The sequence below is a fragment of the Stenotrophomonas panacihumi genome, assembly GCF_001431645.1.
GTDB classification, from domain to species: Bacteria; Pseudomonadota; Gammaproteobacteria; order Xanthomonadales; family Xanthomonadaceae; genus Stenotrophomonas_A; species Stenotrophomonas_A panacihumi.
Genome location: NZ_LLXU01000058.1, coordinates 1 through 54,393, shown reverse-complemented (window position 1 = coordinate 54,393; position 54,393 = coordinate 1). Strand labels below are relative to the sequence as shown.

The 54,393-nt window shown below is 68.6% G+C and carries 59 protein-coding genes (1 of these 59 only partly in view); 42 read left to right on the top strand and 17 right to left on the bottom strand.

Going from position 1 to position 54,393, the window contains the following annotated elements; genetic code table 11:
- The 4 genes from ARC20_RS05180 to ARC20_RS05165 all read left to right on the top strand — a co-directional run.
- Nucleotides 1-1,334, top strand: partial view of a ribonucleoside-diphosphate reductase subunit alpha gene (locus tag ARC20_RS05180; protein WP_057645367.1) — the 3' portion only. Its footprint begins 1,072 nt before the window's first position; only the last 1,334 of its 2,406 coding nucleotides appear in the window; the start codon falls outside the window, past its left edge; the stop codon is at nt 1,332-1,334.
- A gap of 156 nt (nt 1,335-1,490) precedes the next feature.
- On the top strand, nt 1,491-1,715 hold the full coding sequence (locus ARC20_RS05175; RefSeq protein WP_057645364.1) for a hypothetical protein: 225 nt from the start codon (nt 1,491-1,493) through the stop codon (nt 1,713-1,715).
- Between the two features lie 64 nt (nt 1,716-1,779).
- Nucleotides 1,780-2,799 (top strand): ribonucleotide-diphosphate reductase subunit beta, encoded by a 1,020-nt coding sequence (locus tag ARC20_RS05170; protein WP_057645362.1) that lies wholly within the window; start codon nt 1,780-1,782, stop codon nt 2,797-2,799.
- A 249-nt stretch (nt 2,800-3,048) separates the two neighbouring features.
- Complete coding sequence (locus ARC20_RS05165; protein ID WP_057645360.1) at nt 3,049-3,492, top strand: acyl-CoA thioesterase; 444 nt, start codon at nt 3,049-3,051, stop codon at nt 3,490-3,492.
- Between the two features lie 22 nt (nt 3,493-3,514).
- On the opposite strand, the gene ARC20_RS05160 is transcribed toward ARC20_RS05165, so the two are convergent.
- From ARC20_RS05160 to ARC20_RS05145, 4 genes are all read right to left on the bottom strand, one after another.
- Nucleotides 3,515-4,027, bottom strand: a complete 513-nt coding sequence (locus ARC20_RS05160; RefSeq protein ID WP_057645358.1) for a hypothetical protein — start codon at nt 4,025-4,027, stop codon at nt 3,515-3,517.
- 68 nt (nt 4,028-4,095) lie between these two features.
- The gene (panE, locus tag ARC20_RS05155) at nt 4,096-5,040 is read right to left on the bottom strand and encodes a 2-dehydropantoate 2-reductase (protein ID WP_057645356.1); all 945 of its coding nucleotides are present in this window, start codon (nt 5,038-5,040) and stop codon (nt 4,096-4,098) included.
- Between the two features lie 10 nt (nt 5,041-5,050).
- On the bottom strand, nt 5,051-5,854 hold the full coding sequence (locus ARC20_RS05150; protein WP_057645352.1) for an ABC transporter permease: 804 nt from the start codon (nt 5,852-5,854) through the stop codon (nt 5,051-5,053).
- On the bottom strand, nt 5,851-6,801 hold the full coding sequence (locus ARC20_RS05145; protein WP_057645350.1) for an ABC transporter ATP-binding protein: 951 nt from the start codon (nt 6,799-6,801) through the stop codon (nt 5,851-5,853). Before ARC20_RS05145 ends, ARC20_RS05150 begins: the two co-directional genes overlap by 4 nt.
- 141 nt (nt 6,802-6,942) lie before the next feature.
- On the opposite strand from ARC20_RS05145, the gene ARC20_RS05140 reads away from it, so the two are divergent.
- From ARC20_RS05140 to ARC20_RS05075, 17 genes are all read left to right on the top strand, one after another.
- Entirely contained in the window at nt 6,943-7,653 is a 711-nt protein-coding gene (locus tag ARC20_RS05140; protein ID WP_057645691.1) for a ferredoxin--NADP reductase, read from the top strand.
- Nucleotides 7,654-7,781: 128 nt separating this feature from the next.
- Nucleotides 7,782-8,564 carry an alpha/beta fold hydrolase gene (locus ARC20_RS05135; RefSeq protein ID WP_057645346.1) on the top strand — a complete coding sequence of 261 codons (783 nt, stop codon included), beginning with the start codon at nt 7,782-7,784 and terminating at the stop codon, nt 8,562-8,564.
- A 150-nt stretch (nt 8,565-8,714) separates the two neighbouring features.
- The gene (locus ARC20_RS05130; RefSeq protein WP_057645343.1) at nt 8,715-9,935 is read left to right on the top strand and encodes an MFS transporter; all 1,221 of its coding nucleotides are present in this window, start codon (nt 8,715-8,717) and stop codon (nt 9,933-9,935) included.
- Between the two features lie 70 nt (nt 9,936-10,005).
- Complete coding sequence (locus ARC20_RS05125) at nt 10,006-10,971, top strand: sensor domain-containing diguanylate cyclase (RefSeq protein ID WP_081418041.1); 966 nt, start codon at nt 10,006-10,008, stop codon at nt 10,969-10,971.
- 95 nt (nt 10,972-11,066) lie between these two features.
- Nucleotides 11,067-11,366 carry a hypothetical protein gene (locus tag ARC20_RS05120; RefSeq protein WP_057645339.1) on the top strand — a complete coding sequence of 100 codons (300 nt, stop codon included), beginning with the start codon at nt 11,067-11,069 and terminating at the stop codon, nt 11,364-11,366.
- 138 nt (nt 11,367-11,504) lie between these two features.
- Nucleotides 11,505-11,945, top strand: a complete 441-nt coding sequence (locus ARC20_RS05115) for a hypothetical protein (protein ID WP_146165783.1) — start codon at nt 11,505-11,507, stop codon at nt 11,943-11,945.
- 38 nt (nt 11,946-11,983) lie between these two features.
- A complete protein-coding gene (locus tag ARC20_RS05110) occupies nt 11,984-12,184 on the top strand; it encodes a hypothetical protein (protein ID WP_057645333.1) in 201 nt (66 codons plus the stop codon).
- Between the two features lie 788 nt (nt 12,185-12,972).
- Nucleotides 12,973-13,533: a hypothetical protein gene (locus ARC20_RS05105; protein ID WP_057645328.1), complete on the top strand. Its 561-nt coding sequence runs from the start codon at nt 12,973-12,975 to the stop codon at nt 13,531-13,533.
- Between the two features lie 572 nt (nt 13,534-14,105).
- Complete coding sequence (locus ARC20_RS18870) at nt 14,106-14,705, top strand: STY0301 family protein (protein ID WP_425478443.1); 600 nt, start codon at nt 14,106-14,108, stop codon at nt 14,703-14,705.
- Between the two features lie 41 nt (nt 14,706-14,746).
- On the top strand, nt 14,747-15,118 hold the full coding sequence (locus ARC20_RS18190; RefSeq protein WP_146165782.1) for a hypothetical protein: 372 nt from the start codon (nt 14,747-14,749) through the stop codon (nt 15,116-15,118).
- Nucleotides 15,119-16,005: 887 nt separating this feature from the next.
- Nucleotides 16,006-16,308, top strand: a complete 303-nt coding sequence (locus ARC20_RS18185) for a hypothetical protein (protein ID WP_146165781.1) — start codon at nt 16,006-16,008, stop codon at nt 16,306-16,308.
- Between the two features lie 414 nt (nt 16,309-16,722).
- A complete protein-coding gene (locus ARC20_RS05100; RefSeq protein ID WP_057645326.1) occupies nt 16,723-17,331 on the top strand; it encodes a hypothetical protein in 609 nt (202 codons plus the stop codon).
- Nucleotides 17,328-17,522, top strand: a complete 195-nt coding sequence (locus ARC20_RS05095; protein WP_057645323.1) for a helix-turn-helix transcriptional regulator — start codon at nt 17,328-17,330, stop codon at nt 17,520-17,522. The genes ARC20_RS05100 and ARC20_RS05095 overlap by 4 nt, the downstream gene beginning before the upstream one ends.
- 81 nt (nt 17,523-17,603) lie before the next feature.
- Nucleotides 17,604-19,202: an alpha/beta hydrolase gene (locus ARC20_RS05090; RefSeq protein WP_081418040.1), complete on the top strand. Its 1,599-nt coding sequence runs from the start codon at nt 17,604-17,606 to the stop codon at nt 19,200-19,202.
- 31 nt (nt 19,203-19,233) lie between these two features.
- Complete coding sequence (locus ARC20_RS05085) at nt 19,234-19,980, top strand: ABC transporter ATP-binding protein (protein WP_057645319.1); 747 nt, start codon at nt 19,234-19,236, stop codon at nt 19,978-19,980.
- Nucleotides 19,981-19,985: 5 nt separating this feature from the next.
- Nucleotides 19,986-21,182 (top strand): ABC transporter permease, encoded by a 1,197-nt coding sequence (locus tag ARC20_RS05080; protein WP_057645683.1) that lies wholly within the window; start codon nt 19,986-19,988, stop codon nt 21,180-21,182.
- Between the two features lie 209 nt (nt 21,183-21,391).
- The gene (locus ARC20_RS05075; RefSeq protein ID WP_057645317.1) at nt 21,392-21,838 is read left to right on the top strand and encodes an EF-hand domain-containing protein; all 447 of its coding nucleotides are present in this window, start codon (nt 21,392-21,394) and stop codon (nt 21,836-21,838) included.
- Nucleotides 21,839-21,898: 60 nt separating this feature from the next.
- Here ARC20_RS05075 and ARC20_RS05070 read toward each other — a convergent pair whose 3' ends face one another.
- The 3 genes from ARC20_RS05070 to ARC20_RS05060 all read right to left on the bottom strand — a co-directional run bounded on the left by ARC20_RS05070 (nt 21,899) and on the right by ARC20_RS05060 (nt 25,322).
- Entirely contained in the window at nt 21,899-23,389 is a 1,491-nt protein-coding gene (locus tag ARC20_RS05070) for a tetratricopeptide repeat protein (RefSeq protein ID WP_057645314.1), read from the bottom strand.
- A 103-nt stretch (nt 23,390-23,492) separates the two neighbouring features.
- Complete coding sequence (locus ARC20_RS05065; protein WP_057645311.1) at nt 23,493-24,539, bottom strand: energy transducer TonB; 1,047 nt, start codon at nt 24,537-24,539, stop codon at nt 23,493-23,495.
- 156 nt (nt 24,540-24,695) lie between these two features.
- On the bottom strand, nt 24,696-25,322 hold the full coding sequence (locus ARC20_RS05060; RefSeq protein ID WP_057645310.1) for a TIGR00645 family protein: 627 nt from the start codon (nt 25,320-25,322) through the stop codon (nt 24,696-24,698).
- A gap of 108 nt (nt 25,323-25,430) precedes the next feature.
- On the opposite strand from ARC20_RS05060, the gene ARC20_RS05055 reads away from it, so the two are divergent.
- The 3 genes from ARC20_RS05055 to ARC20_RS05045 all read left to right on the top strand — a co-directional run bounded on the left by ARC20_RS05055 (nt 25,431) and on the right by ARC20_RS05045 (nt 30,384).
- Nucleotides 25,431-26,120 (top strand): glutathione binding-like protein, encoded by a 690-nt coding sequence (locus ARC20_RS05055; protein ID WP_057645307.1) that lies wholly within the window; start codon nt 25,431-25,433, stop codon nt 26,118-26,120.
- 48 nt (nt 26,121-26,168) lie between these two features.
- The gene (locus tag ARC20_RS05050; RefSeq protein WP_181360112.1) at nt 26,169-28,394 is read left to right on the top strand and encodes a S9 family peptidase; all 2,226 of its coding nucleotides are present in this window, start codon (nt 26,169-26,171) and stop codon (nt 28,392-28,394) included.
- A 163-nt stretch (nt 28,395-28,557) separates the two neighbouring features.
- Nucleotides 28,558-30,384: a DUF885 domain-containing protein gene (locus ARC20_RS05045; protein ID WP_057645304.1), complete on the top strand. Its 1,827-nt coding sequence runs from the start codon at nt 28,558-28,560 to the stop codon at nt 30,382-30,384.
- Nucleotides 30,385-30,451: 67 nt separating this feature from the next.
- On the opposite strand, the gene ARC20_RS05040 is transcribed toward ARC20_RS05045, so the two are convergent.
- Nucleotides 30,452-30,910, bottom strand: a complete 459-nt coding sequence (locus ARC20_RS05040) for a hypothetical protein (RefSeq protein WP_057645301.1) — start codon at nt 30,908-30,910, stop codon at nt 30,452-30,454.
- A 197-nt stretch (nt 30,911-31,107) separates the two neighbouring features.
- Between ARC20_RS05040 and ARC20_RS05035 the strand changes: the two genes are divergently transcribed.
- The 6 genes from ARC20_RS05035 to ARC20_RS05010 all read left to right on the top strand — a co-directional run bounded on the left by ARC20_RS05035 (nt 31,108) and on the right by ARC20_RS05010 (nt 37,755).
- On the top strand, nt 31,108-31,356 hold the full coding sequence (locus tag ARC20_RS05035; RefSeq protein ID WP_057645299.1) for a hypothetical protein: 249 nt from the start codon (nt 31,108-31,110) through the stop codon (nt 31,354-31,356).
- Nucleotides 31,357-31,505: 149 nt separating this feature from the next.
- Nucleotides 31,506-32,423, top strand: coding sequence for a bestrophin family protein (locus tag ARC20_RS05030; protein WP_057645296.1), 918 nt, complete (start codon nt 31,506-31,508; stop codon nt 32,421-32,423).
- A gap of 28 nt (nt 32,424-32,451) precedes the next feature.
- Nucleotides 32,452-33,441 carry a porphobilinogen synthase gene (hemB, locus tag ARC20_RS05025; protein WP_057645294.1) on the top strand — a complete coding sequence of 330 codons (990 nt, stop codon included), beginning with the start codon at nt 32,452-32,454 and terminating at the stop codon, nt 33,439-33,441.
- A gap of 129 nt (nt 33,442-33,570) precedes the next feature.
- Complete coding sequence (locus tag ARC20_RS05020) at nt 33,571-35,226, top strand: esterase/lipase family protein (RefSeq protein ID WP_057645292.1); 1,656 nt, start codon at nt 33,571-33,573, stop codon at nt 35,224-35,226.
- Nucleotides 35,227-35,333: 107 nt separating this feature from the next.
- Nucleotides 35,334-36,920 (top strand): oleate hydratase, encoded by a 1,587-nt coding sequence (locus tag ARC20_RS05015; protein WP_057645289.1) that lies wholly within the window; start codon nt 35,334-35,336, stop codon nt 36,918-36,920.
- 193 nt (nt 36,921-37,113) lie between these two features.
- Complete coding sequence (locus ARC20_RS05010) at nt 37,114-37,755, top strand: response regulator (protein ID WP_057645286.1); 642 nt, start codon at nt 37,114-37,116, stop codon at nt 37,753-37,755.
- A gap of 1 nt (nt 37,756) precedes the next feature.
- Here the strand turns inward: ARC20_RS05010 and fabR are convergent, their stop codons facing one another.
- Complete coding sequence (fabR, locus tag ARC20_RS05005; RefSeq protein WP_057645283.1) at nt 37,757-38,410, bottom strand: HTH-type transcriptional repressor FabR; 654 nt, start codon at nt 38,408-38,410, stop codon at nt 37,757-37,759.
- Between the two features lie 74 nt (nt 38,411-38,484).
- Here fabR and ARC20_RS05000 point away from each other — a divergent pair, with 74 nt between their 5' ends.
- Together ARC20_RS05000 and ARC20_RS04995 are read left to right on the top strand one after the other, a co-directional pair.
- Complete coding sequence (locus ARC20_RS05000; protein WP_057645277.1) at nt 38,485-39,555, top strand: ferredoxin reductase; 1,071 nt, start codon at nt 38,485-38,487, stop codon at nt 39,553-39,555.
- Between the two features lie 11 nt (nt 39,556-39,566).
- Entirely contained in the window at nt 39,567-40,679 is a 1,113-nt protein-coding gene (locus ARC20_RS04995; RefSeq protein WP_057645276.1) for a fatty acid desaturase family protein, read from the top strand.
- A gap of 9 nt (nt 40,680-40,688) precedes the next feature.
- On the opposite strand, the gene ARC20_RS04990 is transcribed toward ARC20_RS04995, so the two are convergent.
- The gene (locus tag ARC20_RS04990) at nt 40,689-41,321 is read right to left on the bottom strand and encodes a DUF4136 domain-containing protein (RefSeq protein WP_161809470.1); all 633 of its coding nucleotides are present in this window, start codon (nt 41,319-41,321) and stop codon (nt 40,689-40,691) included.
- Nucleotides 41,322-41,508: 187 nt separating this feature from the next.
- On the opposite strand from ARC20_RS04990, the gene ARC20_RS04985 reads away from it, so the two are divergent.
- Nucleotides 41,509-41,826: a hypothetical protein gene (locus ARC20_RS04985; protein WP_146165779.1), complete on the top strand. Its 318-nt coding sequence runs from the start codon at nt 41,509-41,511 to the stop codon at nt 41,824-41,826.
- Nucleotides 41,827-41,849: 23 nt separating this feature from the next.
- A complete protein-coding gene (locus ARC20_RS18605; RefSeq protein WP_108143280.1) occupies nt 41,850-42,029 on the top strand; it encodes a hypothetical protein in 180 nt (59 codons plus the stop codon).
- A 10-nt stretch (nt 42,030-42,039) separates the two neighbouring features.
- Here ARC20_RS18605 and ARC20_RS04975 read toward each other — a convergent pair whose 3' ends face one another.
- Nucleotides 42,040-42,531 (bottom strand): lipocalin family protein, encoded by a 492-nt coding sequence (locus ARC20_RS04975; protein ID WP_057645267.1) that lies wholly within the window; start codon nt 42,529-42,531, stop codon nt 42,040-42,042.
- A 233-nt stretch (nt 42,532-42,764) separates the two neighbouring features.
- Here ARC20_RS04975 and ARC20_RS04970 point away from each other — a divergent pair, with 233 nt between their 5' ends.
- Nucleotides 42,765-43,265: a DUF2306 domain-containing protein gene (locus ARC20_RS04970; RefSeq protein WP_237642506.1), complete on the top strand. Its 501-nt coding sequence runs from the start codon at nt 42,765-42,767 to the stop codon at nt 43,263-43,265.
- 41 nt (nt 43,266-43,306) lie between these two features.
- Here the strand turns inward: ARC20_RS04970 and ARC20_RS04965 are convergent, their stop codons facing one another.
- Nucleotides 43,307-43,600, bottom strand: coding sequence for an EF-hand domain-containing protein (locus ARC20_RS04965; protein WP_202595430.1), 294 nt, complete (start codon nt 43,598-43,600; stop codon nt 43,307-43,309).
- A gap of 14 nt (nt 43,601-43,614) precedes the next feature.
- A complete protein-coding gene (locus ARC20_RS04960) occupies nt 43,615-44,151 on the bottom strand; it encodes a hypothetical protein (RefSeq protein ID WP_146165778.1) in 537 nt (178 codons plus the stop codon).
- 179 nt (nt 44,152-44,330) lie between these two features.
- Here ARC20_RS04960 and ompR point away from each other — a divergent pair, with 179 nt between their 5' ends.
- The 6 genes from ompR (at nt 44,331) to ARC20_RS04930 (ending at nt 50,127) form a co-directional block, all read left to right on the top strand.
- Nucleotides 44,331-45,059 (top strand): osmolarity response regulator transcription factor OmpR, encoded by a 729-nt coding sequence (ompR, locus tag ARC20_RS04955; protein ID WP_057645257.1) that lies wholly within the window; start codon nt 44,331-44,333, stop codon nt 45,057-45,059.
- A complete protein-coding gene (locus tag ARC20_RS04950; protein ID WP_057645253.1) occupies nt 45,056-46,315 on the top strand; it encodes an ATP-binding protein in 1,260 nt (419 codons plus the stop codon). Before ompR ends, ARC20_RS04950 begins: the two co-directional genes overlap by 4 nt.
- Nucleotides 46,312-47,205 carry an alpha/beta hydrolase gene (locus ARC20_RS04945; protein WP_202595429.1) on the top strand — a complete coding sequence of 298 codons (894 nt, stop codon included), beginning with the start codon at nt 46,312-46,314 and terminating at the stop codon, nt 47,203-47,205. Before ARC20_RS04950 ends, ARC20_RS04945 begins: the two co-directional genes overlap by 4 nt.
- Before the next feature lie 61 nt (nt 47,206-47,266).
- Nucleotides 47,267-48,073 carry a MipA/OmpV family protein gene (locus tag ARC20_RS04940; RefSeq protein ID WP_081418036.1) on the top strand — a complete coding sequence of 269 codons (807 nt, stop codon included), beginning with the start codon at nt 47,267-47,269 and terminating at the stop codon, nt 48,071-48,073.
- Nucleotides 48,074-48,104: 31 nt separating this feature from the next.
- Nucleotides 48,105-48,803, top strand: coding sequence for a response regulator transcription factor (locus tag ARC20_RS04935; RefSeq protein WP_237642505.1), 699 nt, complete (start codon nt 48,105-48,107; stop codon nt 48,801-48,803).
- Complete coding sequence (locus tag ARC20_RS04930; protein ID WP_057645243.1) at nt 48,790-50,127, top strand: sensor histidine kinase; 1,338 nt, start codon at nt 48,790-48,792, stop codon at nt 50,125-50,127. Before ARC20_RS04935 ends, ARC20_RS04930 begins: the two co-directional genes overlap by 14 nt.
- A 13-nt stretch (nt 50,128-50,140) precedes the next feature.
- Here the strand turns inward: ARC20_RS04930 and ARC20_RS04925 are convergent, their stop codons facing one another.
- Nucleotides 50,141-51,643, bottom strand: coding sequence for a YifB family Mg chelatase-like AAA ATPase (locus ARC20_RS04925; protein ID WP_057645240.1), 1,503 nt, complete (start codon nt 51,641-51,643; stop codon nt 50,141-50,143).
- Nucleotides 51,644-51,664: 21 nt separating this feature from the next.
- Nucleotides 51,665-51,919, bottom strand: a complete 255-nt coding sequence (gene ubiK, locus ARC20_RS04920) for a ubiquinone biosynthesis accessory factor UbiK (RefSeq protein WP_057645237.1) — start codon at nt 51,917-51,919, stop codon at nt 51,665-51,667.
- A 151-nt stretch (nt 51,920-52,070) separates the two neighbouring features.
- On the opposite strand from ubiK, the gene ARC20_RS04915 reads away from it, so the two are divergent.
- Complete coding sequence (locus tag ARC20_RS04915; protein ID WP_057645235.1) at nt 52,071-52,409, top strand: P-II family nitrogen regulator; 339 nt, start codon at nt 52,071-52,073, stop codon at nt 52,407-52,409.
- A gap of 17 nt (nt 52,410-52,426) precedes the next feature.
- Here the strand turns inward: ARC20_RS04915 and ARC20_RS04910 are convergent, their stop codons facing one another.
- Nucleotides 52,427-53,086 carry a BUD32 family EKC/KEOPS complex subunit gene (locus tag ARC20_RS04910; RefSeq protein WP_057645232.1) on the bottom strand — a complete coding sequence of 220 codons (660 nt, stop codon included), beginning with the start codon at nt 53,084-53,086 and terminating at the stop codon, nt 52,427-52,429.
- A 168-nt stretch (nt 53,087-53,254) separates the two neighbouring features.
- Nucleotides 53,255-54,393, bottom strand: a 1,139-nt coding sequence (locus tag ARC20_RS04905) for an MFS transporter (protein WP_202595428.1), incomplete at its 5' end; no start/stop codon positions are given.

Below are 54,393 nucleotides of genomic sequence, written 5' to 3'. Positions count from 1 at the left end.
GGGTGCCGGACCTGTTCATGAAGCGCGTGGAGGCCGACCAGGAATGGTCGCTGTTCGACCCGCGCATCGTGCCGGAGCTGACCGACCTGTACGGCGACGCCTTCGAGGCCGCCTACGTCCAGGCCGAGGCCCAGGGCAAGGCGCAGCGCACGATCTCCGCGCGCAAGCTGTATTCGCGGATGATGCGCACGCTGGCCGAGACCGGCAACGGCTGGATGACGTTCAAGGACAAGTGCAACAAGGCCAGCAACCAGACCCTGCGCACCGGCAACGTCATCCACCTGTCGAACCTGTGCACCGAGATCCTGGAGGTCACCTCCAACGACGAGACCGCGGTGTGCAACCTCGGCTCGATCAACCTCGGCCGCCACTTCGACGAGTACGGCGATTTCGACTTCGACAAGCTGGCCGAGACCGTGCGCCTGGCCGTGCGCCAGCTCGACCGCGTGATCGACCTGAACTTCTATCCGATCGAGACCGCGCGCCGCGGCAACCTGCGCTGGCGCCCGGTCGGCCTGGGCTGCATGGGCCTGCAGGACGTGTTCTTCCGCAAGCGCCTGGCGTTCGATTCGGCCGAGGCGCGCGCGCTGTCGCAGAAGATCGCCGAGACGATCTACTTCCACGCGCTGGAAACCTCCTGCGAGCTGGCCGCCGAGCGCGGCAAGCACCCGTCCTTCGGTGATACCCGCGCCGTCAACGGCGAGCTGCAGTTCGACGCCTGGGGCGTGACGCCGGAGAACGGCGAGCGCTGGGACGCCCTGCGCGCGCGCATCAAGGAACACGGCCTGCGCAACTCGCTGCTGATCGCCATCGCGCCGACCGCCACCATCGCCTCGATCGCCGGCTGCTACGAGTGCGTCGAACCGCAGGTGTCCAACCTGTTCAAGCGCGAGACGCTGTCGGGCGACTTCCTGCAGGTCAACCGCTACCTGGTCGACGAGCTCAAGAAGCTGGGCATGTGGACCGCGGAAATGCGCGACACCATCAAGCTGGCCGAAGGTTCGATCCAGGGCATCGCGCAGATCCCGGAAACCCTGCGCCAGGTCTACCGCACCGCGTGGGAACTGCCGATGCGCGCGCTGATCGACATGGCCGCCGACCGCGGCGCCTACATCGACCAGTCCGCCTCGCTCAACCTGTTCATGGAGAGCCCGAACATCGGCGCGATGTCCTCCATGTACATGTACGCGTGGAAGCAGGGCATCAAGACCACCTACTACCTGCGTTCGCGTCCGGCGACCAAGATCGCCAAGACCACGGTGAGCACCTATACGCCGGTCGAGGCGGTGGCCTGCTCGCTGGAGAACCCGGAAGCCTGCGAGGCGTGCCAGTAATGCAGTGACCTGCGGCAAACCGTCCGGGCGCGGGATTGATTCCGCGCAAGGACGGGTTGTCGGCATCGCGTGAGGATGGCATCACCCGATCCGCACCCGTTCGCAACACGCCGCGTGGAGCATCGGGAAAGAACGTGCCCTCCCCGGGGGTTGAAGATGAAGCGCTACGCCAACCGCTCGGGACATTCGGGCGTGGAAGCCTACCGGTTCGACGCGACCTCCCTCTGGGTGAAGTTCCGCAACAGCGACACGCTCTACCAGTACAGCAGCAAGGGCCGCGCCGGCCCCAGGAAGGTGGCGCGGATGAAGACGCTCGCCGAAGCCGGCGAAGGATTGAGCACCTATATCAGCCAGCACGCGCACGACGATTACGAGCGCTGAGGGCCGCCCCAGCAAATCCCGTTTACTTCCGCCGCCGGGCGGGGAAATACAAGGCAACAGCACAATGTCCGAACAACGCCGCCAGATGCTGCTCGACCCGGGTTTCGAACTGACCCTGCGTCCGATGCGCTACCCGCAGTTCTACGAGATGTACCGCAACGCGATCAAGAACACCTGGACGGTGGAGGAGATCAACTTCCAGATCGACATCTCCGACCTGCATTCGAAGATGACCGCGGCCGATCGCCACCTGATCCACCGCCTGGTCGCGTTCTTCGCCACCGGTGACTCGATCGTGTCCAACAACCTGGTGCTGAACCTGTACCAGCACCTCAATGCGCCGGAAGCGCGCATGTACCTGTCGCGCCAGCTGTACGAAGAAGCGCTGCACGTGCAGTTCTACCTGACCCTGCTCGACAACTACCTGCCGGACCCGGCCGAACGCGCCAAGGCGTTCTCGGCGGTGGAGAACATCGACTCGATCAAGAAGAAGGCCGAGTTCTGCTTCAAGTGGATCGACTCGATCCAGGGCCTGAAGCGCATCGAGACCCGCGAGCAGCGCCGCCAGTTCCTGCTCAACCAGATCTGCTTTGCCGCGTGCATCGAGGGCCTGTTCTTCTTCGCCGCCTTCGCCTACGTGTATTACTTCCGTTCGCGCGGCCTGCTGCCGGGCCTGGCCTCGGGCACCAACTGGGTGTTCCGCGACGAGAGCTGCCACATGGAGTTCGCGTTCGAGTCCGTGCGCCAGGTGCGCGAGGAAGAGCCGGACCTGTTCGACGATGCGCTGAAGCAGCAGGTCTACCAGATGCTGGAAGAGGCCATCGAGTGCGAGCTGCAGTTCGCCGAGGACGTGCTGTCCGGTGGCGTGGCCGGCATCTCGACCCGCGACATGCGCGAGTACCTGCAGCATTGCGCCGACCAGCACTTCGCCAAGCTGGGCATGGAGAAGAAGTACAACGTGCGCAACCCGCTGCCCTTCATGGAGCTGCAGGACGTGCAGGAGCTGACCAACTTCTTCGAGCGCCGCGTGTCGGCGTACCAGGTCGGCGTGCAGGGTGAGGTTTCTTTCGACCATGCGTTCTAAAGAACGCATGCGGGGTTTGGCGCTGCCCGCGTAGCGGGCAACGCCCCCAAGGTTGTGCTTCGCAAAACCTTGGGCCCCGGCCCTCCGCCTCCAATCCCCCGCGCCTTCGGCGCGCCCCCCTTACTAAGGGGGGCTCTTCAGCGGATGGATTGTGGGAAAGCCCCGGGACTTCCCGGGGTTTTTGCTTTTGTGCGCCCGGGGCGGTTCCGTCGGTGCACAATGGGGGCGACCCCATTCGCGCCTCCGGCCATGACTGAAATTTCCTCCGATACCGTCGAGTCCACCGACATCACGCCCGCCATCGCGCCTACCGAAGTGCGCATGGCCGAGATCGTGTTCCCCAACCACACCAATCACATGGGCACGCTGTTCGGTGGACAGGCGCTGGCGTGGATGGACAAGGCCGCGTTCCTCGCCGCCGCGCGCTATTCGCGCCACACCGTGGTCACGGCACGCTCGGACCAGGTCGATTTCAAACTGCCCATCCGGCAAGGGCAGATGGTCGAAACCATCGGCCGCGTGGTCGAGGTCGGCCGCAGCTCCATTCGCGTCGAGGTCGAACTCGTCGCCGAAGACCTGGCCACCGGCGAGCGCAAGCTGTGCACGCGCGGCCACTTCGTGATGATCGCACTCGGTCCCGATGGCAAGCCGACGCCCGTGCAGCCGCTGCCGTTCGCGGTCGCCAGCGCCTGAGCCACACGCGCCGGGTCGCCGCTCAGGCGACCTTGTGGTCCTCGCGCTTGGCTTCTTCCATCGCTTCGGGCTCCAGTTCTTCCGCGCTGCGATTTAGCCGCACGAACAGGCCCCAGGCCACCAGCAGCATCGCGGTGCAGGCGCCCACGGCCGCGGCGTAGGGCAACTGCCGCGGGTCTTCGTGCATCAGTTCGAAGATCGAGACCAGCGTTTCGATCGCCAGCGCAATGACGATCACCACGAAGAAGCGCGAAAGATAGCGGCGCACGCGCGTGGGGCCGCTGACTTTCACGTCGCGCATCACTTCCTCTTCGAAGATCGTCTGGGCCAGCTCCAGCGTGACCAGCGCCACGGTCAGCATGCCGATTGCTTCGAGCACGGTATTGAAGCGGTCGCGCGTGCTCTGCTCGATGCCCGGGGTGAAGCCGTGCCACAACTCGTAGCCGGCCATCGCCACCAGGCCGGCGGCGCAGGCGACGAAGAACACGATCACCACGACGTGCCCGCCGCGGAATACCTGCTCGAAGATTTTCATGGACGCCTGCCCGGGATGCCGGCGGGCAGCATCCCCGGGCGCGCGTCAGCGCCGCGCGAAAGCCGGCCTCAGGCGCGGCTCATGCGCTCCAGCTGGTAAGCCTGCAGGTGCACGAAGGCCGCCATCAGCCACGGCGCGTTGCGGCCGGTGTCGCGCACGCGCGCGAGCATGTCGCCCACGATCTGCCGCGCTTCCACCTGCCGGCCCGCTTCCAGGTCGCGCAGCATCGAGGCCTTGAGTTCGGAACCCGGCGCCAGCAGCGTCTGCAACGCCTTCTCGCGGGCGGGCAGGGGGATCACCTGGCCGTCGGCTTCCGAGGCGATCAGGGTTTCGTTGTACAGGCCGTTGATCAGCGCGCGGCCGTCCTCGGTTTCGACGATGCGGCCGATCGGCGCGCGCGTCAGGCAGGTGGCGGCCGCCAGGCTGCACAGGAAGGTGTACTTGACCCACTGCTCCTGCGCGATCGCCGGCGAGGCGACATGGTCGATGCCCGCCTGCGCGCAGGCCTCGGCGAAGGCGCGCACGCGCGGGCTCAGGTGCGCGCTGTCGCGCTCGCCGAAGGTGATCGAGGCCGGCTTGCCCAGGTGCAGGATTTCGCCGTCCGGCCCCTGCGCGGCGCTGATGAAGCACAGCCCGCCGAGCACGTTGCCGTGGCCGAAGTGCGCATCCAGTTCCTTGTAGTGCTGCAGGCCGTTGAGGATCGGCAGCACCGTGGTGCCTTCGCCGATGGCCGGGGCGATGGCGTCGATCGCGCTGCCCAGGTCGTAGGCCTTGCAGGCGAGGATCACCAGGTCGAAGGGCGCCAGCGCGGCGGCGGCGCCCACCGATTCGGCGGTGACGTGCTTGACCGGGAAATCGGCATCGCCCAGCGGGCTGCGGATGCGCAGGCCGTCGCGGTCGAGCTGGTGGGCGCGGCGTTCGCGCACCAGGAAGGTGACGTCCAGCCCGGCCTGGGCCAGGCGACCACCGAAATAGCCGCCGGTACCGCCGGCGCCGAGGATGAGAATGCGCATGTCGGTCTCCTCAGCTGCGCAGGCCAACGCCGCGCCGCAGCAGCCACAGGCCCAGAGCGCCCAGCACCACCACGAAGCCGATCATCAGCGTGTAGGCCACCCACAGCGGCACGTCGCTGGTGCCGAGCAGGCCGTAGCGGAACGCGTTGACCATGTAGAAGATCGGGTTGGCGTGCGTGGCGGCCTCGGCCCACGGCGGCAGCAGCGTCACCGAATAGAACACGCCGCCCAGGTAGGTGAGCGGGGTGAGGATGAAGGTCGGCACGATCGCCACGTCGTCGAACTTCTTCGCGTACACCGCGTTGATGAAGCCGGCCAGCGAGAAGATCGTCGCGCCCAGCAGCACCGTGGACAGCGTCACCAGCGGGTGCGGGATGCGCACCGGGGTGAAGAACATCGCGATGATCAGCACGATCACGCCGACCATCAGGCCGCGCAGCACCGCGCCGGCGACGTAGCCGGTGAGGATCACCCAGTTGGGCATCGGCGAGACCAGCAGCTCCTCGACATGGCGGCCGAACTTGGCGCCGAAGAACGAGGAGGAGATGTTGCCGTAGCTGTTCTGGATCACGCTCATCATCACCAGGCCCGGGACGATGAAAGCCATGTAGTCGTAGCCGCCCATCGGGCCGACCTTCGAGCCGATCAGGCCGCCGAAGATCAGGAAGTACAGCGTCATGGTGATGGCCGGCGGCACCAGGGTCTGGCCCCAGATGCGCAGGATGCGCTTGACCTCGCGGCGCACGATGGTGCCCAGCGCGACCAGGTTGCGCTGGGTGTCGCTCTGCGGGGCGACGGGCTGGGTGGCGCTCATGCCTTGGTCTCCAGGTTGGCGGTGAGGCGCACGAACAGCTCCTCCAGGCGGTTGGACTTGGTGCGCATCGAGCGCACGCGGATGCCGGCGGCCTGCAGCGCGGCGAAGATGCGGTTGAGGTCCATCGCGCGCGGCATTTCCAGGTCCAGCGTGTGCGCGTCGGCGGCCACGAGCGTGACGCCCTCGATGGCCGGCAGCTGCGCGGGCAGGTCGCCGTCGATGTCGAACAGGAAGCCTTCCACGTCCAGCTTGGCCAGCAGCGCGCGCATCGGGCCCTGCTCGACGATGCGGCCGTGGTTGATGATCGCCAGGTGCCGGCACAGGCTCTCGGCTTCTTCCAGGTAGTGCGTGGTGAGGATGATGGTGGTGCCGGCGCCGTTGATCTCGCGCAGCACGCGCCACATGTCGCGGCGGATCTCGATGTCCACGCCGGCGGTGGGCTCGTCGAGGATCAGCAGGCGCGGGCGGGTCATCATCGCGCGGGCGATCATCAGCCGGCGCTTCATGCCGCCGGACAGCGTGCGGCTCATCACCTGGGCCTTCTCCCACAGGTGCGCGCGCTTGAGCTCGGCCTCGGCCAGCGCCTCGGCTTCCTCGCGCGGCATGCCGTAGAAGCCGGCGTAGTTCACCAGGATGTCGAACGGCTTCTCGAACAGGTTGAAGTTGATCTCCTGGGGCACCAGGCCGATCAGCCGCATCGCGGCGCTGCGTTCGCGCACCAGGTCGGTGCCGAACACCTCCACCTGGCCCTCGGTGAGGTTCACCAGCGAGGAGACGATGCCGATGAGGGTGGACTTGCCGGCGCCATTGGGGCCCAGCAGGGCGAAGAAGTCGCCCTCCTGCACCTCCAGCGAGACGCCCTTGAGCGCCTGCACGCCGGTGTCATAGGTCTTGCGCAGGTCCCGCACGCGCAGCGCGGGGGCCTGGGAACGGGAATCCGGGTTCAAGCTCGTGCCTTCGCCGGGAGGCCGGCGCTCCGAAAATACAGCCGTTATTATAGAAGCCCCCCGCGGGCCTGGCCCCGGCTACAGACTGTTCCATTCCGCCTCGTGCCCGTCCAATTCCCGCTCAAGCTCGTCGACCGCCGCATGATCGCGCCCACGGTCGGCCACTATTGTTTCGTCCGTGATGACGGCCAGCCCCTGGATTTCCAGCCCGGCCAGTTCATCCAGGTCCATTTCGAGTACGCCGACGGCACCCCCGCCAAGCGCAGCTACTCGCTGGCGACCATCCACGACCACGCGCTGGGCCCGGGCGAGGCGGTGGAGATCGCCGTCAGCTTCGTGCCCGGTGGCGCCGCCACGGCGCTGTTCGAGGCCCTGGCCCCCGGGCACCCCCTGCAGGCCAGCGGCCCCTACGGGCGCTTCTGCCTGCAGCCGGGCGACCACAACCAGCGCTACCTGCTGATCGCCACCGGTACCGGCGTCACCCCGTACCGTTCGATGTTGCCGCTGCTGGCCCAGGCCATCGCCGGGCGGAACATCGAGGTGGTGCTGCTGCAGGGTGCGCGCAACGACGAGGAGCTGCTGTACGGGGAGGACTTCCGCGCCTTCGCCGACGCGCACCCGGCGTTCCGCTACGTGCCGTGCTACTCGCGCGGCATCCCCGACGGCGCCCACCCGGACGCGCGCCACGGCTACGTGCAGCAGCACCTGCCGGAGTTCGCCCCGGACCCGGCGCGCGACATCGCCTACCTGTGCGGCAACCCGAACATGGTCGACGCCTGCTTCGAGGCGCTGAAGGAAGCCGGCCTGCCGGGCGCGCAGATCCGCCGCGAGAAGTACGTCAGCAGCAAGTAATCCGGGTGCGCGCGTAACGCTCTGTTGCAGGCATTGTGTCCGCAATGCGGTGGAACGCATGCCGGAGGGAGACCTATAAAACGATGGCCATGCATGCATGGCTTCCGTTTCCTCCCTGAAGGTGCTTCATGTCCCGATACTCCCTCGCTACTTCCGTCCTGGGCAGTGGCAGTGGTCTGCTGCTCGCGCACGGCGCGGCGTCCTCGGTCGCCGATAGCTTTGGCCCGATCCTCGAAACGCTTTCCGGCCAGCATCGCCTGGTAGGCGCCGACTATCCCGGTTCCGGCGCTTCGCCGCAGGTCGATGCCCCGCTTTCCCTCGATACGCTGGCCGATTCCCTGGTCGCCGCAGCCGATGCCGACGGCCTGGAGACTTTTGCCGTACTTGGCTACTCGCTCGGAGGGCTGGTGGCGATGCGGGTGGCCGAGCGCCATCCGCAGCGCGTCACCGCGCTGGTGCTCACCGCCACCGCGGGCGAACTACCGGCGTCCAGCCGCCAGCTGGCGATCGCGATTGCGGCGCTGCATCCCCTGCCACAGACGCATGTCGCGCTGGCGCGGATCATGGCGGCGCTGGCCCTCTCGGAGCAGGCCCTGGCGGCTTTGCCCGCCGAACATGTGGAGGCCATGGTAAGCGGGCTGGCGCAGGGCCTGCCCGCAGGAACCGGCGCGCAGTTCGATGTCGCCGCGCAGGCGGATGCGCGGGCCCAGCTCGCGCGCATCAAGGTGCCAACCCTGGTCGTGGTCACCAGCGAGGATCGGCTGATACCGCCCGCCGCCCAGCGCCAGCTCGCCGCCGGGATCGCTGGGGCGGAAAAGGTCGAAATCGCCAGTGGCCATCTGATCGGCATGGAAGCCCCCGCGTCCTGGGGCGAGGCCGTGCGGGACTTCCTCGCGCGCGTGGCGCGCTGATGCTTGCGTTCACGCGGGGACTTCACGGGGGTGGCGTTGCCGCCCCCGTGTCGGCGCGGGGGCGGCTACGGGCAGCACCACGGGTGCGTGTGACTTGCACTGTGCTGCCACGCAGCAATACTAGACGTCCCCCACGTTGACCCCCCTGCGATGAATCACCCACACGAGGCGCTCGCCTCGCGGCTCACTGCCGCCCAACGCCTGCTGATCCTCATCGCCCTTTCGCTGGGCGGCTTCGCCATCGGCACCAGCGAGTTCGCCAGCATGGGCCTGATGCTGGAGATCAGCCGCGGGCTGGGCATCAGCGAGAGCCAGGTCGGGCATCTGATCAGCGCCTACGCCGTGGGCGTGGTGGTCGGCGCGCCGGTGCTCGCCTTCGCCGGCGCGCGCCTGCCGCGGCGCACCCTGCTGCTCCTGCTGATGGGCTTCTACGCGGTGGGCAACCTCGGCAGCGCACTGGCGCCGAACTACGAGATCGCGCTGCTGGCGCGCTTCGTCGCCGGCCTGCCGCATGGTGCGTATTTCGGCGTGGCGATGCTGGTGGCCGCGGCGATCAGCCCGCCCGAACAGCGCGGCGCGGCGGTCTCCAAGGTGCTGCTGGGTTTGTCGGTGGCCATCCTGGTGGGCAACCCGCTGACGACCTGGCTGGGCCAGCACGCGAGCTGGCGCATCGCCTTCGGGCTGGTGAGCGTGCTGGCGGTGATCACGGTGGCGCTGATTGCGCGCTTCCTCGCCCCGGACCCGAACGAGCCGCGCACCACGCCGATGCGCGAGCTGAAGGCGTTCAACCGCCCGCAGGTGTGGCTGGCGCTGGCGATCGGCGCGATTGGCTTCGCCGGCATGTTCTGCGTGTTTACCTATCTCTCGCCGACGCTGGTGCGCGTGACCGGCGTGTCGGAACGCTGGATGCCGCTGGCCGTGGGCGCGTTCGGCATTGGCGCGCTGATCAGCAACTTCGCCGGCGGCTGGCTGGTGGACCGCTTCCAGTTCCGCGCCGCGGGGCTGGTGCTGGTGTGGTCGATCGCGGTGCTGCTGCTGTATCCGCTGGCCGCGCACAGCCTGTGGAGCGTGTTGCTCGCGGTGGTGGCGGTGGGCACGATGGGCGCGCTGGCGGTGATCCTGCAGACGCGGCTGATGGATGCGGCCGGCGAGGCGCAGACGCTGGCGGCCGCGTCGAACCACGCGGCGTTCAATACCGCCAACGCGCTCGGCCCGTGGCTGGGCGGCATGGCGATCGACGCGGGACACAGCCCGGCATCCACGGGTTACGTGGGCGCGGCGACCGCGGTGGCCGGCCTGCTGCTGTGGGCGGTGGCGGTGTGGTGGGAGCGGCGCGAAGGGCGGGCGGTGGCGGAGATCGCCGGCTCCTGATCCGTCGGTCCCCGCAGCAGCAAGGGCGCTGCGTCACACACGCGCCCCTGCAATTGCCTACCATGCGGCCATGAGCACCGTTCCAGACGCCGCCCTCGGCCAGGGCCAGCCGCACCCGCTTCCCGAAAGCCCCGACGTCTACCGGACGTTGCTCGAATCCACCAAGGCGATTCCCTGGAAGATCGACTGGGCGACGATGCGCTTCGCTTACATCGGCCCGCAGATCGAGACGCTGCTCGGCTGGACGCAGGATAGCTGGCAGACGGTGGACGACTGGGTCACGCGCATGCACCCGGAAGACCGCGACTACGTGGTGAACTTCTGCGTGTCGCAATCGCAGGCGGGCGTGGACCACGAGGCCGACTACCGCGCGATGACGCGCGACGGCGGCTACGTGTGGATTCGCGACGTGGTGCACGTGGTGCGCCACGAGAATGGCGAGGTCGATTGCCTGATCGGCTTCATGTTCGACATCAGCGAGCGCAAGCGCGCCGAGGATGAACTGCTGCGGCTGCATCGCGAGCTCGAACAGCTCTCGCTGACCGACGGCCTCACCGGCATCGCCAACCGGCGCATGTTCGACCAGCGGCTGGAGACCGAGTGGGCCGATGCGCGGCGCAGCGGCAAGCCGGTGTCGCTGGTGGTGCTGGATATCGACCACTTCAAGCAGTTCAACGACGCGCATGGCCATGTGGCCGGCGACGAGTGCCTGCGTCGCGTGGCCGAGGCGCTGCGCGACGTGGTGCAGCGTCCGCGCGACGTGGTGGCGCGCTTTGGCGGCGAGGAATTCATCCTGTTGCTGCCGGAGACCGATGCCGCGGCCGCGCGCGAGCTGGCGGCGCAGTGCGTGGAAAGGCTCACTGCGTTGCGCATCGTGCACGGCGGGCAGGGCGCGGGCGACTACGTCACCGCCAGCCTGGGCGTGGGGACGGTGCAGGTGGCCGGCGCTTGCACCGCGCGTGCGTTCGTGGAGGCGGTGGATGGGCGGTTGTACGCGGCCAAGCGGGGTGGGCGGAATCGGGTTGAGGTGTTGTGAGCTGCGCGTCCGGGAAATAAGGCCCGGCCAGCCTGCATGTGGCTTTGACATCGCTCCGAGCATGATGCGGCCCCATTTCCCGAACCCATGGCCCCATGCTTTCCCCTTTGGACGAGGTAGAAACTCGACTGTTCAGGCGCGGCGTCAGCGACCAGGAAGTCCGGCAGGCCGTGGAGCTGGTGCGCGAACATATACGTTCCCCGGCGTCGGTGGGCATGGACGAGGCAGACTGGTGGCACTCGTTCGGGCTGATCTTCGATGACCTCACCCGCAACTTCGCACCGGCCCAGCTCGCGGCCTTCGAGATCGCGGTAGATACCCTGCTGGTGCATGCCGGCATGAGCACCTGGACGGTGATGCGCCACCAGCCAGCCAGCACCCTGCGCGCGGCATGACCACAGTATTGATCACTTCCGTCGGCGTAGTGATATCAGTCGGCGAGAGCGATCTTTTGGTGGCAAGATAAGTCGGTATCCGGCGGAGTGGCTGGAAGAATGCGAGGGGAGCGAGCGGGAATGACTCACAGGATGTGTTTGGTCGCGTCTCTGCTGGTCAGCCTTTGGGTGCAGTCCTCCTCAGCCGCTGAAGTAACGCGGCGCGTATTGATACAAGGCCCGACGATCGTCGCGTTCGCACCGCCTTCCGTTGAAACGGCCACCGATGAAGGCGCCGCCGAGGCGATCGCGCATCTCCAGTTCGCGCTCGATGACGTAAGCAAGTGCGCGTCGTCCAAGCACGTCAAGATAAAGGTGGTGTTTGTCTATGCCGATGCCATCGAGATGCGTGACAGCGGGACAACTCGCGCGCTGGCGGTAAACCGGCTCGGCCAGGGGATCGGTGGTGTGCTCGTGGCGCCAGGGCGACAGGCGCACGTGGTGGCGTCGAGGGAAGGGCCGTCGATGTTGCAGGAGCTGTTGCCTGAGGCGGTGTCCGCGTATTGGGGTATCGAGGCTTGCCACGGCGCCGTGCGCTAGCGGATGTGCGCGATGGATTTGCCGATAGGGATCAAGCGATGCGCAAGTTTGAATGTTGGTTGTATGGAACCGTGTTTGGCATTGGCGCAGTGCTCTTGTTGATTCGCGGCCTGGTGCCTTTCCCCAGGGAGCATCTGTTCACGGAAGTATTCTGGATTTTCATCGGCGTCGATGCGTTTTGTTTCATCGTAAGCTTTCTGTGCTTCAGGCGAATTTTCCTCGCATCGCGGGACGGTTGATCCTTCGGGGCCCGCGGACTACTGGTTACACCTGCTGGAATGACAGGGGCTGACGTGCTGAAACAAGTGTTCCTGCTATTGAGCCTGCTGCAAGCCCCCTCGGCCTCCGCGGCACAGTCGTCCGATGATTGTGCCCGGCTGCCACGCAGCGTGGCGGATACGGCACTGAAACATTTCCCTAAAGCCCATGTGGTGACGCAGCGCGATCTGTACCGAGACGACCAGGCCCTATGGGCCGCGGCTTACGGCGGTGCATGCCCAGGATGGACAAGCGGCACATTCCGGCCCGGGTCGCGCCAGTACGTTGTTTCCATCGTTGACTCCTCGGCGGGCGGGATCACGCAAGCGCTACTGCTGGTCGGTGCTTCTCACACGGATCGAAAGCCCTTGGTGCTTAGCCCGATGCAGAAGGTGGCGCGAGTAAGCGTGGTGAGGCGCTCGCCCGGTAAGGGAGGCCGGCCTGACGCCGTGATCTACGAGGCCATGGAGGCTGGGACCATGGTGTTCTCTTGGTCCGAGGGTGAATTCCGGTCTGAAGTGACGTCCGAATAGGTGGCGGCGTGATGTTGCACGTGGTTGACGCACTCACGCCCGGTGACGCGAAGAGATCGCCGCACCGCCAAACCTTCGTATAAATCCATCGGTCCAAGAGATAGCTGGTTGGAAGAATCCGCAGGGACAACACTGGAACCTCATTCCCATGCGCCGCCCACGAGGGCCCGGCGCCGGAATGAACCCCTCAACGCCGCACCTGTTCGCGGCGATTCATTCCCCCAGAGGATCCAGCCATGTCGGACATCATCATCACGGACAAGCAGCTCTCTTCTTCCGCCTATACCGCCACCATCAACGTGCCGATCGAGAAGGTCGATATCGCCGAGTGGCTGTTCAACCTCCCCGAGGCCGAGTACCAGCGTTGCTGCCCGCCCGACCACATCTCGGCCGGCACCACCACCACCGATGATGGCAAGCGCATGTCCATCAACGTCGAGATGATCGGCCAGACGTTGATGGTCCAGCACTATGTCGCCGAAGTCGCCACGCCGACCCTGTGCAAGATGGTGTCCACGTCGGACGCCTTCACCCCGAACGGTCGCACCCGCGTGCAGGTCATCTGGACGCTGAGCGTGAAGAAGATCGACGAGAACACCTGCGAGTACACCAACAGCGTGGTGGCGCATCCGACGCAGGAGTTCCTCGACTTCATTGCCCAGCATGGCACCCCGTTCGCGGACGCGGCCGAGGCACGCCAGCGCGACGGTGGCAACCACAACAGCCGCGAGACGCCGCTGTTCGCCGCCAGCATCGAGCGTCGGGCGTTGGCGCGCAGCAGCGCCAAGGCCGCCTGAGTGTTGACGGGCCCTGCGTCGGCAGCAGATTCTCGGCTAGGGTCTAGGTTTACGGACTTCCGCAAGCGCCCATGTTCATGGGCCTATGCATCGTGCGCCTGACAGGTGCTGGTTCTTCCACACAGGCAGAGTCTATGAAATGAAGGTTCTTATGGTAATCCTGGGCTCTGTGCTGATGGCATTGATAGTGCTTTGGATTTTTACGCCCACATCGGTTTCTACGGCGCAAACTGCTTTTGAGCACCTGCCGAAGAATGAGTTTTCGGATATACGCAGCGAAGCGATAGCGTTCGAGCGGGCCAATCCAATTGAGGGTGTCGCATTGAACGAGGGAGATATGGGCTCGCAGTCGATCCAATTCACATGCAAGGGGGTGCCGGTGCTCACTGTCGTAAATTGGTCCGAAGCGCTCGTTCTAATGGAGCACATCGATGCGAGTCGTCGTGCCCCAGACGTGCAAGCTTTCGGGGAGCGACTCCATTCGAGGTTGAAATCAACCAGGAGGATCTTGTCCGAGAGCCCCTTTGCTGATCACATGGGCTGGCTCGGAACATTTGTGATGAAACACAGAGATGGCTTGGACTTGTCGACGGAGTGCCACGAGAGGGACTCTGGAACGATTCGTTCTCGGGGCTGATCATGGCCGCGTCGTGCTGCGACCGTTTTGTAGCGGGTGGAGTGAAGAATCAGTCGATTCCATGCACGTGGCCCTGATGGAAAGGAGAATAATGGGGAGCATCGATTGGCGGCGCATTCGCTTCTTGTGCGTGGCGCTGCTTTGCGGGTTTCAGTTCTTCCCGCAGCCAGCGCACGCGCAGTCGTGCCCAACCGCTATCCGTGTACTGGAGGCAGCAAAAGCATTGCCCGTAGGGTGGGGCAGTACAGAGGCGTCTTCGAACCGGGATTTGGTGGGCCTGAACATCATTGAAGGGCGCCTGCACGATGACCAGAGTGACAACGCCGTGCTCAAGCCATGGGGTGGAGCGGCTGGAGAAGCACTCTGGAAATTCGTAAAGCCAGCAGGGGGTGCGGAACTTTGGATGCAGTGCATCTACGAAGGATCAGGCGTGGCCTTGACCAGAAGGGTGGAACCAAAGGCGACTCATTGCTCGGAAAAGCGAGTCGCAGCTGAAGGCGGAGTGAGAAAAGTTTTGAGGGCCTTCTGTGAGTAGGTTCTGATTGGGGTAACGGGGTTGACCCAATGAATGACAGAATGGCCCATTCGGATGTCGAGGGGCCCAGGAAGGGCGACGCCTGGTGTGCCTTTCCGCAGTCGAAATTCGAGGTGCCGAAGCGATTGAGGAGAGGGGACGAGGTAAAGCGCGCAACAACATTGCTCTTCTTAATTGCGCTGGCCGGGTGTGGTCACTCGTCTGTATCCGCCGCAGATGCAAGAAAGCTGGCCGATGCAGAGATGTACAAGCACTGCGCTTCCCGCATGACCAATTGCGTAGGCCTTTCTTTCAACTCAGTGAGAAGAACTAATGGTCTGTGGCTGGTTGAGTATGAGGCGAAGGATTATCTGTACGGCGCCATAGTGGACGATAATGGCTCGGTCGAGATTACATTCACCAATGAGAAATAGGCAGTCAGCTGTCGTCTAGCCATCCCCAGGGAGGATGCGTTGCGTCCTCCGAGCCAAAAAAGTAATTCAACTTGGCTAGCGTTGATGCTGAAGCGCCGAAGGTCATGCACCGGATGCGAGTTGCGGCTGTCGGCCTGGCATCCATCGCGCCGGTGGGCAGAAAGGCATAGTTTGTGCTGCCACACCCAGCAAAGTTTGTATGCAAGGACACCATGCGAGCTTATTGGTGCGCCGTATGATCGAGCATAGTTTGTAGAAATTCCATACTTTCATAGGCATATGTAGGATCGGGAGCCCGATCCTCAGCACCATAGTTTGCATTGCACAGATGGGTGGACCTTAGCGAACGAGGGGTGGGGCGGTGCACCAAGCGGTTCGGTGGCGATCTGCGCGGCCTGGTAGCCATGGAGCGACTGGCAGAGATCGATCGGCCTCGTGAACTGCGACAGTGCCTTGTAGATCCCCTAAGTGCGCGGCCGGCGCAAGGTATGTACCGCCACCGAAATGGTCGAGCAGAGCGCCAAGCCGAGCGTGAGGGCAATGGCGATGACGCCGGGCGACAGGCCCTCGCGTGGGCCTGTCGCCGGCAAAGCAACGACTAGTCGCAATGGCGAGCAGGGCAGCTGAGATACTGGTAGATCCAAAATGCCCGACAGGATCGCAGCACGACCTGTGCTATCGAAACCATAAGTTGTCGCCACATCACCGGCAACCGCGACCTCCTCCTTCAGCTTAAGTGTCAGAGGCTAAGCAGCTTGCCGAATCCCAGCGCCTCAGGGCCCTTCAGCCGATGTTGCGCCCGGCATAGAGCCGCACTCCAAGAAAAAGTCTAGGCGCGCATCTATCGCCCGAAGAGACCTGCTGAACTAGAGCGACTTCTCCACAACATGGTCGACGTCAATAACCAAGATGCGATCGGATCGGCGCACGACTCCGCTTATGACTACAGCAGTTTCGAACACACAGATTCCTTTCTCGCCACGTTTCAGGCATTGGCGCCGCCATTTTTGATTCAGTGCGTCGTATTCTGGATTTCCGAACGCACGTCCGATGTCGAGGACATTCTGGCTGTCGCCGCACTGCTCATCAATAATATAGCCATAGTGAAGACTGTCCGTTCTAAATACGCCGGACACTGTCACACTCCTATCGACGTATTGATCTCCGGCTCCATTTATCCGGCAGATTGATACGCTAGGCACGCCAGATGGAACAGGCGGCGCTGCCGCGCAAGCTGTCGCCAGCACCGCGGCCACAGCCACGACCGCTGACCTAACAGACTTTCCGACTGTCTTACTCATTGGGTGAGTTCCTTAGGCGGCGGGGCTGAGGCTGTTGGCGGTTCTTCCAATTTTCCACTGATATCTCGACAGCTTCCTCGAGTGCTCCATCCTCAGCCGCGGGATGCCTCGCCGTGGGGAGGAGGTTCGAGGCGACTTTGCCTGCTGCGCTATATTACGTGCACCAAAGTTTGTGCATCAGCATTCGCACCGTAGTTTGTAAGTCGGCTACCAGCTATGGCGTTCTGTGCGGTAAAGCTCACTTGACAACGTCCTGCCCCATCGTCAACCTGATGTAAAGCATCATTGACAGGGGCTCCCGCAGTGACCGCAATCCTCTCGCGCAGCAAACGCCTGCGCGGCCTGGCCGTTATCGCCACGCTCCTCGCCGCAGCCGCCTACCTCCCGGCCCTCGGCCTGCCCTTGCGCTACCACGACTTCACCGCCGGCCTCGCCTGGGGCATGGGGGGTGCGCTCCTGCTCGCCTGCGCCCTGCACACGCTGCGCCCGCAGTGGCTCCCAGACGAATCCGACCGCCTCCAGCAGCAGCTCTCCCGCCGCTACCTGCGCGAAGCCACTCCCGGCCTGCTGGTCTATCTCGCCCTGCTGATCCTCTCGCCCTGGCTCTCCACCTACCCGCACGGCCCGTGGCTGGTCGCCCTCGTCTGCCTGCTGCCCCTCGCCGCCATCGCCCTGCTCCTGCGCGCCGCACTGCGCTATCTGCGGGATGCCGACGAGCTGCAACGCAAGATCGAGCTCGAATCCCTGGCCATCGCCGCGCTGGTCGTCCCGCAGCTCTACTTCTCCGCCTGGGTGTTGCAGCGCTTCGGCCTCATCCATGTCGAGGCCGAGCCGGCCATGTCGTGGGTCTTCGCCGGCATCCTGCTGGTGCGCGTGCTCGCCAGCCTGTGGCTGCGGCGGCGCTACCAATGAAGAACCGCCTGCGCGAACTGCGCGAGGGGCAGGGCTGGTCGCAGGGCCAGCTGGCCGAGGAACTGGGGGTGTCCCGGCAGACGGTCAACGCGCTGGAAACCGGCAAGTACGATCCCAGCCTGCCGCTGGCGTTCCGCATCGCCCACCTGTTCGGGGAGGCGATCGAACGGATTTTCCTGTACGAAACATGAGATGTTGAAGTGGGGAGCGGGGGACGGTCACATCGGCCGCGCCGCCGCGTCGTGGAACGAAGACTCAGGAAGGAAACGCAGATGTCCAAGAAGGTCAGGATCATCCTGGCGCTGGTGGTGGTCGCGGCGCTGTTCGGATACCGCCAATGGCAGGCACGCCACCCGGCGCCCGCCGCCGCCACTGACGCCACTGCCGCCGCGCCGAACAAGGCCGCGCCCAAGCCGCGCCACGCCGTGGCCGAGGAAGCGCCGGTTACCCGCACGCGCGGTTCGCTCAAGTTCCATCCCTGCACGCTGACCTCGGCCCAGGCCGCGGGCAACGTGGAGGCGCAGTGCACGACGCTGGCCGTGCCGGAAAACCCCGCCGCGCCCACCGGTCGAAAGATCGATCTCAAGATCGCCTGGCTGGATTCCAAGAACGACGGCGCCGCTGACCTGGAGCCGGTGTTCTTCATCGCCGGTGGCCCGGGCCAGTCCGCCACCGAGGTGGCCAGCCTGGTCGAGGTCGCGCTGGCCGAAACCCGCAAGCAGCGCGACGTGTTCCTCATCGACCAGCGCGGCACCGGCGGCTCGCACCCGCTTGAATGCCTCGGCCCGGATGGCAAGCCGCTCGCGCTGCCGGAGGAAGATGTCACCGACGCCGCCAAGGTGGTCGCCGACTACGCCGCCCGCTGTGCCGCCGCGCTCAAGCCCACCACCGATACGCGCTTCTATACGACCACCGAGGCCATCGGCGACCTCGATGCCGTGCGCGCCGTGCTCGGTGCGCCGCGCGTGGACCTGGTCGGTGTCTCCTACGGCACCCGCGTCGCGCAGCAGTACGCCAAGCGCTATCCGGAACACGTGCGTGCGCTGGTGATCGACGGCGTGGCGCCGAACGACCTGGTGGTCGGCGGCGAGTTCGCCACCACCTTCGAGGATGCGATCAAGCTGCAGGCCGCGCAGTGCCGCCAGGATGCCGCCTGCGCCAAGCGCTTCCCCACCGACACCCACGAGCAGCTGCGCAATGTGCTGGCGCGCCTGCGCGAGGCGCCGGTCGAAGTGGACTACCGCCACCCGGGCACCGGCGAGATGGCGCACGGCAAGGTCACCGCCGACACGGTGGTCGGCCTCGCGTTCGCCTTCTCCTACGCCCCGCAGACGGCCTCGCTGCTGCCGCTGGTGCTGGACGAGGCCTCGCATGGTCGCTACGAGCCGCTGATGTCGCTGGCCCAGTTGGCCAATCGCCAGATGGGCGGGCAGATGAACCGCCTGATGCAGTGGTCGGTGATCTGCGCCGAGGATGCCGGCCGCTACCAGCCTTCCGAGGCCGCCGCCTCCACGCTGCTCGGCCCGGAAGTGGCGCAGATGTTCTTCGCCGCCTGCCCGGCCTGGGCCAGTGGCACCGCGCCGGCCGACTTCACCGCGCCGCTCACCGGCAACGTGCCGGTGCTGCTGCTGTCCGGCGAGCTCGATCCGGTCACGCCGCCGCGCTACGCCGAACGCGTGCTCGCCCACCTGCCGAACGGCAAGCACGTCATCGCGCCGGGGCAGGGCCACAGCGTGATGGCGCTGGGCTGCGTGCCCAAGCTGATCGGCCAGTTCTTCGACAAGGGTGATGCGAAGTCGCTCGACGCCTCGTGCGTGCAGAACCTCAACCGCGTGCCGGCCTTCACCTCGTTCAATGGATGGGAACCCTGATGCACGCCATCGCTCACATGGAGGACGCGGCATGATCATCGCCGAAGACCTGCACAAGTCGTTCAAGACCCGCACCGGCCTGGTCAAGGCCGTGGATGGGGTCAGCTTCAGCGCCGGCGACGGCCGCATCACCGGCCTGCTCGGCCCCAACGGCGCCGGCAAGACCACCACGCTGCGCATGCTCTACACGCTGATGACGCCCGACAGCGGCCGCGTCACCGTGGATGGCATCGACACCGCGCGCGACCCCATCGCCGTGCGCCGCCGCCTCGGCGTGCTGCCGGATGCGCGTGGCGTCTACAAGCGCCTGACCGCGCGCGAGAACATCGCCTACTTCGGCCAGCTGCACGGCATGTCGGCCTCGCACATCGCCGAGCGCGTGCGCGTGCTGTCCAAGGCGCTGGACATGGACGACATCCTCGACCGCCAGACCGAAGGCTTCAGCCAGGGCCAGCGCACCAAGACCGCCATCGCCCGTGCGCTGGTGCACGACCCGCGCAACGTCATCCTCGATGAACCGACCAACGGCCTCGACGTGATGACCACCCGCGCGCTGCGCAGCTTCCTGCGCCAGCTGCGCGAGGAAGGACGCTGCGTCATCTTCTCCAGCCACATCATGCAGGAGGTGGCGGCGCTGTGCGACAGCATCGCCATCATCGCCAAGGGCACGGTCGTGGCCGCCGGCACCGCCGACGAACTGCGCGCGCAGACCGGCGAGGACAACCTGGAAGACGCCTTCGTCAAGGCGATCGGTTCGGACGAGGGACTGCACGCATGAACCAGATGGAACCCCAAAAGCGCGGCCTGCTCGCCACCGTGTGGACGGTGATGCGCAAGGAGTTGCGCGATATCTCGCGCGACCGTCGCACGTTGCTGCTCTCGCTGTTGCTCGCGCCGCTGCTGTACCCGGTGTTGATCCTGGGCATGAACAAGCTCGCCGAGTCGCGGGTGAAGACGCAGATCGACAAGCCGCTGGACATCCCCACCGTCAACGCGGAAGCGGCGCCGAACCTGGTCGCCTTCCTCAAGGCGCAGGGCTTGAACGTGGTGGCCGCGCCGGACGACCTGACCGCGGCGATCCGCAGCCAGGACATCGACGTGGCGCTGCGCATCAGCGACGACTACCCGCAGGCCTGGCGCGAAGGTCGCCCGGCACTGGTGGAGATCCTGCGCGATACCACGCGGCGTGACGCCGATATCCCTAGCACGCGCCTGCAGGCGGCGCTGGGCGCTTACGGGCAGCAGGTCGGCGCGTTGCGCCTGCTGGCGCGCGGCATCGATGCACAGGTGGCCCGCCCGGTGGACGTGGGCATGCAGGATCTCGCCACGGCGGAAGCCAAGCGCGGTTTCTACATGTCGCTGTTGCTGCCGGTGCTGCTCATCATCACCTCGTTCCTCGGCGGCGCGTACCTGATCCTCGACGCCACTGCCGGTGAGCGCGAGCGCCAGTCGCTGGAGCCGCTGCTGGCCACGCCGGCCCCGCGCAGCGCGGTGGTGAGCGGCAAGATCGCCGCGGCGTGCTTCATCGGCATGGTGTCGTTGCTGCTGACGCTGCTGGCGTTCAAGTTCAGCGCGATGTTCGCCACCGGCATGGCGAGCCAGCTCAACGTCAGCTACCTGTCGATGGTGCAGATGCTGTTCGTGCTGTTGCCGATGGTCTTCATCGGCACTTCGCTGCTGACGTACCTGGCGGCGGCGGCCAAGAGCATGAAGGAAGCGCAGAGCCACATGACCTGGCTGATGCTGCTGCCGATGCTGCCGGGCTACGCGCTGATGGTGTATCCGCTGAAGACCCAGCTGTGGCACTTCGCGGTGCCGTTCCTGGCGCAGAACCAGATGCTGCAGAAGATCACCCGCCACGAGACGATCGACATGCAGGTGTGGGCGGTGTATCTCGGCGCGGGCTTCGGCCTGGCGGCGCTGCTGTGGTTCGCGGCGGTGCGGCGTTATCACCACGAGCGGCTGGCGATCAGCGGCTGACGGAAGCGCGTGACGAAAGAGCCCGGCTGAATGCCGGGCTTTTTCATGCGGCTGTATCCAATTGATCCAGCCGGCGTCCGCTAAACCGTTTCCATGCAACACCCCCGCGGAGTGGTTCAGCCATGCGCACGCGGTTTCGCATGCGGTTGACGGCGGCGCAACGAATGCACGCGCAGGCTCGGCGCACACACCGACCTGCGGAGGGCAGGATGAAACGCAACCTGATGAACCTGGCGCTTGGCGCCGCGATGATGCTCCCGGCATTCGCCATGGCCGGCGACCATTCCGCCAAGATGGACAAGATGGACGCCAACAACGATGGCGTCGTCACCAGCGCCGAGCACGCCGCCGGCGCGCAGCAGATGTTCACCGCCATGGATGCCAACAAGGACGGCTACGTCACCGCCGCCGAGATGGATGCGCACTGGGCCGCCAAGGGCGCCGGCGACAAGGCAGACCGCATGAAGATGTCTTCGGCCGACGAGATCAAGGCCATCGACACCGATGGCGATGGCCGCATCTCCTCTGCCGAACACGCGGCTGGCTCGGCCAAGATGTTCGCGAAGATGGATGCCAACAGCGACGGCAAGCTCACCGCGGCCGAAATGCAGGCCGGTCACGACAAGGCGGCGAAGCAGGCCTCCAGCGGCATGTAATCCCCGCTTTTGAAGATCGAGCGCCGGGCATCCTGGATGCCCGGCGTTTCTTTTCGCGCGTTACAGCTCGACGTCGTAACGCTCCACGCGGCCCACCGCGTCGATCGCCGCACGCACGTCGGCGCGCTTCTTCAACGCCTGCGCGCGCGGCTCCAGCGGCGCGAACGCCGGCAGCGGCTCGGGCTCGGGCTGGTCCTGCAGGTCGAACAGCATGTCGCCGCGGCGCAGCGGCGAGGCCAGCTCGGTGCGCACGAAGGCAGCGGCTTCGTCCTGCGCGTCGATCAGCAACAGCGAGGTCAGCCAGATGCGCGGGGCATCGGCGCTGTGCGCGCGCAGGTAGTCCAGGGCCTGGGTGGCGGCGGCTTCGTCGTGCATCTGCCGCGCGGCCAGCAGGTGCAGCATGTGCGCCACCATCTCGCCGTAAGGCGAGGCATCACCCAGCGTGGCGATCGCATCTAGCGCTTCCTTCGGGCGCTGCAGGCCCACAAGCATCTCGCCCAGGTTCAATGCCTGGCTCACGTTGCGCTGGCCCTGTTCGGGCATCTGGCCCAGCCGCTGGCGCAGCGCCAGGGCCTCATCGCTGCGGCCGAGCCGGCGCAGTGCGCTGACGCGGTTCTCCATCAGCCACAGGAACTGGTCCATGTGCGTGTACGGCGGCTGCGCGTTCTGGGCCTGCGCCGCCTCGACCACCGCATCCACCTGGCCGCTCATGCGCAGCACTTCTTCGTAGTCGCCCAGCGAAAGCATCGTCGCGGCCAGGTTCACCAGCACGCTCATGTCTTCCGGGTTGAGCAGGTTGGTCACGCGCAGCGCGTCCTGCTCCTGCTCCAGCGCGTGGCGCACGTTCCAGCGCGGCGCGGCGCGGTCCACCCACGCATCGAAGCGGCGGTCGGTGCGCAGGCGCACCATGCCGTCGGAGCTGTCGATGCGGGCCAGCGTGGCCGGCAGCGCGGCGCGCTCGCCGGCTTCGTACTGCAGCACGGCCAGTTCGTACCACTCGGCGGTCGGCGCGGTGCCGCCAATCGTCCAGTTCGCGTCGAACAGCGCCTGCAGCAGCACGCGACGCGCCTCGCCGCCGGGCGCGGTGTCGCGCAGGAAGGCATAGACCACGCCGGCATCCAGCTCCGGCAGCGTTTTCGGGGAAGCGCCGATGTGCTTGGCCAGATGCCGCGCGGCCAGCTCGCGCTCGCCACCCTGGTGGTCGGCCACGGCGCGCATGTACCAGATCTCGGCCACCGAGGGCTCGATGACGCTGGCGCGTTCCAGCAGCGTGCGCGCCTGTGCGATGCGCTCCAGGCCCAGCGCGCTCCAGCCGGCCACGGCGAGGGCGGCGGCCTGCTGCGGTGGGTCGAGTGCCTCGAAACGCGGGTCGGCGAGCATGCGCTCCATCGCCGCCTGGCCTTCGGCATTCGGTGCGCCGTCCAGCGAGCGCGCCACGGCCTGCAGCTGGGTGGCGAAATCCGGGGCCGGTGGGGCGGCGGGACGGGCAAGGGCCGGAGCGGTGAGCAGCAACAGCAACAGCGGCAGGGTCTGCCAACGGTACAAACGCATCGATGTCCTTCCGATGGAGCCCGATCCGCTCGCGCGGCCATGGGCCAGTGGCGAAAAAAAGGCCCGGGAAAATCCCGGGCCCTTGGGTTGTCGCAGGCCGGGATCAGGTGCCCGGGCTGAAGGACAGCGTGCGGCGGGTGGTCACCGGGGCGGCCACCGGCTCGAACTTCCAGCGCTTGGTGGCGTTGAGCGCTTCGCGGTCGAACACGCGGGCCGGGTTGGCACGCAGCACGCGCGAGCTGGTCACCGAGCCATCGGTGCCGACGGTGATCTCCACCAGCACTTCGCCCGAGGTCCCGGCGCGCAGGGCTTCCGGCGGATAACGCGGTGCCGGCGTGCTGATCGGGCGCAGCGTGGCGGCGGCAGCCGCGGCGGCGGTCGGTGCGGAGGCGGCGGGCTTCGGCGCGGCGGCGGCGGCCGCGGCGGCGGCACGCTGGTCGGCCTCGCGCTTGGCGGCGGCCTGGCGCTCGGCTTCGGCGCGGGCGGTTTCCTGCTGCGCGGCGATCTGGCGCGCGGCCTCGGCTTCCTTGGCCTGCTGGTCGGCGAGCTTCTTCTGCTCCACCAGCTGCTGGGCCTTCTCTTCCGTCTGCTTCTTGAGCTTCTCGGTTTCCTGCGCGGTACGCGTGGCCGCGTTCTGCACGCCGTTGGTGACGCCGGCCTTCAGGCGCGGCAGCGCCGGGGCCTTGTCGTCCACCTTCTCGATCAGGGCGATCAGGCGCTGGGCTTCCGGGAAGTCCTCGCGGTTGATGCTCTGCTCGGCGGCGATCAGCGTGTACGGCGTCAGGTCGGTCAGCGCGCTCTTCACCGTGGCGTCCTGCGGCTGCTTGTCGCGCAGGGCCAGGTAGTACTCGACCGCGTTGTTGCCGGTCGGGGCGTACATGCGGTTCTCGCGCAGCGCCAGCGAGGCGGCTTCGCGCAGCTGGTCCACCGACATCGCCTGCACCTGCGCCGAGACGGCGGTATCGGGCGTGGCGGCCGGCGCTTCGGCCGGGGTGGTGGCCGCCGGTGCCGGCGTCGCCGCGCCGCCGGTGGCGGGCGTGGTCGCCGCGGCCGGCTGGGCTTCTTCCTTCTTGGAGCAGGCGGCCAGGGCCACCAGCAGCAGCACCGGCACGGCCAGGCGTGCCGCTCGACGCGAACTCAGATCCAACATGTGTCCCCCTTGACCCCGGAATTCTGGTGAATGTTGCGGAGCCGCCCCCCTCCCTCCCGAAGGTGGCGGCCAAGGTCGCAATCTAGCATTGCCCACGTGTCAAAGGGCAAGCGTCGCGCCCGGTCATTGTGTGACCGGGCGCACGGCCGGTGTGGCTCAGTGGCCCGCGTGGCCCGGCTGGGCGGCGGCGGCGTGCGCGCCGGCGCTGGACATCAAGCGGTCCGTCCAGGCGATGCCGATGGCCGAGAGGATGAAGACGCAGTGGATGATGGTCTGCCACATCACCCCGTCGGCGGTGAGCGCCGAGCAGTTGGCCTCGCCGATCTGCGAGGCGGCGACGTTGATCTTGTCGGCCGCGCACAGTGGGATGCCGCCCAGCGCGCCGGCCGCGATGAAGGTCTTGAGCAGGTGGATGGAGGAGATGCCGATGATCGCCATCGCCAGCTTCACCTTCAGCACCGAGGCGTTGACGTGGCTCAGCCACTCCGGCTGGTCCGGGTGGCCTTCCAGGCGCAGGCGCGAGACGAAGGTCTCGTAGCCGCCGACGATCACCATCACCAGCAGGTTGGAGATCATCACCACGTCGATCAGGCCGAGCACGATCAGCATGATCTGCTGTTCGCCCAGGCTCGGCGCTTCATGGATGAGGTGCCACAGCTCCTTGCCGAACAGGAACACGTAGACGCCCTGGGCGAGGATCAGCCCCAGGTACAGCGGCAGCTGCAGCCAGCGCGAGGCGAAGATCAGGCTGGGAACGGGACTGAGGCGGGGCGAGGGCGACATGCGTGGAACGCTTCGTGACAGGGGATAGGCGAGGGTAACGGTCGCCGTGCGGCCCTGCCAACCCGGGGCCGGCGCTACACTGCCGGCTCACTTTCGCCGGAGCCCGCCATGATCGACTTCCATTACTGGCCCACGCCGAACGGACACAAGGTCACCCTGTTCCTGGAAGAGGCGGGCTTGGAGTACACGGTCAAGCCGGTGAACATTGGCGCCGGCGACCAGTTCAAGCCGGAATACCTGGCCATTTCGCCGAACAACAAGATGCCGGCCATCGTCGACCACGCCCCGGCCGATGGCGGCGCGCCGATCAGCGTGTTCGAGTCCGGCGCCATCCTGCTGTACCTGGCCAACAAGACCGGGCGCTTCTTCGGCAGCGACGTGCGACAGAAGGTCGCAGTGAACCAGTGGCTGATGTGGCAGATGGGCGGCCTCGGCCCGATGACCGGGCAGTACGGACACTTCAGTGTCTATGCGCCGGAGAAGATTCCCTACGCCATCGACCGCTACACCCGCGAGGTGCAGCGCCTGCTCGGCGTGCTGGACCGCCAGCTGGCGAACCACGCCTTCGTCGCCGGCGAGGAGTACAGCATCGCCGACATGGCGATCCATCCGTGGATCAACGCCTACGACAGCGCCCCGCTGGACATGACCCCGTACCCGAACGTGCAGCGCTGGCACGCCGGCATCGCCGCGCGCCCGGCCACCCAGCGCGCCTATGCCCTCAAGCAGCAGGTCAACCCGAACGCCGGCAAGCCGCTCAGCGAGGAAGAGCGCAAGCACCTGTTCGGGCAGAAGTGATCGCCCGTCCCGCCCGCACCACGCCCTGACCCGAGAATCACCCCGACCATGCGCCACCTGCTCGCCTCGCTCGCCCTCATGCTCGCCACCGCCGCACCCGCCCACGCCGAAAAACTCACCCTGCAGGCCATCACCGGCCCGCTGCCGCTGTCCGGCCCGACGCTGATGAAGCCGCAGGTCGCCCCGGATGGTTCGCGCGTCACCTTCCTGCGTGGCAAGGAGACCGACCGCAACCAGCTGGACCTGTGGGAATACGACATCGCCAGCGGGCAGACCCGCCTGCTGGTGGATTCCAAGGTCGTGCTGCCCGGCGGCGAAGCGCTGAGCGACGAGGAGAAGGCCCGCCGCGAGCGCCAGCGCATCGCGGCCTTCTCCGGCATCGTCGATTACCAGTGGTCGCCGGACGCGCACGCGCTGCTGTTCCCGCTCGGCGGCGAGCTGTACCTGTACGACCTGCGCCAGCAGGGCAGCGCGGCGGTGCGCCAGCTCACCCATGGCGAAGGCTTCGCCACCGATCCGAAGATCTCGCCCAAGGGCGGCTTCGTCAGCTTCGTGCGCGAGCGCAACCTGTGGGTGATCGACCTGGCCAGCGGCAAGCAGGTGCAGCTCACCCGCGACGGCAGCGAGACCATCGGCAATGGCGTGGCCGAATTCGTCGCCGACGAGGAAATGGATCGCCACACCGGCTACTGGTGGGCGCCGGACGACTCGGCCATCGCCTTCGCGCGCATCGACGAATCCCCGGTGCCGGTACAGAAGCGCTACGAGGTCTATGCCGACCACACCGACGTCGTCGCCCAGCGCTACCCGCAGGCCGGCCAGCCGAATGCCCGCGTGCAGCTCGGCACGATCGCGCCGAAGGCCGGCGCCAAGCCGCATTGGGTCGACCTGGGCAAGAACCCGGACATCTACCTGGCCCGCGTGGACTGGCGCGATCCGCAGCGCCTGACCTTCCAGCGCCAGTCGCGCGACCAGAAGCACCTGGAACTGGTCGAGGACACCCTGGCCAATGGCCGCCAGCGCGTGCTCGCCACCGAAACCAGCGCCACCTGGGTGCCGCTGCACGAGAACCTGCGCTTCCTCAAGGACGGCCGCTTCCTGTGGGCATCCGAGCGCAGCGGCTTCGAGCACCTGTACCTGGCCTCGGAAGACGGCGCGTCGATGACCGCGCTGACCTCGGGCGAGTGGATCGTCGATGACGTGCTGGCGGTGGACGAAGCTGCCGGCCGCGTCTACTTCGCCGGCACCCAGGACTCGCCGTTGCAGAAGAACGTCTACGCCGTGCCGCTGGCCGGTGGCGCGGTGCAGCGCCTGTCGAAAGTGGATGGCACGCATGCGGCCAGCTTCGCGCGCAACGCCAGCGTGTATGTCGACAACTGGTCCAACACCACCACGCCGCCGCAGATCGAGCTGTTCCGCGCCGACGGCACGAAGATCGCCACGCTGCTGAAGAACGATCTCGCCGACCCGCAGCATCCCTACGCCAAGTACCGCGACGCGCAGCGCCCGGTCGAATTCGGCACGCTCACCGCCGCCGACGGCCGCACCGAGCTGCACTACAGCCTGATCAAGCCGGAGCACTTCGACGCCAAGAAGCGCTACCCGGTGATGGTGTTCGTCTACGGCGGCCCGGCCGCGCAGACGGTCACCGACGCCTGGGCGGCCAAGGGAGACGCGCTGTTCAACCAGTACCTCGCCCAGCAGGGCTACGTGGTGTTCTCGCTGGACAACCGCGGCACGCCGCGCCGCGGCCGCGATTTCGGCGGCGCGCTGTACGGCAAGCAGGGCACGGTGGAAGTGGATGACCAGCTGCGCGGCGTGGCGTGGCTGAAGTCGCAGCCGTGGGTGGATGGCGCGCGCATCGGCGTGCAGGGCTGGTCCAATGGCGGCTACATGACGCTGATGCTGCTGGCCAAGCACAGCGAGGCCTATGCCTGCGGCGTGGCCGGCGCGCCGGTCACCGACTGGGCGCTGTACGACACCCACTACACCGAGCGCTACATGAACCTGCCGGACGCCAACGTGGCCGGCTACCAGGAAGCGCGCATCGCCAGCCATCTCGATGGCCTGACCGCCAGGCTGCTGCTCATCCACGGCATGGCCGACGACAACGTGCTGTTCACCAACTCCACCTCGCTGATGAGCGAACTGCAGAAGCGCGGCACCGCGTTCGAGCTGATGACCTACCCGGGCGCCAAGCACGGCCTGTCGGGCAGCAACGCGCTGCACCGCTACAAGACGGCCGAGGCCTTCATCGACCGCTGCCTGAAGTAAGCAGCGAACGGCTGCCCGCCGCGCGGCGGGCAGGCCGGGGGCGGGGAGCGCCGTCGCCTCGCGGCCACCCCGCCCGGCCCGGAAGCGCGCATGACCTTCGGGAGATTGCCGGCCACGCGCGCCACGCGTAGCGTGCCGTCATCCTCGTTCAAGGAACCGCCCGATGAAGCCGCTCGTCCTTGCAGTCTCGCTGGCGCTGCTCGCGCCCCTGCCGCTGGCCGTCCAGGCCGCGCCCGCCAAGAGCGCCACGCCGGCCGCCCCGGCCTGGGTCGCGCGCAGCAACGCTTTCACGCAGGTCCTGCTCGATGCGCAGGGCCCGTTCCAGCCGGAGCTGGTGGGCTTCTTCGGCGTGCCGGGGTATGACGACAAGGTCACCGACCTCGGCCCGGACCACGACGCGCGCTACCGCGCCGCCATGGTCAAGGCGCGCACCGAGCTGCAGGCCAAGCTGGCGGTGGAGAAGGACAACGACGTGCGCCAGGACCTGGCGATCCTGATCCACGCCATCGACCAGGAAATCGAAGGCAGCGAGCTCAACGAGCGCTACCTGCTGCCGTGGACGGACGTGCCGCAGGCCGTCTTCAGCGGCCTCAACAACCTGCTCTCCGACCAGACCCCGGCCGCGCGCCGCGCCAGCGCGCTGGCCCGCCTGAAGGCCTACACCGGCCTGGCCCCGGGCAGCACCGCCATGACCGAGCTGGCCAAGGCGCGCTACACCGAGCGCCTGTCCAACCCGCAGCTGCTGCAGCCGACCAGGCGCGAGGTCGAGCAGGCGCTGGCGAACGTGGACACCTACATCGAAGGCATCAAGGACCTGTTCGGCAAGTACAAGATCGCCGGCGCCGACGAAGCCCTCAAGGCCACCGCCACCCAGCTGCAGGCCTACGCCGACTGGACCCGCACCGAAGTGCTGCCCAAGGCACGCGAGGACGCCCGCCTGCCCGCGCCGCTGTACGCGTTCCAGCTCAAGCAGGTCGGCATCGGCGTGGAGCCGCAGGTGCTGATGGACCGCGCGCAGGTGGAGTTCATGGAAACCCGCTCGGCGATGCGCCAGCTCGCCCCGCTGGTGGCCAAGGCCAAGGGCCTGCCGGAAGGCGGCGACTACGTGGACGTGATCCGCGCGCTGAAGGGCAACAAGATCGCCGATGATCAGCTGGAGCATTACTACCGCGGCGTGATCGACCAGATCGATCCGATCATCCGCAAGCAGGGCATCGTCGACGTGCCGCAGCGCCCGATGCAGATGCGCCTGGGCTCGCCGGCCGAAAGCGCCGCCCAGCCGGCCCCGCACTTCCTGCCCGCGCCGCTGGTCGGCAACACCGGCCAGCAGGGCCAGTTCGTGCTGCCGCTGGGCAACCCGCAGGCCGATGGGGGCAAGAAGGAGCAGTACGACGACTTCAACTTCGGTTCGGCCGCGTGGACGCTGAGCGCGCACGAAGGGCGCCCCGGCCACGAGCTGCAGTTCACCGCCATGGTGGAGCGCGGCGTGTCGCTGGCGCGCAGCATGTACGCCTTCAACTCGGTCAACGTCGAAGGCTGGGCGCTGTATGCCGAAGCGGAGATGGTGCCGTACGAGCCGCTGGACGGGCAGCTGATCGCGCTGCAGTTCCGCCTGCTGCGCGCCGCGCGCGCGATGCTCGATCCGATGCTCAACCTCGGCCTGATCGACCGCGAGAGCGCACGCCAGGTGCTGGAGGACAAGGTCGGCCTGTCGCCGGCGATGGCGCGCCAGGAGCTGGACCGCTACATGGTGCGCGCGCCCGGCCAGGCCGGCAGCTACTTCTACGGCTACAGCCGCATCCTGGAACTGCGCATGCGCACCGAGCTGGCCCTGGGGCCGAAGTTCGACCGCCTGAAGTTCAACAACTTCCTGCTCGACCAGGGCCTGCTGCCGCCGGACCAGCTGGCCAAGGCGGTGGAAGAAGTGTTCATCCCCTCGCAGCTGGGCAAGGCGCCGGAAGCCGCCAAGCCGGCGGCGAAGAAGGGCTGAGCCACGACAGGTGTGGAAACGAGGAAGGGCGCCGAAAGGCGCCCTTCTGCTTCATGGCCGTGGCGGCTTATTCGCCCGGCGGCGGGTTCTGCATCGGTACCGGTTGCGCGGGCGTGCCGGGCGGCACGTAGATCGCCACGCCGGCCGCGCTCTTCTGCTGGGTGGGAATGCCGATGCCCACGCCGCCGCCGACATGCGAACCCCACGAACCGGCACCCACCGACACCGAGGCCGGCGAGCGCCCGTTGCCGCCCACGCCGACCAGCACGATGCCGTTGGCGCCCAGCTTGGCCGCTTCCTGCTTGAGCCGCACGACCGCCGCATCGGTTTGCCCCTGCGTGCCGAAGCCGACCGCGCTGGTGGCTTCCACCTGGGCGATCTCCACCGCGCCGGGCGGGGTGGTCGAATAGACCTGCACCACGGCCGGATCCACCGGCGGGCGCGCGCTGCCGAGCATCACTTTGGAAGAGCTTGCGCAGCCGGCCAGCGTCAGGGCGAGGCAGGCGGCGGCGATGGTGGTCTTCATGGCGTTTCCCTCGATCGTTGGGCGGATGATCCCGCCCCCGGACTGAATCGTGCCGGACTTGCGCCGCCCCGACAGCCTGCAACCGGCACCGTGACGGGCACGCCAAGGACAGGTCTTGCGTGGGTCAACTTATGGCCTGGGCCTGAAGCAGTCAGCCGCGCTATCGTGCAGCCTGACCTGCATGGAAGGAGCGTGGCATGGGACTGATCAGCCTGCTATGGGGCATCGTGGCGTTGGTGTGGATGATCGTCGCCTTCATCCCGTTGCTGGGGTGGGGCAACTGGTTCGTGATTCCGTTCGCCGGCATCGGCGCGATCATCGCCGCCATCGGCCTCCTCTTCACCGCGCCGGGCAACCGCGGCCGCGCCAAGGCCGGCCTGCTGCTCAACATCGTGGTGATCGTGGTGGGCGTCCTGCGCCTGGGCCTGGGCGGCGGCGTCATCTGATACCGCAAGCGGCACGGCGGCGGAACACGCCGTGCCGCGGCCTGCGACGGGCGGTCGCAGCGGGGGTGGCCGGGCCGGGCGTAGAATGACGCCTCCTTTCCGCCATCGACGCTTTCGCCCGTGCCGCGCGCACGCCGGCGACCTCCCCGATGATCCTGCGTCCGCGCCCCCACGGCTGGCAGCTGCTCTACATCATCCGCGGTTCGATCCTGCCCGCCATTGCGTTCAAGGTGCTGGCGATCGTGCTGCTCTCGGTGGCGGTGTGCGCCTTCGCCGAGGCCTACCACCCGTTCGCGGCCAGCGCGTTGTCCATCGCGCCCTTCAGCCTGTTCGGCCTGGTGCTGTCGATCTTCCTGAGCTTCCGCAACAACGCCTGCCACGACCGCTGGTGGGAGGCGCGCAAGCTGTGGGGCCAGTTGATCGTCGAATCGCGCACGCTGGCGCGGCAATGCCAGGTGTTCTGGCCCGACGATGCCGCGCTGCGCCGGCGGCTGGTGTATCTGGCGATCGGCTTCTCCGCCGCGCTCGCCGCCAAGCTGCGTGGCCGCGATGCGCAGCAGGCCGCGCGCCCCTGGCTGCAGGCCGATGACGCCGCGCGCCTGGGCGAGCGCCTCAACGTGCCCGACCAGCTGCTCGGCCTGATGGCCGACAGGCTCGGCCAGGCACTGCGCGCCGGCCACATCGACTCCATCCAGTACGGCCTGATCGAAGCGCGCGTCACCGCGATGACCGGCATCCAGGCCGCATGCGAGCGCATCGCCTCCACGCCGCTGCCGTTCGCCTACACGCTGCTGCTGCATCGCGGCGCGTGGATCTTCTGCGTGATGCTGCCGTTCGGCCTGGCCGGCACGCTGGGCTGGGTCACGCCGGTGGTGTCGGCGGTGCTGGCCTATGCCTTCTTCGGCCTGGACCACCTGGGCGACGAACTGGAAGAGCCGTTCGGCCTGGCGCCCAACGACCTGCCGCTGGACGCGCTGGTGCGCGGCATCGAGATCGACCTGCGCGACGCGCTCGGCGAGCGCCCGCTGCCCGAGCCGCTGCAGCCGCGCGATTACGTCCTGCAATGAACTTCGACATCCGCTAGAGGAACCGTCCATGGCCCATCCCCATTACCGCCCCCGCCGCATGCGCCGCGACGAGTTCTCGCGCCGGCTGATGCGCGAAAACACGCTGACCACCGACGACCTGATCTACCCGGTGTTCGTGCACGAGCTCGACGGCCGCGCGCCGATCGCCTCGATGCCGGGCGTGGAGCGGCTGTCCATCGACGAACTGCTGCGCGTGGGCGAGCAGGCGATGGAGCTGGGCATCCCGGTGCTCGACCTGTTCCCGGTGATCGACCCGCGCGGCAAGAGCCTGGACGCGGCCGAGGCGTGGAATCCGGAAGGTTTGGCGCAGCGGGCGATCCGCGCGCTGAAGTCGCGCTTCCCCGAGCTGGGCGTGATGACCGACGTGGCGCTGGACCCGTATACCACGCACGGCCAGGACGGCATCATCGACGAGGTGGGCTACGTGCTCAACGACATCACCGTCGAGGCGCTGGTGAAGCAGTCGCTGTCGCACGCCGAGGCGGGCGCGGATGTCATTTCGCCCTCGGACATGATGGACGGGCGCATCGGGGCGATCCGCCGCGCGCTGGATGACGGCCAGCACACCAACGTGCGCATCATGGCGTATTCGGCCAAGTACGCCTCCGCGTTCTACGGCCCGTTCCGCGACGCGGTGGGCAGCGCCGGCAACCTCGGCAAGGCCGACAAGAAGACCTACCAGATGGACCCGGCCAACGGCGACGAGGCCCTGCGCGAGATCGCGCTGGACCTGGAAGAGGGCGCGGACATGGTGATGGTCAAGCCGGGCATGCCGTACCTGGACATCGTGCGCCGGGTGAAGGACGAGTTCCGCGTGCCCGTGTTCGCCTACCAGGTGAGCGGCGAGTACGCGATGCTCAAGGCCGCCGCGGCCAACGGCTGGCTGGACGAGCGCAAGTGCGTGATGGAGGCGATGATCGGCTTCAAGCGTGCCGGCGCCGACGGCGTGCTGACGTACTTCGCGCCCGACATCGCGCGGTGGCTGCGCGAGGGCTGAGGCCCTCCAATCGCGACGCCCGTCTCGGCTCCTGGGACGGGGTGGCGGCACACTCGGTGGCCTGCGCGGGCGTTGCCCGCCGTTGTCTCCTAAGCGTTCCCCACGACCGTCCCACAGGAGCATGCCGCCATGGCCAAGGCCGCCCTCAAGAAGACCCCCTGGACGCCGCCGTACTACCCGATCATCTACGTGCGCGGGTATGCGATGACCCGCGGCGAGATGGACCAGACCAGCGCCGATCCGTTCTGCGGTTTCAACCTCGGTTCCACCGTCTACCGCGCCGTCGCCGAACGCGAGCGCGCGCCGCGCAAGTACGTGTTCGAGTCGCCGGTGGTGCGGCTGATGTCCGAGTTCGATTACAGCGACGTCTACGAGGACGGCCAGGACATCCTCGACCCGGGCTGGGAATCCAGCGCCGATGGCCAGCCCACCGGCAACCAGCTCGGCTCGCGCTCGGTGGTGATCCACCGCTATTACGACCCCGCCTCCTCGTTGTTCGGCGGCGGCAAGACGCCCAGCATCGAAGAATCCGCGCAGCGGCTGTCGCAGCTGATCGCGCGGGTGCGCGAGCTGATCTGCGCCAATCCGGCCAACCAGGTGAAGCCGGCGGACTTCCGCTGCTACCTGGTCGCCCATTCGATGGGCGGCCTGGTCAGCCGCGCGTTCCTGCAGAACCCGGCGCTGGACGTAGCCAAAACGCAGTCGTGCGTGGACAAGCTGTTCACCTATGCCACCCCGCATAACGGCATCGACGTGGCCGGCGGCAACGTGCCCAGCTGGCTCACCGCCTTCGACATCGACAACTTCGACCGCGACAAGCGCATGCCGCAGTACCTGGCCCTCGGCGACCTGCCGAAGAAGAACGGCGGCCGCGTGGACCTGCTGCCCGAGGCGCTGTTCCCCTCGCGCAAGGTGTTCTGCATGGTCGGCACCAACCGCGCCGATTACGACGCCGCCGCCGGGCTGTCGCGCACGTTCGTCGGCAACGGCAGCGATGGCCTGGTGAAGATCGAGAACGCCACGCTGCAGGGCGTCAACGCCGACGGCAGCCTGGGCGACTACGCCGCGCGCGCCTATGCGTTCCGCTCGCATTCGGGCTTCTACGGCATCGTCAACAGCGAGGAGGCGTTCCAGAACCTGGCGCGCTTCCTGTTCGGCGACGTGCGCGTGGACGTGTGGATGCAGCTGGACGAGATCCGCCTGCCGGACAAGGTGCAGCAGGCGCAGGACCAGGGCCGCGAGATCGACGCGCTGTACCAGATCGAGATGCTCGCCTCCCCGCGCGGCAAGCTGTGGTACCTGACCCGCCGCGTCGCCGAGGAGGATTCGGTCGCCTGCGTGCGCCACGCGACGTGGAAGAAGGAAGTGCCGCACTACCTGTCCTCGATATTCCTCTCCAACGCGGCCAAGGTGGATGACAGCGACCGTTCGCTGTCCTACGGCATGACCCTGGGCATCCGCGTGCCGGACTACGAGATCGAGCGCAAGCTGTGGATCAACCAGCATTACGAGGGCGGCTACCTGTTCCGCAACTCCATCGTGCTGTCGATGATTCCGCCGGTGCGCGCCGGCGCCGCCTGGAAGGTGCGTTACGCATGGCAGGACGCCGGCGTCAGCAGCCCGACGCAGGACGTGGATGTCTCCAGCGACCAGTTGCGCCAGCGCGCGGTCAACATCGATATCCCGTTCGAGAGCTTCAGCATCGATGCGCAAGGCCAGCGCGTGCCGACGCGGCCGGGCGTCAAGGGCAAGCTGCAGTTCCGGATTTCGGCCTGGAACGCGTGATCGCGACGGGCTTCACACCGCGATAGCATCATCTAGCCTTAACCTCGCGCGGTCGGAGCGCGCCGGGGCACGCGGCCGGCGACCCCGACCTCGCATGGATTTGGCGAATGAGCAGGCATTACTTCGTGGGCAGCGGCATCGCGTCGCTGGCGGGCGCCGCTTTCCTCATCCGGGACGCGGGCGTGGCGGGCGCCGATATCACGGTGTTCGAGGCCGCCCCCCTGTTCGGCGGCGCGCTCGATGCGCGTGGCAACGCCGCCACCGGCTACCACATGTGCGGCAGCCGGATGCTTTCGGGCCAGTACGCCTGCACGTTGGGCCTGATGGAGGCGATTCCCTCCATCAGCAACCCGCATATCTCGGTGAAGGAAGAAAGCCTGCGTGCCGCCGCCGGCCGCGGCGTCACCCGGCTGCGCCTGGTCGCGCCACGCGGGCAGGCGGCCGCGGCGTGGACCACCGGCCTGAGCGAGCGCCATCGCGACGACCTCGTGCGCCTGCTGGGCGAGCCCGAGTCCGCATTGCTGGGCCGCCGCATCGTGGATTGCTTCGACGAGAACTTCTTCGCCACCGCGTTCTGGCTGGAATGGTCGACCACCTTCGCGCTGCGCCGCTGGCACAGCGCGGCCGAATGGCGCCGCTACCTGCGCCGGCATACCGCGCACCTGTGTGGAAACGCCGATGCCAGCGGCATCTATCGCACGCTCTACAGCCCCTACGAGAGCCTGGCCCTGCCGCTGCAGCGCTGGCTCACCGCGCAGGGCGTGCACTTCCAGATGCGCACCAAGGTGTCCGAGCTGGTGCTGGCCGATGACCCGGACGCGCTGCAGGTCACCGCGCTGCACCTGCTGGAGGATGGCATCGCGCGCCGGCAGGACCTGGACGAGGGCGACCGCGTGTTCGCCACGCTCGGGTCGATGGCCGCCGATACCACCTTCGGTTCGATGATCGAACCGGCCCCGCTGGCGGCGGGGCAGCGCCCGGCCGCCGACGCCTGGGCACTGTGGCAGCGGCTGGCCATGCGGCGGCCGGGGCTCGGCAACCCGCAGGCGTTCTGCGGGTCGGTCAACGATTCGCAGTGGACTTCCTTCACCGTCACCACCGACGACCCGACCTTCCTGGCGCTGCTCGGCCGCTTCCGCGACAACCCGGGCAAGCAGGGCGAACTGATCCGCTTCAACGGCTCGGGCTGGCTGCTGACGCTGGCGTTGTATCCACAGCCGTTCTTCGTCGAACAACCCGACAGCGTGTCGGTGTGGTGGGGCTATGGCCTGGCGCATGACCGACCCGGCGATTTCATCCACAAGCCCATGCGCGAGTGCACCGGCTCGGAGATCCTGGAGGAAGTGCTGTTCCAGCTGCAGAGCCCGGAGCGCGAGCGCGAGAACATCCTGGCCGCCTCCAACTGCATTCCCTGCACGATGCCCTACGTCACCAGCCCGTTCATGCCGCGCGCCGCCGGGGACCGCCCGCCGCCGGTGCCGGCGGGTTCGCGCAACCTGGGCTTCATCGGCCAGTACGTCGAGCTGGCCGAAGAGGCCGCGATGACCGTCGAGTATTCCGTGCGCACCGCGCAGAAGGCGGTGTACGGGCTGATGGGCGTCGATCGACCGTTGCCGCCGGTTCGCGTGGATACCGATGCGCCCGAGGCGATGGTGGAGCGGCTGGTCAACGCGGCGCAGTGGACACCTTCGTAAACCTCGCCGAAGGTCAGTCGCGCTGGCATTGACGTTGCCCGCGTGTCGCCGGGGCTGTTGCAACGCGGGCTTTGCGCATGCGGTGGCATGCCGGGCGGACGGTTCGCGCGATCTCGCGGCTTGGCGGTGAAAGCCGCTACCTGGCGCCAGCGGGCGCGCTAGCCTGCGTGCCCCTCATGCCGGAAGCGAGCGCGTGCACGTGATCAGGACCCTCGTGGCCGACGACCACCCGCTGGTCCGCATGGGCGTATGCCGCGTGCTGGCGTCCACGCCCGGCATCCGCGTGGTGGGCGAGGCGGCGTCGGTCGATGCCCTGTTCGAGCTGCTGCACGCACGTGAGTGCGACCTGTTGCTGGTCGACCTGCACATGCCCGGCAGCGGCCGGACCGACGGCGTGCCCATGCTGCAGCAGCTGCGCGCGCAATGGCCGGCGCTGCCGGTGCTGGTGTTCACCGTGCGCGACCATCTTTCGCTGATCGAAATGCTCTCGGACACCGGCGTGGCCGGCGTGGTGCTCAAGACCGCGCCGCTGCGCGAACTGCCGCGCGCCATTGTCGAGGCCCACGCGGGCAGCCGCTATTTCAGCCCGTCGCTGCGCGCGGCGTGGCACGCACGCGAGCTGCAGGCCGAAACGGTGCCCGGCAGGCCGCTGACCCAACGCGAGCGCGAGGTATTCGAGCTGTTCGCCCGCGGGATGCGCGTGTCGGAAGTGGCGCAGCGGCTGGGCCGCAGCATCAAGGCGGTGAGCCGGCAGAAGCGCGCGGCGATGGCCAAGCTGAAACTGCACAGCCCCGCCGAGGCCTATGCCTATGCCCGCGCGTGCGGGCTGGCCTGAATCAGTGTGACGCCGCGCCCAGCTGGCGCGCGCCCACGATGATCATCCGCAGCATGTGCGAGATCTGTTCGACGAGCTCCTCGTCGCGCGCCGGCGGCAGGTCCATCGCGGTGGCGCCCATGGCGAACACCAGCCGGGTGATGGCCTTGGCCACCAGCGCCGGTTCGTGCAGCACCGCGCCGTCGGCGGCGGCCAGGCGCACCAGGTCATGCTGCAGTTCTTCCTCGAAGTAGTTCAGCTCGCGCTCCACCGCGTGCTTGAACGCGTCCGAGCCCACCGCGCCTTCGCGCAGCAGCACGTGCAGCAGCTTGTCGTCGGCGCGCAGCTGCTCCATGAAGGTCTCCACCGACACCCGGATCACGCTGCGCTCGGTGAAGGTCGCGCGTTCACGGGCCTGGCCGATGATCGTGCGTAGCGAGCGGCCGGCCAGGTCGATCAGCGCCACCGCCAGTTCGTCCATGTCGCGGAACTGGCGGTAGAAGCTGTTCGGCGCGATGCCGGCCTCGCGGGCCACCTCGCGCAGGCTCAGGGTGGAGAGGCTGCGGTGCGGGCCGATCAACTTCAGCGCCGCGGCCAGCAGGTCCTCGCGCGAGATCGCCGGCTTGCGGGCCGGGGCGGTGTCGGGCAGGGCGGTGGCGGTAACGCTGGCGGGCATGGCGGTTCCGGCGGGCTCGAGGCTGAATCATAGCGCCTGGCGGAATATACAGCTGTATACACAGCTGTGCGCGCATGCGTATAGTGCGCGGCATGGCAGCTCCCACTTCCCCCGACCCGGCCTTCGACGCGACCCGCCGCTGGCTTGATCCCGCCTTCTTCGATTTCTGGGCCACGCGCTTGAACCCGCTGTGGACCTGGGAGCTCCCGCGTGCGCGCCTGCTGGCGCGCTGGGCCGAGGGCGACGGGGCGGTGACCCTGCTGCTGCAGGCCAACCGCCATTGGCGCGGGGTGCAGCCGGGCCAGCACGTCGAACTCGGCGTGCAGCTTCAGGGCAGCTGGTTGCGCCGGCATTACAGCCCGACGGTGGTGGGGCCGGGCCGCTTTGAAATCACCGTCAAGACGACGGCCGGTGGTCGCGTGAGCCCGCATCTGGCGCAGGCGTCCGTCGGCGAAATATTCGAACTGGGGCAGGGCTTCGGCGATTTCGCCTGGCCGGCCGGCACCGCGCCGGTGCTGCTGCTGGCCGCCGGCAGCGGCATCACGCCGATGCGCGCCCTGCTGCGCGCCCAGGCCGAACGCGGCTTCGACCGCGACGTCACCCTGATGTACTGGGTGCGCCGCCGCGATGACGCCTGCTTCGCGCAGGAACTGCGCGCGCTGGCCGATGCCCATCCGCGCCTGCTGGTGCGCGTGCATGTCACCGGCGAAGGCGCGCCGCGCGTGGATGCGCTGCCGGACGCGCAGTGGCCGACCCTGGCCGGTGCCGACGTGCTGGCCTGCGGGCCGGGCGGCTTCGTGCAGGCCGCGCGGGCGCGTCTGGAATCCCTGGCCGCCAGCTTCCAGGCCGAAGCGTTCACCGCGCCGCCGCAGGCCCTGGCCGAAGACGGCGAGGTGGAGGTGGTGCTGGCGCGCAGCGGCCGCACCCTGCGCCTGCCGCGCGCCCGTTCGCTGCTCGAAGGCCTGGAGGCGCACGGCCTCAAGCCGCGCCACGGCTGCCGCATGGGCATCTGCAACACCTGCGTGTGCCAGCGCCAGACCGGCGCCACCCGCCACCTGCTCAGCGGCCAGCGCCACGACGAACCGGCCGCGCCGGTTCGCCTGTGCGTGCAGGCGCCGAGCACCGACCTGATCCTGGAACTCTGAGGAATCCGCGCATGACCCGTCCGACCAACCGCGTGCTGACGCCGGCCGAACTGGATCGCTTCGGCGAGGAGCTCGATGCCCTGCGCCGCCGCGTGACCGCCGACCTCGGGGCCAGCGATGCGCGCTACATCCGCCGCGTCGTCGCCGCGGTGCGCTGGACCGGCGTGGCCGGCCGCGCGCTGCTGTTCCTGGGCGCCTTCGTGCCGATGCTGCTGTGGCCGGCGTGGATCGCCGGCACGCTGCTGCTGGGCCTGTCGAAGATCCTGGAGAACATGGAGCTGGGCCACAACGTCATGCACGGCCAGTACGACTGGATGGGCGATGCCCAGCTGCAAGGCGCCACCTATGAGTGGGACATCGTGGCCACCGGCGACAACTGGCGAAAGACGCACAACTTCCGCCACCACACCTACACCAACGTGCGCGGCATGGACGATGACATCGGCTACGGCCTGCTGCGCATCTTCCCCGAACAGCGCTGGCGCCCGTTCTACCTGCTGCAGCCGCCGATCGCGGTGGTGTTCGCGCTGCTGTTCCAGTGGGGCGTGGCGATCCAGGACCTGCGCGTGGGCCGCTGGTTCAGCGGCAAGATGAAGACCCGCCAGCTGCTGCGCATCGCCCAGCCGGTGGGGCGCAAGGCGGCGCGCCAGCTGCTCAAGGACTACGTGCTGTTCCCGCTGCTGGCCGGGCCGTTCTTCCTGCCGGTGCTGTTGGGCAACCTGGTCGCCAACGGCATGCGCAACGTGTGGACGTTCGTGGTGATCTTCTGCGGCCACTTCACCGCCGATGCGGAAGTCTTCCCCAAGGAATGCATCCGCGACGAATCGCGTGGCCACTGGTACCTGCGCCAGCTGCGCGGTTCGTCCAACATCAGTGGCGGCCCGGTGATCGACGTGCTGACCGGCAACCTGAGCCACCAGATCGAACACCACTTCTACCCGGACCTGCCGGCGAACCGCTACGCCGCCATCGCCCGCGAAGTGCGCCAGATCTGCACGCGCTACGGCCAGCACTACAACACCGGCTCGCTGCCGCGGCAGTTCGGCCAGGTGGCCTGGCGCATCCTGCGCCACGCCCTGCCCAGCCGTGCGCCGGTGGCGCAGCCGCTGGTGCAGGGCGCCTGAGGCCGCGCCTCAGGGGGTGGCGGCGGGCAGCTGCGCCAGCGTCTCGCGGGCGATGGCATCCAGCCGCGTGGCGCCGCCGTCGTTGCGGCTGACCGTGCCGCGGTTGAGCGCGCGCCACACCACCTTGATCGAGGAACGCTCGATCACTTCCACCTGCAGCGCGCCTTCCACGTAACGCGCGCGGCGCAGGTCCATCACCGGCGCGCCATCGCCGCCGGGCACCACCATCTGCGAGCAGCCATTGCTGTTGCACTCCACCGTGGCCTGCGGGGTGGGCTGGCTGCCGACGCCTTCATTGCGCAGCATGACCTCTTCGCCATCGCGCACGCCGACGCGATATGCCACGAGGAAATCCGCCTGCGCGACGCTGGGCGCGAGCTGGTAGCCCTTCGCTTGCAACGCGCGGTCCAGCGCGGCCTGCAGGCGGGCGCGGAACTGCGGGTCGAGCACGCGCGGGTCGGACTCGGCCGGCAGCTGGCCGGGCATCGGCACCCAGGCGTAATGCAGCCCCGGCAGGCGCGTGGCCGGCATCGACACCGTGACCTGGCTGGAGGGCGCCACGCGCGCGCCCGCATCACTGGAACACCCGCTGCCCGCCAACAGGCACAGCGCCAACACACCCGCGGAAAGCCCATGACGCATGACTGCTGCTCCTTGCCGGTCGAGGTGGGCCGAGCATAGCCGAGCGTGCCGCGGCAGGCTGTGTGCGACGGACGGGCTTTGCAGGTACTTGGAAAATTCGCATGACTTGACGGGTCTGGCCGGCCACTTCGTGGTCACTTCACCGAACCGTTCCATCGTGCAGCTCCCTGACCTAGAGGACTACACCATGGATTTCATCGCTTTGACCGTAGCCGCCCTCCTGTTGATCGTGCTCGGCGGTATATCGACCAGCATGGCCTGGCGCGCGGCGCGCCCGCGAGCGCGCTGGTGCGTGGCGGCTGCCGCGTTCTGGGCCGCGGGCTGCGCCTGGGCCGCCGCTGCCTGCGCGCGGCCGACCATGGATGCCACTGGCGTACTCCACGACACCGCGTTGCCGTTCGCCGCGCTGGCTTACTTGTTCACCCTGTTCGGTGCGCTGGCGTTCGCGTGGGCGGCCTGGGGCTGGCGCGTTCACGCCGTCGCCGCCCGCCGCTCCGTAGCCTGAGCCTGCAGATACCGGAGGCGATGATGGACAGGCAACGCGTGGGCGGCAGCGACACCAATCCGATCTATCGCATCAGTGAAACGGCCAACGGCCAGTCGCGCGACAAATACGTGGTCGGCGACACCGGCGTGGCGTTCGACACCCTGGAGGCGGCCGAGGCCGCCGCCCGCGAGCTGGATGCACTGACCCCGCCGCGCCGCTGAGCGTTCGCGCTCAGGCGGTCGGCGCGCCGGTTTGCGGGGTGTCGATGAGCGCCGACAGGTCGAACCCCTGCCGGCGCGCCTCGTCCAGGTACAGCAACCGCGTGGCGGCGTCGAGCTGCGGGCGGCGCGACAGCAGCCACAGGTATTCGCGATTCGGCGTGCCGACCAGTGCGACCTGGTAGTCCGCATCCAGCTTCAAGACCCAGTAGTCGCCCTGGGTGAAGGGAATCCAGCGCAGGCCTTCCGGCAGGAACGTCACTTCCAGCTTGGCGTTGCCCTCGTCCACCGGCGTGGCCTGGCCGATCGATTCCTCGACCTTGCCCTCCACCCGGCAGCGGTTCTGCACCCGCACCTTGCCGTCCTCGTCCAGCGAGTAGTGCGCCGATACGTCGGTGGCGTTGGCCGGTTCATGGCGCATCGGCAGGCGCGCGATCTCGTACCAGGTGCCGAGGTAGCGCTGCAGGTCGAGCGCGGGGACGGCGATGACGTCGGGTGGGCTCATGGCGGTTCCGGTTGTGCGTCGGGGAGATGACCGTAGGCCGGCCGCCATCAACCGGGCGTGGGCGCGGCGTGGTGGGCGCGTGCAGGGCGCTGGCCGGCGGCCGGCCCCGGCGCCGTTGCCCCTTGGGCAGGCCGGGGCGCTATGCTGCGGCCGCTGTCGGTCCTCTTCCGCGCTGTCCGTGCTTCCCCACCTCGTCCGGGAGTCTCGTCATGCTTGGGATCACCGCTTTCGGCATGTTGCATACCGTCATCAGCTTGATCGGCATGGGTGCCGGCTTCGTCGCCCTGTTCGCGCGTTTCCGCATCGGCCGCGATACCCGGGCCGGCCGGGTGTTCGTGCTGTTCACCGCGTTGTCGGCCATCACCGGTTTGTTCATCTACCACCACGGCGGCTTCGGCAAGCCGCACGTGCTCAGCATCGCCACGCTGGTCGTGCTGGCACTGGGGATGTGGCAGGAACGGCGTGGCGCCACCCGCTGGCAGGGCCTGCGCGTGGCCTCGCTGCTCTACACCGTGGCGCTGTTTTTCCACTTCATTCCGGGCCTGACGGAAACCTTCACCCGCCTGCCGGTGGGCGCGCCGCTGTTCGACAGCCCGGATGATCCGCAGCTGGCGATGTGCGTGGGGGTGATCGCGGTGCTGTTCGTCGGCATCGGCATCGTGCAGTGGCGTCACCTGCGCCGGTTGGCCGGCAGGGGTGCGATGCCGGTCAGCGCTTCGTTGCAGGCCAAGTAGCCGGGGATCCCGCGCCGGCAGGCCGGCGCGGGACCGTTCGTTCAACGCTGCGCGCGGGCGCGCTCCATCGCGGCGCGGAACTCCTCGGCCGAAAGCTGGCCGTCGCCATTGGCGTCGAGCTGGTCGAAACGCTTGGCGATGCGCGGCAGCGAGGCATTGGCTTCTGCGCGGCTGATCTGGCCATCGTGGTTGGTGTCGGCGGCGCGAAAACGTTCGGCCGCCTGTTCGAGGCGTTCGCGCTGCGCGTCTGTCAGTGGGGGCGCGCCTTGCGACTGCGCGGTGGCGGCCAGCGGCCAGGTCAGGGCGGCGAGGGCGAACAGGGAAAGCAATCGCATGGGCATCCTCCGGATCAGTGGCCGCGGCAGGCGATCGTCTCGCCGGCGGCATTGCTGCAGGTTGCGGTGTGGGTGACGCTGCCGTCGGCGACCTGCGTCGAGCCGGCGTAGCTGTTGCCGTTGCGGCCCGTGGCGCTGGTGCTGCGGCTGCCGTCGAGCTGGCCGTCGGCGCCGCGCGTCACGCTGCCGCTGCTGGCCAGCGTGCCGCCCTGCGCGCCGTGCGCGCTCATCGAGCCGGCACGTGCGGCGCTGCCATCGGCGTTACGGCTGAAGCTGCCCTCGCGCTGCGCCTGGCCACCGGCCGCACCGGCTACCGCCGCATGGCTGCCACCCTGCACGTTGCCCTGGCGATCGCCCGCCACATGCCGGCCGCGCGCATACGCGCCCCGTTCGTTCTGCCCGGCGGTGACGGTGCCGGCCGCGCGGCCTTCCGGGCCGGCCGCGGCACCATGGACGCGCACGCGGCCGGCCTCGGCCGTGCCGCTGTGCAGGGCCAGCCCGGCGGCGAACAGCGCGGCCACGCAGAGGGGGAGGGAAGAAGTCGCTTTCATCGCATCGCTCCTGATCGGCGGGCGGAATGCCGCCGTGGGAACACGCTAGCGCCGCCGTCCGGGCCTGTTCGCCCGCGTCTGCCTGCGGATGTTTCCGCGGCCGGGTACTGAAACATCTGCTTACACATTGGCCGGCGGATGCATTGCCGGTGCCGATGCCGCGGCCCGATAGTGGCGCCATGGACGACGCCCTTCCCCGATTGCTGCTGGTCGACGACGACCCCCGCCTGCGCGACCTGCTCCAGCGTTACCTGGAAGGGCAGGGCTTCCAGGTGCGGGGTGTCGGCGACGGCGTGCAGATGCGCCAGGCCCTGGACCGCGGGCACTACGACCTCATCGTGCTCGACCTCATGCTGCCCGGCGAGGACGGCCTGACCCTGTGCCGCGACCTGCGCGGCCGTGGCGACCACACCCCGGTGGTGATGCTGACCGCCAAGGGCGACGAGATCGACCGCATCATCGGCCTGGAGATTGGCGCCGACGATTACCTGCCCAAGCCGGTCAGCCCGCGCGAACTGCTCGCGCGCATCCGCGCGGTGCTGCGGCGTACCGGCGCGGCCACCGCCGGCGCGCCGCAGGCACAGGGCGGCACGCTGGCCATCGGCACGCACCAGCTCGACCTGGGCACGCGGGTGCTGCGCCGCGGGGACGACGAAGTACTGCTGAAGACAGCCGAGTTCGCCGTGCTTTCGGTGCTGTTGCGCCATCCGCACCAACCGCTCAGCCGCGACCGCCTGATGAGCCTGGCGCACGGCCGCGAACACCAGGCATTCGAACGCAGCATCGATGTCACCGTCGCGCGCCTGCGCAAGCTGGTCGAGCGCGACAGCCATGCGCCGCGCGTGATCCAGACCGTGTGGGGCGTGGGCTACGTGTTCGTGCCGCCGGGCGCGGAGGTGGCGCCGTGAGCCGCGTGCTGCCGCGCAGCGTGTTCGGCCAGCTGGTGCTGGTGCTCGCGCTGGTGCTGGTGGGGGCGGCGTTGTGGATGGTGGTGCTCACGCGCGAGATCGCACTGCAATCCGGCGGCCCGCAGAGCATGCGCGCGCTGGTCGGTTTCGCCGATGCCGCCGAGGACATGGCGCGCGCGCAGTCGCCGCGGGTGGCCGTGGCGTGGCTGCGCCAGGCCGGGCTGGAAGTGCGCACCGATGCGCCGGGCCGCGCGATGCCGCTGGTCAGCCGGCTCGGCGCGATGGCCGGGCCGCGTCTGGCGCCGGGCCGCAGCCTGCGACGCGAGCGCGTCGCGGGCGACAGCCGCTGGTGGCTGGGGCTGGCGACGCCGACCCCGATGTGGGTGGCGTTGCGCAGCGACCCGCCGCGCGCCGCCGGGCGCTGGTCGCTGGGCATGCTCGTCGGATGTGCACTGCTGACCTGGTTGGCCGCCGCCGGCTTCGCCCGTCGCCTGGTGTCGCCGCTGCGCGCGCTGGCACGGCAGGCGCCGGCGCTCGTGCAGGGCGAGCCGCTGCAAGCGCTGGCCCCCGGCGCGCCGCGCGAGGTGGATGAACTTGCCACCGCGCTGGCACGCGCCAGCAGCGAGGCGCGCGAGGTGGCCGCCGAGCGCGCGGTGATGCTGGCCGGCATCTCGCACGACCTGCGCACGCCGCTGACGCGCCTGCAGTACGCGCTCGCCCTGCTGCCGGAGGTGGAGCCGGCACTGCGCGAGGGCATGGAGCGCGACATCGTCGAGATCGACGCGATCCTCTCGCAGTTCATCGCCTATGCGCGCGATGGGCGCGACGAGGCGATGCAGCCGCTCGACCTCGCCGGCCTGTGCGCGGGCGTGCTCTCGGCCAGCCATGGCGGCTGGCACGTCGAACTGCCGCCGCAGGCGCCGATGTCCGGGCGCCCGATCGCGCTGGCGCGCGCGGTGGAGAACCTGGTCGGCAATGCCGAGCGGCATGGCGCGGCGCCGTTCACGCTGGCGCTGGCGGCCGATGCGGCCGGCTGGCGCATCGAGGTCACCGACCACGGCCCGGGCATGGATGCCGCGCAAGCCGCACGCGCGATGCAGCCCTTCGTGCACGACGCGCGCGCGGGCGGGGCGGGGCTGGGCCTGGCCATCGTCGAGCGCATCGCGCGGCAGCACGGCGGCACGCTGCAGCTGCACGCCCATTCCCCGAACGGCCTGCGCGCCGTTCTCCATCTCCCCTCGGGAACACCTGCATGAAACGCTGGATGGCCGTTGTCGGCCTGTGTGCCACGCTCCTCCTCGCCGTTGCCGTGGAGGCCGCGCCCGCGGGCGGTTGGCTGGGCCTGCGGGGAGGAGGTGACAACGCGCTGCCGCCGGGTAGCCGCGTAGAGAAGGCGCTGCGTTATGGCCCCGACGCGGCGCAGTTGCTCGACGTCTACATTCCCGCGAATGCGCGGCAGGCGCCAATCCTGTTCCTCGTGCATGGCGGCGGTTGGCGTCGCGGTGGCCGCGACAACCCGGGCCTGGCGCAACCGAAGGCCGCGCATTGGCTGCCGAAGGGGTATCTCGTCGTGTCCGTCGACTACCGCCTGCTGCCCGAGGCCGACCCACTGCGCCAGGCGGAGGATGTCGCGCATGCGCTGGCCTGGGTGCAGCAGCACGCAGCGCAGTGGGGCGGCGATCCCAGGCGCGTGGTGATGATGGGACACTCGGCGGGGGCGCATCTGGTGGCGCTGCTGGGTAGCGATGTCGGGCGACTGGCGGCGGTGGGCGCGACGCGGCCGCTCGGCGTGGTGGCGCTGGACAGCGCAGCGATGGACGTGCCGCTGATCATGCAGGCGCCGCGACATTTCGGCCTGTACGACGACGCGTTCGGCACCGACCCGGACTACTGGCGCAGGGCTTCGCCTTGCCACCACCTGGCGCGCGATTCGCTGCCGATGCTGGCGGTGTGTTCCAGCCGGCGTGCGGACAGCTGCCTGCAGGCGCGCGCCTTCTCCCGCCGCGCCGGCGAACTCGGCGTGCCGGTGGAGGTGCTGCCGGAGGACCTGTCGCACATGCAGATCAACCGTGAGTTGGGCGAGGCGTCCGCGTACACGGCGTCGGTGGACCGATACATCGACGGCTTGCTGGCCGTGCACAGGTAAGTCGCCTGTAAGTCGTCGCGCTGGAGACTGGCCGCGTGGCCCCCTTCAACGAAGATGACCGATGAGACTTTCCCCCCTGTGCTGCGTTCCCCTGCTGTTGATGCCTTCCCTTGCCCTGGCCCAGCGTTCGGCCAGCACCGCCGAGCTGCTGGCCCAGGCCGATGACGACCGATGGATGATCGGCGCCGGTGCCTCGATCAAGGATGAGGGCTACGCCGGCATGGGCACCCGCATCCGTCCGTTCCCGCTGGTGGCCTACGAGGGCAAGCGCATCTTCTGGCGCGGCCTGTCCGGTGGCGTGCATGCCTACAAGGGCGAGCACTTCAGCCTGGACGCGGTGTTGTCCGGCCGCTTCGATGGCTTCGATGTCGACGACCTGGGCCGTCGCGAACTGGCCGCCAACGGCGTCGACATCGACCTGCTGGAGGACCGCGACGATGCGCTTGATGCCGGCCTCTCGCTGGGCTGGCAGGCGGGTGCCTCCGAATTGAAGCTCACCGCGCTGTACGACGTCACCGATACCAGCGGCGGGCAGGAGATCGCGCTCGACTATGCCTACGCCCTGCACTGGGGCCGCACGACGCTGGTGCCCGGCGTCGGCGTGCATTGGCTGTCGCGCGATACCGTCGACTACTATTACGGCACGCTCGACGAGGAGATCGCGCGCGGCGTGGCGGCCTACCGCCCCGGTGCGGCGACGGTGCCGCAGGCGAGCATCGGCTTCATCCGGCCACTGGGCACCGCCTGGAAAGTCGTCGGGTCGGTGAACTACAAGTGGCTGCCCAGCGAGATCACCGACAGCCCACTGATGGATCCGGATGCCAGCGGCGCGTTCTCCGTGCGGATTGGCCTCGGCTGGTCCTTCTGAATCCATTGCCAGGGATCGCATGTCCGAGCAGGTGAGCCAATCCAGCCCCCGCGTTGCCCTGGTCGAAGACCATGCGCGCCTGGCCACGCTGGTGGAGCGGGGGCTGTCGGCCTCCGGCATCGCGGTGGATGTCTTCCACACCCTGGCCTCGGCCTGGCAGGGGGTGCGCGGGCAGGCGTACGCGGTGGCGATCGTGGACCGGGGCCTGCCCGATGGCGATGGCCTGGAGCTGGTGCGGCGCATGCGCGCGGCCGACAACACCACGCCCTGCCTGATGCTGACCTCGCGCGACGCCCTGCGCGACCGCGTCGCCGGTTTGGATGCCGGTGCCGACGACTACCTGCCCAAGCCTTTCGCGCTGGACGAACTCGCCGCGCGGGTGCGCGCGCTGATGCGCCGGCCGCCCGCGCTGCGCAGCCTGGCGCCGGTGTTCGCCGGCGTGCGCATCGAGCCGACGCAGGGGCGCATGGCCGCCGGCGAGGACCACGTGACGCTGGCGCCGGCCGAATTGCAGATCATGCTCTCGCTGGTGCGCGCGGCCGGCCAGCCGGTGCGCCGTGCCGCGCTGGAGGCGGCCGCATGGGGCACCGCCGAGGCGGTCACGCCGAACGCGCTGGACGTGGCCGTGCACCGGCTGCGCAAGAAGCTGGCGGCGATCGGCGCCGGCGTGTCGCTGGTGAACGTGCGCAACCTGGGCTTCACGCTGCGGGAAGAAGATGCGCCCGCGTAGCCTGGCCGGGCGCCTGTTGCTGGCGGCATCGGCGGGCCTGCTGGCGGCCGCGGTGGCGGCCATCGCGCTGCTGTGGGTGTCGCCCTGGCCCCGCACCGGCGAGGACGTGCTGCGCGTGGAGCTCGAAGAGGAATGGCAGCACCTGCGCGATGGCCTGCGCGTGGCGGCGGACGGCACGGCGCAGCTGCGGCTGGATGCGAAGAACACCGCCGCCTACGACGCCATGCCCAAGGACGCCGCATACCTGGTGCTCGATGCGGCGGGCAGGGACGTGCTGTCCAGCCCGCCGGGCCCGGCGCTGGACGCACTGCGGGGGATGTCGCCCGAGGTGACGATCCAGTCCGGCGAAGTGGCCGGGGGCGGTGGCGAACTGCTGATGATGGGCGGGCAGATCCACCACGGCGGACGCGCCTATACCGCGCGCGTGGCCCGCAGTGACCGGCTCGTCAGCACGCTGGGCGATTACGCCGGTGAGTTGTACGTGCGCGCGGGCCTCATCACGGTGCTGATCGCGCTGCTGACGTTCGGCGGCGTGGTGTTCTTCACCGTACGGCGCCTGCTGCGCCCGCTGCATCGCGCGTCGGCGATTGCCTCGGCCATCGGCCCGCGCAACCTGGCCGCGCGCCTGCAGGTCGAGCAGATGCCGAGCGAGCTCAAGCCCATGGTGCAGGCGTTCAACGCCGCGCTGGACCGCCTGGAGAATGGCTACCGCGTGCAGCAGGAGTTCCTCGCCTCCGCCGCCCATGAGCTGAAGACGCCGCTGGCGTTGCTGCAGGCGGAAATCGAGCTGGGCGGCGCGGCCAATACCGAGGTGCTGTTGCGCGATACCGCATTGATGGCACGCCAGGTGCACCAGCTGCTGCACCTGGCCGAGGTCAGCGAAGGCCATAACTATCGCTTCGCACCGATGGCGATGGGCGATGCGGTGCAGGAGGCGGCGGACTACCTGGCGCGCGCGGCCGATCGCAAGGCGGTGCACGTCGACGTCGAGGTGGCACCCAGCCTCGCGCCCGTCGAAGCGGATGCGGCGGCGGTGTTCGTGCTGGCGAAGAACCTGCTGGAGAACGCGCTGAATCATTCTTCGCCGGGTGGGGTGATTCGCGTGCGGGTGGAGGCCAGCGGCTTCAGCGTGCAGGACGAAGGGCCTGGCGTGCCGGAGGCCGACCTTCCGCACCTGTTCCAGCGTTTTTGGCGCGCGCAGCGCGATGGGCACGGCGCGGGCCTGGGCCTGGCGATCTGCCAGGAGGTATGCGCGGCGCATGGCTGGCGCATCCGGCTGGCCACGCATGACGAGGGTGCCTGCTTCGTCGTGGCGATCGCCTGAGCGGCGGGCGCCGCTAGCCTTCCCGCCCCCGATAGCCGATCGCCTCCATCAAGTGTTCGCGCGTGATGTTCGCGCTGCCGGCGAGATCGGCGATGGTGCGCGATACGCGCAGAATGCGATGGAGCGAGCGTGCGGAGAGCTGCCATTGCTCGATGGCTTTTTCGAGCAGCTGTTCGTCCGCCGGCGACAACACGCAATCCCTCGCCGTCAGCGTGGCATCGAGCCGCGCATTGAGCATGCCGGCGCGTTCGTGCTGCCGCTGCCGTGCAGCGGCGACCCGCAGCCTGACCTCCGCCGCGCTTTCACCGCGTGGCGCGTCCTGCCGCAGCGCACTGGGCGGCAGCCGGGGCACTTCGACGTGCAGGTCGATGCGCTCCAGCAGCGGGCCGGAGAGCCGGGCGCGGTAGCGGGTGATCGCGTCGCTTGTGCAGCGACAGCGGCCGCTCGCGTCGCCCGCCCAGCCGCACGGACAGGGGTTCATCGCGCCGACCAGCTGGAACGCGGCGGGAAATTCGGTATGCCGGGCCGCGCGCGACAGGCTGATCGCACCCGATTCCAGCGGTTCGCGCAGCACTTCCAGCGTATGCCGCGACCATTCCGGCAGCTCGTCGAGAAACAGCACGCCATGATGGGCGAGCGAGATTTCGCCGGGCCGCGCGGTAGGCCCCCCGCCCGCGAGCGCGACCGCGCTGGCCGTGTGGTGTGGACGCCGGAACGGCCGCTGGCGCCAGCGCGCCACGTCCACGCCCTGCGCGCTGGCCGAGGCAATGGCCGCCACTTCCAGCGCTTCGTCCATGTCCAACGGGGGGAGCAGGCCCGGCAGGCAGGCCGCCAGCAGCGTCTTGCCACTGCCCGGGCTGCCGCAGAACAACAGGTGGTGCCCGCCTGCCGCGGCGATCTCCAGGGCACGCCGCGCCTGCGGCTGCCCGCGCACTTCGGCCAGATCGGGGCCGGGTGGCGTGCGGGGCGTTTCCTCCTCGACGCTGGCCAGTGGCGGCCAACCCTGTTCGCCGCGCAGCGCCGCGCAGACCTGCAACAAGGTGCGCGCCGGCTGCGGCGCGGCATGTGCCGCGAGCACCGCCTCGCGCGCGTTTGCTTCGGGGAACACCAGCCGCCGGCCATCGGCCTGTGCGGCGAGGGCGGCCGTCAGCACGCCATCGACCCCACGCAGCTCGCCGGTCAGCGCCAGCTCGCCGACGAACTCCAGGCCCGCCAGCGCATCGCGATCCAGTTGCCCGCTCGCCGCCAGGATGCCCAGCGCGATGGGCAGGTCGAACCGCCCGCCTTCCTTCGGCAGATCCGCCGGGGCGAGATTGATGGTGATGCGGCGCGCGGGAAATTCGAACTGCGCACACAGCAGCGCGGCCCGCACCCGTTCGCGTGATTCACGTACCGCCGCTTCCGGCAACCCGACGATCTGCGTGGACGGCAAGCCGCCGGACAGATGCACTTCAACCCTGACCTCCGGAGCCGCCACGCCCACGCGTGCACGACTGTGCACGAGCGCCAGGCCCATGCGGCTGCTCGGGGCGAAGTGTCAGCCGGGCTGGCCGTTGCGCGCTTCGAGCGCGGCGACGGTGCGCTCCAGCGCTTCGAGCTTTTCGCGCGTGCGCAGCAACACCGCGCGCTGCACGTCGAACTCCTCGCGCGTGACCAGGTCCAGCCGTGACAGGCCGGCCTGCAGCACGTTCTTGAAGCCGGCCTGCAGTTCGTCGCGCGACTCGCGCAGGCCCGGCGGCACGAGGTCGCTGAGGCGGCGGGCGAGGTCGTCGAGGTGGTTGAAATCGATCATGGAAGGTCTCCGGTAGGCCGGGCCAGCATCGGCTGGGCGGCCGGGGCGCGCCATCGGTGGCGCGGTGTCTATGGCGTAAGGATAAGCCTCGACCCGCGTGCCGCAATGGACGGGTTATTCTTCGCGACCGGAAAACCGAGGGGATCGCCCGATGAAGATGATCATGGCCATCGTCAAGCCGTTCAAGCTGGACGACGTGCGCGAGGCACTGGCCGGCTGCGGCGTGGCCGGCATCACCGCCACCGAGGTCAAGGGCTTCGGGCGGCAGAAGGGCCACACCGAGCTGTACCGCGGCGCGGAGTACGTGGTGGATTTCCTGCCCAAGGTGAAGATCGAGGTCGCGGTCACCGACGACCAGGTCGAGCAGGTGGTGGAAGCCATCGTGCGCGCGGCGGGCACCGGCAAGATCGGCGACGGCAAGGTCTTCGTCTACGACCTCGGCAGCGTGGTGCGCATCCGCACCGGGGAACTGGACGCCGACGCGCTTTGACGCGCCGGCGCGGCGGCTCAGGCCGCCTCGCCCTTCATGCGGCGGTAGAAGCGCTTCCAGCCGGTGCGGATGCCGCGCACCCAGCCCGGCTCGGCGGTCAGCGCGGCCTGTTCGGCCGAGGGCGCCACGCCGGTCAGGCGCTGCTGCATCTTCAGCAGGTTGGCGTTGTCGCTGCGGCGCAGCTGGCGCGAGATCGGGTTCTCGCGCAGCCAGCGCGGGAAGCGCCAGGCTGAAGTGAAGTCGATCAGCACCGGCACGCCCGCGCTCACCACCACGTTGGTGCCGTGCAGGTCGTTGTGGGTGATGCCGGCCGAGTGCAGCTTGTCCAGCGCGGCCTGCAGGTCGTTGAACACTTCCTGGCCCACCAGTGCGCTGGTGCTCAAGGTCTCGCCCGGGATGAACTCCATGCCCAGTGCCAGGCCGCCCAGCGTGCCGAGCAGCGCCGGCGCGTGGCGCCAGCCCTTGAGCTGCTCCAGCATGCGCGCCTCGTGGCGCACCATAAGACGGGCGATCGGCGCCAGCAGGGTGCGGCGATAGCGGCTGTAGTCCTTCACCACGGCCGGCTGGCCGTTGACGTGGGTGCGGTAGACGTTCGGCTCGAGCAGGCGCGTGCCTTCCTTCAGCAGGACAGGGGCGGAAAGGTCGGCACCAAGGGCGGTGGACGCGCGCGTGTTCATCTCGGACTCCTGGGTCCCGCGCCGGAAAGAGGGGAGGGGTATCGGCGGCGGGCGCTGCGCCGGGACCAGGCGGTCGGGGCGGCAGGCGAATTTTAGAACTCGCCAGTCTTCAAATGCTGAATGTTAAAAAAATGCAATGTTCCGCGAATGGAACACGCGGGGGTCCGCTCAGCGGCCAGAGGCCATGGGTCGAACGCTACTACTGCCGAGCACGACGGCCACCGCCAGGCCCGCCGCCACGCAGGTCATGGCGAGCGACAGGCTGCTGGCGTGGGCGATGAAGCCGATCAACGCCGGCCCGGCCAGCGAGCCGGAGTAGCCCATCGCCGAGACCGCCGCCACCGCCACCTGCGGGCGGGTGCCCGGCTGGCGGCCGGCGGCGGAGAACGCCAGCGGCGCGATGTTCGCCGCCCCCAGGCCGGCCAGGGCATAGCCGAGCAGGGCCAGTCCGGGTGACGCCGTCCACAGGGCGATCGCCAGGCCCACCACCGCCAGCGCGGTGCCGGCCAGCAGCACGGGCATGCCGCCATGCCGCGCGACCCAGCGGTCGCCGGCGAAGCGGCCGGCGGTCATGGTCACGGCGAACACGGCGTAGGCGCTGCCGGCGCGCGCGGTATCCACCTGTTGCAGCGTGTTGAAGGCGATCGCGCTCCAGTCGAGCATCGCGCCTTCCATCAGGAACGTGGCGAAGGCCATGCCGCCGAGCAGCAGCAGGCGGCCGTGCGGCCAGTGCCAGCCCCCGGCATCGCCGCCGGCGGCCAGCAGGTGCGGCGCACTGCGCCACAGGCACGCGGCGTTGAGCAGCAGCACGGGCAACACCGCCGCCCACGGCGCGGCGCCGAGCCACAGCATGCCGGCCACGCTGCCGGCGCCGACGATGCAGCCAATGCTGAAGCAGCCATGGAAGCCGGACATCAGCGGCCGCGTGGATTGGCGTTCGACCGTGACCGCATGCAGGTTGATCGCCACGTCCATGCCGCCGAGCGCGGCGCCATAGACGAACAGCAGCGCGGCCAGCCCGCTGAAGCCGGGCACCCAGCCCAGCCCCGGCAGGCACAGCAGCCCCAGCACGCCGAGCACCACGATCAGGCGCCGGCAGCCCACGCGCAGCGCGGCCAGGCCGGCCAGCGGCATCGCGCAGACCGAGCCGATGCCCAGCACGAGCAGCAGCAGGCCGAGTTCGGCTTCGCCGGCGTGCAGGCGGTCGCGCGCATAAGGCACCAGCGGTGCCCACGCGGAAAGGTTGATGCCGGCGACGAGGAAGCTGGCGCGCGTGGCCCAGGCCAACGCGCGCGAAGGCGACGGCG

What these genes read in the sequence shown, in the direction of transcription:
- ARC20_RS04965 (WP_202595430.1), bottom strand. Translation starts at nt 43,600, where the DNA reads ATGCGATTGCTTTCCCTGTTCGCCCTCGCCGCCCTGACCTGGCCGCTG.
- ARC20_RS05090 (WP_081418040.1), top strand. Translation starts at nt 17,604, where the DNA reads ATGTCCAAGAAGGTCAGGATCATCCTGGCGCTGGTGGTGGTCGCGGCG.
- ARC20_RS05075 (WP_057645317.1), top strand. Translation starts at nt 21,392, where the DNA reads ATGAAACGCAACCTGATGAACCTGGCGCTTGGCGCCGCGATGATGCTC.
- ARC20_RS05000 (WP_057645277.1), top strand. Translation starts at nt 38,485, where the DNA reads ATGCGTATAGTGCGCGGCATGGCAGCTCCCACTTCCCCCGACCCGGCC.
- ARC20_RS04925 (WP_057645240.1), bottom strand. Translation starts at nt 51,643, where the DNA reads ATGGGCCTGGCGCTCGTGCACAGTCGTGCACGCGTGGGCGTGGCGGCT.
- ARC20_RS05020 (WP_057645292.1), top strand. Translation starts at nt 33,571, where the DNA reads ATGGCCAAGGCCGCCCTCAAGAAGACCCCCTGGACGCCGCCGTACTAC.
- ARC20_RS04985 (WP_146165779.1), top strand. Translation starts at nt 41,509, where the DNA reads ATGGATTTCATCGCTTTGACCGTAGCCGCCCTCCTGTTGATCGTGCTC.
- ARC20_RS05105 (WP_057645328.1), top strand. Translation starts at nt 12,973, where the DNA reads ATGTCGGACATCATCATCACGGACAAGCAGCTCTCTTCTTCCGCCTAT.
- ARC20_RS05070 (WP_057645314.1), bottom strand. Translation starts at nt 23,389, where the DNA reads ATGCGTTTGTACCGTTGGCAGACCCTGCCGCTGTTGCTGTTGCTGCTC.
- ARC20_RS05015 (WP_057645289.1), top strand. Translation starts at nt 35,334, where the DNA reads ATGAGCAGGCATTACTTCGTGGGCAGCGGCATCGCGTCGCTGGCGGGC.
- ARC20_RS04915 (WP_057645235.1), top strand. Translation starts at nt 52,071, where the DNA reads ATGAAGATGATCATGGCCATCGTCAAGCCGTTCAAGCTGGACGACGTG.
- ARC20_RS05165 (WP_057645360.1), top strand. Translation starts at nt 3,049, where the DNA reads ATGACTGAAATTTCCTCCGATACCGTCGAGTCCACCGACATCACGCCC.
- ARC20_RS05035 (WP_057645299.1), top strand. Translation starts at nt 31,108, where the DNA reads ATGGGACTGATCAGCCTGCTATGGGGCATCGTGGCGTTGGTGTGGATG.
- ARC20_RS18190 (WP_146165782.1), top strand. Translation starts at nt 14,747, where the DNA reads ATGGCCCATTCGGATGTCGAGGGGCCCAGGAAGGGCGACGCCTGGTGT.
- hemB (WP_057645294.1), top strand. Translation starts at nt 32,452, where the DNA reads ATGGCCCATCCCCATTACCGCCCCCGCCGCATGCGCCGCGACGAGTTC.
- ARC20_RS04930 (WP_057645243.1), top strand. Translation starts at nt 48,790, where the DNA reads ATGCGCCCGCGTAGCCTGGCCGGGCGCCTGTTGCTGGCGGCATCGGCG.
- ARC20_RS05150 (WP_057645352.1), bottom strand. Translation starts at nt 5,854, where the DNA reads ATGAGCGCCACCCAGCCCGTCGCCCCGCAGAGCGACACCCAGCGCAAC.
- panE (WP_057645356.1), bottom strand. Translation starts at nt 5,040, where the DNA reads ATGCGCATTCTCATCCTCGGCGCCGGCGGTACCGGCGGCTATTTCGGT.
- ARC20_RS05045 (WP_057645304.1), top strand. Translation starts at nt 28,558, where the DNA reads ATGAAGCCGCTCGTCCTTGCAGTCTCGCTGGCGCTGCTCGCGCCCCTG.
- ARC20_RS05095 (WP_057645323.1), top strand. Translation starts at nt 17,328, where the DNA reads ATGAAGAACCGCCTGCGCGAACTGCGCGAGGGGCAGGGCTGGTCGCAG.
- ARC20_RS04970 (WP_237642506.1), top strand. Translation starts at nt 42,765, where the DNA reads ATGTTGCATACCGTCATCAGCTTGATCGGCATGGGTGCCGGCTTCGTC.
- ARC20_RS05030 (WP_057645296.1), top strand. Translation starts at nt 31,506, where the DNA reads ATGATCCTGCGTCCGCGCCCCCACGGCTGGCAGCTGCTCTACATCATC.
- ARC20_RS05140 (WP_057645691.1), top strand. Translation starts at nt 6,943, where the DNA reads ATGATCGCGCCCACGGTCGGCCACTATTGTTTCGTCCGTGATGACGGC.
- ARC20_RS05055 (WP_057645307.1), top strand. Translation starts at nt 25,431, where the DNA reads ATGATCGACTTCCATTACTGGCCCACGCCGAACGGACACAAGGTCACC.
- ARC20_RS05170 (WP_057645362.1), top strand. Translation starts at nt 1,780, where the DNA reads ATGTCCGAACAACGCCGCCAGATGCTGCTCGACCCGGGTTTCGAACTG.
- ARC20_RS04910 (WP_057645232.1), bottom strand. Translation starts at nt 53,086, where the DNA reads ATGAACACGCGCGCGTCCACCGCCCTTGGTGCCGACCTTTCCGCCCCT.
- ARC20_RS18185 (WP_146165781.1), top strand. Translation starts at nt 16,006, where the DNA reads ATGGTCGACGTCAATAACCAAGATGCGATCGGATCGGCGCACGACTCC.
- ARC20_RS18870 (WP_425478443.1), top strand. Translation starts at nt 14,106, where the DNA reads ATGGCTTGGACTTGTCGACGGAGTGCCACGAGAGGGACTCTGGAACGA.
- ARC20_RS04995 (WP_057645276.1), top strand. Translation starts at nt 39,567, where the DNA reads ATGACCCGTCCGACCAACCGCGTGCTGACGCCGGCCGAACTGGATCGC.
- ARC20_RS05040 (WP_057645301.1), bottom strand. Translation starts at nt 30,910, where the DNA reads ATGAAGACCACCATCGCCGCCGCCTGCCTCGCCCTGACGCTGGCCGGC.
- ARC20_RS05060 (WP_057645310.1), bottom strand. Translation starts at nt 25,322, where the DNA reads ATGTCGCCCTCGCCCCGCCTCAGTCCCGTTCCCAGCCTGATCTTCGCC.
- ompR (WP_057645257.1), top strand. Translation starts at nt 44,331, where the DNA reads ATGGACGACGCCCTTCCCCGATTGCTGCTGGTCGACGACGACCCCCGC.
- ARC20_RS05065 (WP_057645311.1), bottom strand. Translation starts at nt 24,539, where the DNA reads ATGTTGGATCTGAGTTCGCGTCGAGCGGCACGCCTGGCCGTGCCGGTG.
- ARC20_RS04945 (WP_202595429.1), top strand. Translation starts at nt 46,312, where the DNA reads ATGAAACGCTGGATGGCCGTTGTCGGCCTGTGTGCCACGCTCCTCCTC.
- ARC20_RS05160 (WP_057645358.1), bottom strand. Translation starts at nt 4,027, where the DNA reads ATGAAAATCTTCGAGCAGGTATTCCGCGGCGGGCACGTCGTGGTGATC.
- ARC20_RS05120 (WP_057645339.1), top strand. Translation starts at nt 11,067, where the DNA reads ATGCTTTCCCCTTTGGACGAGGTAGAAACTCGACTGTTCAGGCGCGGC.
- ARC20_RS04960 (WP_146165778.1), bottom strand. Translation starts at nt 44,151, where the DNA reads ATGAAAGCGACTTCTTCCCTCCCCCTCTGCGTGGCCGCGCTGTTCGCC.
- ARC20_RS05110 (WP_057645333.1), top strand. Translation starts at nt 11,984, where the DNA reads ATGCGCAAGTTTGAATGTTGGTTGTATGGAACCGTGTTTGGCATTGGC.
- ARC20_RS18605 (WP_108143280.1), top strand. Translation starts at nt 41,850, where the DNA reads ATGGACAGGCAACGCGTGGGCGGCAGCGACACCAATCCGATCTATCGC.
- ARC20_RS05085 (WP_057645319.1), top strand. Translation starts at nt 19,234, where the DNA reads ATGATCATCGCCGAAGACCTGCACAAGTCGTTCAAGACCCGCACCGGC.
- ARC20_RS04990 (WP_161809470.1), bottom strand. Translation starts at nt 41,321, where the DNA reads ATGCGTCATGGGCTTTCCGCGGGTGTGTTGGCGCTGTGCCTGTTGGCG.
- ARC20_RS04940 (WP_081418036.1), top strand. Translation starts at nt 47,267, where the DNA reads ATGAGACTTTCCCCCCTGTGCTGCGTTCCCCTGCTGTTGATGCCTTCC.
- ARC20_RS05130 (WP_057645343.1), top strand. Translation starts at nt 8,715, where the DNA reads ATGAATCACCCACACGAGGCGCTCGCCTCGCGGCTCACTGCCGCCCAA.
- ARC20_RS05080 (WP_057645683.1), top strand. Translation starts at nt 19,986, where the DNA reads ATGGAACCCCAAAAGCGCGGCCTGCTCGCCACCGTGTGGACGGTGATG.
- ARC20_RS04975 (WP_057645267.1), bottom strand. Translation starts at nt 42,531, where the DNA reads ATGAGCCCACCCGACGTCATCGCCGTCCCCGCGCTCGACCTGCAGCGC.
- ARC20_RS05050 (WP_181360112.1), top strand. Translation starts at nt 26,169, where the DNA reads ATGCGCCACCTGCTCGCCTCGCTCGCCCTCATGCTCGCCACCGCCGCA.
- ARC20_RS05135 (WP_057645346.1), top strand. Translation starts at nt 7,782, where the DNA reads ATGTCCCGATACTCCCTCGCTACTTCCGTCCTGGGCAGTGGCAGTGGT.
- ARC20_RS05125 (WP_081418041.1), top strand. Translation starts at nt 10,006, where the DNA reads ATGAGCACCGTTCCAGACGCCGCCCTCGGCCAGGGCCAGCCGCACCCG.
- ubiK (WP_057645237.1), bottom strand. Translation starts at nt 51,919, where the DNA reads ATGATCGATTTCAACCACCTCGACGACCTCGCCCGCCGCCTCAGCGAC.
- ARC20_RS05175 (WP_057645364.1), top strand. Translation starts at nt 1,491, where the DNA reads ATGAAGCGCTACGCCAACCGCTCGGGACATTCGGGCGTGGAAGCCTAC.
- fabR (WP_057645283.1), bottom strand. Translation starts at nt 38,410, where the DNA reads ATGCCCGCCAGCGTTACCGCCACCGCCCTGCCCGACACCGCCCCGGCC.